Origin of the sequence: Thiocapsa sp., assembly GCF_011390875.1 — a bacterium.
Classification (GTDB): Bacteria; Pseudomonadota; Gammaproteobacteria; order Chromatiales; family Chromatiaceae; genus Thiocapsa.
Window position 1 is genome coordinate 1 of record NZ_JAABRP010000008.1, and the last position, 57,671, is coordinate 57,671.

A 57,671-nucleotide genomic window follows, 5' to 3' on the forward strand; every position below is an offset into this window, starting at 1 on the left:
ACTGTCGCGACTTCCCGTGCAGACGGCTGCGGCGTATCGGGTCGAGTGTTTTGCGATCGAGCCGCTCCCGCCGGGCGCGCTTGTCGAGAAAAAGATCGCGGATCTGGATCGCGTCGCGGCCACGATCCGTAAAGCCGTCGGCACCACCGGAACACGTGCAAAACGTGCCGCGGTTGCTGTTGCCGGCTCCGCGGTGATCACCAAGGTGATCGCCATGGCCGGAACCCTCAGCGATGCCGAGATGGAGAACCAGATCCAGCTCGAAGCGGACCAATACATCCCTTATCCGCTGGAGGAGGTCAATCTCGACTTCCAGGTCGTTGGCCCGACGAGAGGTAACCCATCAATGGTGGACGTGTTGTTGGTCGCCTCGCGTCAAGAGAACGTCGAAGACCGCGTGGGTGCGCTCGAGGCCGCGGGGCTGACCCCGGCGGTCGTCGATGTCGAGGCCTATGCGATGGAGAACGCCTGCGCGCTGATCCTCGCCGAGGAAGCGCCGGCCGAGACCGAGCTCGAGGCCGCTCGAACAGTGGCCGTGGCCGACGTCGGTGCCGCGACGACCACTTTGCATGTGATGCACGAAGGGCAGATCGTTTATACCCGCGAGCAGAATTTCGGAGGCCAACAACTGCTCGATGAGGTCCAGCGGCGCTACAGCCTGTCGCGGGAGGTGGCTCTCGGCAAGATCCTCGACGGTGATGTCGCGGAGGGATACGAGACCGACGTACTCGGACCTTTCAAGGAGGCGTTGGCACAACAGATCGGGCGGGCGCTGCAGTTCTTCTATTCGGGGACCAGCTTCAACCGCGTCGATCGGCTCCTGCTTGCCGGTCGACCGGCAAGCATCCCCGGGATCGATCTCCTGATGGCAGAGCGCCTTAAACTGCCGGCCGCTGTCGCCAACCCCTTTCGTCGCATGTCGGTCTCGCCGAGCGTCAACACCCAGGAGTTGATGCGGGAGGCACCCGGAATGATGGTCGCCGTCGGGCTGGCCTTGCGAGGGTTCGACTAGATGACACGCATCAACCTCTTGCCTTGGCGGGAAGAGGCGCGGCAACGGCGACGCAAGGAGTTCGCCACCGCTGGAGGTCTCGCACTGGTCTTCACGCTGCTTGTGGCGGTATTGGTCCACTTGCAGATCGAAGGGAGGATCGGCGATCAACAGGCCCGAAACCAGCTCCTGGAGGGCGAGATCGCGCAACTGAACCGTCAGATCAAGGAAATCGAGGATCTTGAGAAGATCAAGGCGGATCTCTTGTCGCGCATGGATATCATCCAAGAACTTCAGGAGAGCCGCCCGGAGATCGTGCGGCTGTTCGAGGAGCTGGTGGTCGCGATCCCCGAAGGGGTCTATCTCACCAAACTGGAGCAGAGCGGCCGAACCGTGACCGTCGAAGGGCGCGCACAGTCGAATGCAAGGGTCTCCGCCTTCATGCGGAGCATCGAGGCATCGGAATGGATCGGCGGTCCTCGCCTGCTCTTGATCGAGGACAAGACCGGGACCGGCCTGAGCCAGTTCCGCTTGGCGTTCGATCAAGTCAGTCCCATGGCAAACCCCGCGTCGACTCGAACCGAAGCGCCTCGGGGCTCCCGGTCGGAGATGTGGCTCATGGCAGACAGTCGCCGATGAGGAGACGCGCGGAGACCTCCGGATGGACTTGAGCGAGCTCAACCAACTCGATCTCAACAGCGTCGGCGAGTGGCCGATCGTGGTCAAGGTGATTGCGATTCTGCTCGCCTGCGTCGCTCTGGGCGGCGCCGTCTTCTATTTCGATACGCAGGAGCAGTTGAGTCGGCTCGAGCGTGCCCAGGCAACGGAGCGAGATCTGCGCGCGTCATTCGAGACCAAACAGCGCAAGGCGGCCAATCTCGAGGGGTACCGCCAGCAGATCGAGGAGATGAAGGAATCCTTCGGGGCGATGCTCCGTCAGCTGCCGAACCGAACCGAGGTCGCCTCGCTCCTGGTCGACGTCTCGCAAACCGGGCTCGCCGCCGGACTTGAGTTCGAGCTGTTTCAACCGGGAGGCGAGCAGCTGAAGGACTTCTATGCCGAGCTTCCGATCCAGATTCGAGTGACCGGAAGCTATCACGACTTTGGCCGCTTCGTCAGTGGACTGGCATCCTTGCCGCGCATCGTGACCGTCCACGACACCAGGATCAGCGATGCCGGCGGAACCACCGGCAGTGGGGCGGTGAAACTGTCGCTCCAGGCAACGGTGAAGACCTACCGCTATCTCGACGAGGACGCCGAACAGTGATCAGGCGACTGGGTTCAGCCTGCATGCGCGGGTCGATGGTGGTGGTCGCTTTGCTCGTGTGGGGGTGCGACCGCAGCGGGACCCAGGAGCTGAGGGCCTACGTCGACGAGGTCAAGGCGCGCGCGCCGAAGCCGATCGAGCCCTTGCCCGAGATCCAATCGGTCGACGCCTTCATCTTCGAGCCCGCCGGACGCCGGGATCCGTTCGTGATGGACACGCAAACCGCCGCGGCGGCCAGGACGGACGACAGTCTCGCCCCTGATCCGCTTCGACCCAAGGAGGAGCTCGAAAGCTACCCCTTGGATTCGCTGCGCATGGTGGGCACGGTCCAGCAGCAAGACACGCGCTGGGCCTTGGTTCGAACGCGCGAAGGCTTGGTCTATCGCGTGCGGGTCGGGAACTATCTGGGAATGAACAACGGACAGATCGTGGACATCACCGACGATGCCATCCGGGTGACGGAGATCGTCTCCGAGATACCCGGCGATTGGCGCGAACGCTCGGCCACGCTCGCACTCACCCCGTGACAGGCAGAGGCATGCCGCGATGAACAGCCCCTATCGACCGAGCCCGCGCGGACTAAGCGGCATCTTCCGACGGGTGCTCCTGTGCTCCGTCATGCTGGGCTTCTCCGTCGGCGCGGCAAATGTTGCCGCCGTCGATCTCACCGATGTCGAATTCGCGGCACAGCCGGGGAATCGCGTCGAGATACAGCTCCTCTTCTCCGGACCGGTCAGCGCACCGCAGACCTTCGACACCGTGTCCCCGGCACGGATCGCGCTGGACTTCGAGGGCGTCGCGAACCGACTCGAGCGCAAAGCCATCCCGATCGGCGTCGGTCCGGTCCATAGCCTGGTCGCGGTGGAGGCGAGCGATCGTGCCCGTGTCGTGATCAATCTGAACGATTCGGTCCCCTATCGGGTGACGACCGAGGGCAATCGCGTGCGCGTGGATATCGACGCCCGGAGCGAGCCGGAAGCGGCGCGACCCGCCTCACCGACACCAGCTACCACGCGGGCACAGCCCCGGGCGCCGGCTTCGGCTCCGTGGGACCGCCCTGCCTCCGACGGCGGCGCGGCCCCCGGGCCAAGTGTTCGAGACATCGATTTCCGTCGAGGTCCCGAGGGCGAGGGGCGTGTCCTGATCACGCTTCCGAGCGCAACCACGCGTGTCACCGTGCGGGAGCAGGGGAGCCGCGTTCTCGTCGACGTCATCGATGCGGCCTTGCCCCAGCGTCTGTTTCGCCGGCTCGACGTCGTGGACTTCGCAACACCTGTCGTGGCGATCGAGTCTCGGCCCAAGGGACGCAATGTCGAGGTCAACGTCCAGACCGGCAGCGACTTCGAGTACATGGCCTATCAGACCGACAACCTCTTCACCTTGGAGCTGCGGCCCCTGACCTCGGCTGAAAAGGAGCGTCTCGCGCGGGAAAAGGTCGTCTATGACGGGGAGCGGCTCTCGCTGAACTTCCAGGACATCGAGGTCCGGGCGGTCCTCCAGCTGCTCGCCGACTTCACGGATCTGAACCTGGTGGCCAGCGACTCGGTCGCCGGCAACATCACCTTGCGTCTGAAGAATGTGCCCTGGGATCAGGCGCTCGACATCATCCTCAAGACCAAGAATCTGACCAAGCGCCAGGACGGCAATGTCATCATGGTCGGTCCATTCGACGAGATCGTCGGGCACGAAGAACGCACCTTGACTGCGGATCAGCGTCTTGAGGAGCTCGCGCCGATCCGTTCGGAGTTCATCCCGGTCAAATTCGCCAAGGCGGCCGAGATCGCTGCCTTTATTCGGGGTGCTTCCAGTCTGCAGTCGAGCGTCAGCTCACAAGGGGGCAGCAGCCCGATCGGCCGCGACATGCGTCAGCTCGATCGTACCGTGAGCGAATCCACAAAAGACTCGATCCTGACACCCGGGCGCGGCAGCGTGACCTTCGACCAACGCACCAATACCCTGCTGGTCATGGACACCTCCGCCCGCTTGGATCAGATCCGCGAGGTCGTCGCGCGCTTGGACATCCCGGTTCGGCAGGTCATGATCGAGTCCCGCGTGGTCATTGCCAACAACGACTTCACCCGGGACCTTGGTGTGCGGTTCGGTCTAGCGACCTCGATGGGCGCTTTGTACAACAATGAGATGCTCATCGGCGGCGGTTTACCCGGCAATCTAGTCGGGCGCGGCAACTACAATGCCGGACCCTTCGGGCTCGACACCGCCGGCGAGCCGAACAACGCGATCATCCTCGATCCTGTCGCGACCGATACGCCTTCGCTTCTCGTCAACCTTCCGGCAACGGACCCGGCGGGTGCGGTGAACTTCCTGATCGGCAAGGTCGGCTCCTACCTGCTTCAGCTGGAGCTCTCGGCAATGCAACGCGAGGGACGCGGCGAGGTCATCTCGAGTCCGCGCGTGATCACCTCCGATCAGAAGGAGGCCAGGATCGAGGTGGGCAAGAAGATCCCCTACTCGACCGTCTCGCAGGACGGCACGAACGTCGAATTCGAGAACGCAACACTGAGCCTGACGGTCACGCCTGCGATTACCCCGGACGACAGGATCATTATGGACTTGGTGGTGACGAAGGACGAACCGGATTTCAGCCGTGTTGTCGACGGGACACCGACCATCAACACCCGCGAGATCGAAACACGGGTCCTGGTCGACAACGGAGAGACCGTCGTCTTGGGCGGTGTCTACGAGCGCACCAAAATCTTCGCAAAGGAACAGGTGCCTTGGATCGGAGACGTCCCGGTTCTAGGGCGTCTCTTCAAACGAGAGGCTCGCGAGGACAACAACTCCGAACTCCTGATCTTCGTCACGCCCAAGATCCTCAAGGGCGACCTGGTTGGAAATTAATGGTGGCTGCCCCCTCGGGCGGCAACCCAACGCTGCAGCGAATACTGAAGGGGAGTCAGGGCGTTGGGCTTGATCTCGCGTTGTCTCGATCGGGCCGTGATCGATTGCTCCGGCGCTCGCTCCCCGCTTGCGTCGTCGTTTTTACCGCGCTTGGGTCGGGCGTCTTCGCCCTTGCCCGCGCGCCGAAAATCTGGCATACCTTTCTTATGATGCGCGCACAGAACATTTTTATCGTCGGGCCGATGGGTGCCGGCAAGAGTACCGTCGGACGGCAGCTTGCCGAGACACTGTCCTACACCTTCAAAGACAGCGATCAGGAGATCCAGCGCCGCACCGGCGTGGACATCCCGACGATCTTCGAGTTCGAGGGCGAAACCGGCTTTCGTGCCCGTGAGCGCCAAGTGATCGAGGAGCTCGTAAGCGAGGAGCGGATCGTGCTCGCGACCGGCGGCGGGGTCATCTTGTCGGCGGAGAATCGCCAAGATCTCGCGGCCCGGGGCGTCGTGATCTATCTGCATTGCAGCCCGGAGCAGCAGTATGCCCGCACCGCTCGCGACCGCAATCGCCCCTTGCTGGACACGGAGGATCCACTTGCGAAGCTGCGCGAGCTGATGGAGGAGCGTGAGCCGCTCTATCGCCAAGTCGCCGATATGGTCGTTTCGACCGAAAAGCGCGGCACCAGCTCCGTGGTTAAGGAGATCTCTCGACGTCTGGAGTCAGAAGAGATCTGAACCGCGCCCCGAGACCTGGACGCAAGCATCGCTCACGTCCAGGCAGCATGATCGGAGAAACGACATGTCCTGGAGCCTCACCGTCGCCCTCGGGGCGCGTGCCTATCCCATTCACATCGGTTCCGGCCTGATCTCGGATCCGGACCTCTACCGGCCGCATCTATTCGGCTCGCAGGTCATGATCGTGACCAACGAGACGGTCGCGCCTTTGTACCTGGAAGCGGCTCGCTCGGCGCTGGAGGGTTATCATGTCGACGAGGTGGTGCTGCCCGACGGCGAGCAGCACAAGACACTGGAGGTCTGGAACCGAATCTTCGATGCCTTGCTGCAGGCGCGCTTCGGGCGCGACTGTACGCTGGTGGCGCTCGGCGGGGGCGTGGTGGGCGATATGACGGGGTTCGCGGCTGCCTGTTATCAGCGCGGTGTCGGCTTCATCCAAGTGCCCACGACCCTGCTGGCACAGGTCGATTCCTCCGTCGGGGGCAAGACCGGCATCAACCACCCGGCCGGGAAGAACATGATCGGGGCCTTCCATCAGCCCCGAGCGGTGATCGCAGACACCTCGACCTTGGCGACATTGCCGCAGCGCGAGCTCTCCGCCGGATTGGCCGAGGTTCTGAAATACGGACTCATCCGCGACGCGACCTTCCTCGCCTGGCTCGAAACGCATATGGCCGAGCTGCTTGCGCGCGACCCGGATGCCTTGGCCTATATCATCCGCCGCTCCTGCGAGATCAAGGCGGAGATCGTCGCCGAAGACGAGCTCGAAGCCGGTCAGCGTGCCCTGCTCAACCTCGGACACACCTTCGGGCATGCTATCGAGACGGCGACCGGTTACGGCACCTGGCTTCACGGCGAGGCGGTTGGGGTTGGAATCTGCATGGCAGCCGATCTATCCGCCCGCATGGGTTGGCTCACCGACGTGGACGTCGAGCGGGTTCGCCGCCTGGTGGCAAGCGCTGGCCTTCCCGTCGCCGCTCCGAACGATCTCTCCGCCGATCGCTTTCTCGAGCTCATGGCGGTCGACAAAAAGGTACAGGACGGCCAACTGCGCCTCGTGCTGCTGCAACACCCCGGAGACGCACTGGTGACGGCTGACGTCGATCCGAATCTTCTGCGAGCGACTCTCGACTCCGCGGCCTCCTAGGATCACGTTTGCTTGCACTGATTTCGGACATGCCGGGTGTTTCGCGCACGGCCATAGGGCATGTTCCGGTCGAACCGCGATTATCCACTGCGACTTGCGACGAGGCCGATGTGGGCTCGTGAACGCGCGCGGGCTTAGGCTTTCGGCGCGCGGACGCCGAGAAAGGCGAGGTCGCACGCACCCCTTTGGCGGCCGCATTGATGTCGAGAAATGTGGCACAGCATCTGCTGAAACGGTATGCTTTGGGGTTTTGCGGTGACCCGGCGATGATCGTTGTCTCGACCTGGACGATCGACGACGTCCGACTCCCCGCTTGAATGACGACACGATTGTGATGTCCGGCTGCGGTTGCGACAATCACACACAGGTTTGAAGGTGTAAGCGCGCGCGTCGCGACTGCACAATCCCCGGCAACATGTTTCCGTATCAGCGAGGTCAATGATGAGCCTTCGTGCCTATCCGCCCGCACAGGGTCTCTATGACCCGGCCAACGAACGCGATTCCTGCGGGGTCGGGTTCGTCTGCAACATCAAGAACACCAAAAGTCATGCGATCGTCAGGCAGGGCCTGGAGATCCTGAAGCGTCTTGCGCACCGAGGCGCGGTCGGCGCGGATCCAAAGGCCGGCGACGGTGCCGGCATCCTGGTCCAGATTCCGGACGCCTTTCTGCGTGCCCGGGTCACCTTTGACTTGCCGCCCATCGGCGAGTACGGGGTCGGCATGGTCTTCCTGCCGCGCGAGGCGGACGCGCGCGCGCTGATGCAGGACATCATCGATCGCCACGTCCGCGAAGGCGGACAGCGGGTGCTCGGTTGGCGAGAGGTGCCGGTCGACAACAGCGACCTGGGCAAGAGCGTGCTCCCGACCGAGCCTCTGATCCAACAGGTGTTCATCGCCCGAGGCGAGAACTGCGCCGATCAGGACGCCTTCGAGCGTAAGCTCTTCGTGATCCGAAAGCGGATGGACAACGAGATCCGCGGCGCCGGATACGATCAGACGTCCTACTACACCGCCTCGTTGTCCTCGCGCACGCTCAACTATAAGGGCATGCTGCTCGCCGACCAGGTCGGCAACTATTACTTGGACCTCTCGAACGAGCGCTTCGAGTCCGCCATCGCGCTGGTGCACCAACGCTTCTCGACCAACACCTTCCCGACCTGGGATCTGGCGCAGCCATTTCGCATGATCTGCCACAACGGCGAGATCAATACCCTGCGCGGCAACGTCAACTGGATGGCCGCACGCCGACACACCATGCGCTCGGATATCCTGGGTGACGACCTCGACACCATCTGGCCTCTGATCCCGGAGGGTCAGTCGGACTCTGCGTGCTTCGACAATGCGCTCGAGCTGCTGGTGATGGGCGGCTACTCGCTCGCGCACGCCATGATGGTGTTGATCCCGGAAGCCTGGACCGGCAACCGCCTCATGGACGAGAAACGCCGCGCATTCTACGAATATCACACGGCGTTGATGGAACCCTGGGACGGTCCCGCTGCGGTTGCCTTCACCGACGGGCGCCAGATCGGCGCAACGCTGGATCGCAACGGTCTGCGACCGGCGCGCTACCTGGTGACCAAAGACGACATGGTCGTGATGGCCTCCGAGATGGGCGTGCTCGACATCGCCGAGGAGCGCATCGTCAAGAAGTGGCGCCTGCAGCCCGGCAAGATGCTCCTGATCGATCTGGAGCAGGGCCGTATCATCGACGATGCGGAGATCAAGACCCAGCTCGCCGAGGCCAAGCCCTACGGTGAATGGCTCAAGAAGACGCAGATCCGACTCGACGAGCTGCCGACGAGTGTCGGACCCATGTCCCCGGACGATGCCACGCTGTTGGACGCCCAACAGGCCTTCGGCTACACGCAGGAAGACATCAAGTTCCTTCTGAGCCCGATGATCCTCACCGGGCAAGAGGCCGTCGGCTCGATGGGTGCGGATAATCCGCCGTCGGTGCTTTCCAGTCGGCCCAAGCACCTCTCGACCTACTTCAAGCAGAACTTCGCGCAGGTCACCAATCCGCCGATCGACCCGATCCGCGAAGAGCTGGTGATGTCGCTGGTGTGCATGATCGGGCCGCGCCCGAACCTTCTGGGGATCAACGAGGCCGGAAAGCATTGGCGCCTGGAGACCCCGCAGCCTGTTCTGACCAATCAAGACCTGGAGCGAATTCGGCACATCGAGTACAGCGCCGGGGCGGCATTCAGGACCCGCACGCTCGACATGGTCTACCCCGCGTCCGAAGGTGCCGAAGGCATGGGCGCGGCGCTCGATCTTCTCTGCGAGCAGGCCGAGCAGGCGGTTCTGGCCGGCTACAACATCCTGATCCTCTCCGATCGAAATACCAATCTGGACCACATCCCGATCCCCGCGCTGCTTGCCACCTCCTCGGTGCACCACCACCTCATTCGACGTGGTCTGCGCACCAGCTCGGGTATCGTGGTCGAGACCGGTGCGGCCCTGGAGGTCCATCACTTCGCGACGCTTGCCGGCTACGGCGCCGAGGCGATCAACCCCTATTTGGCCTTCGATACGATTCAATCGCTGCTGCCGCATCTACCCGAGCCTCTGACCTTTGAAGAGGCTCAGAAGCGCTACATCAAGGCGGTCGGCAAGGGCCTGCTCAAGGTCATGTCGAAGATGGGCATCTCGATGCTCGAATCCTATTGCGGGGCACAGATCTTCGACGCGATCGGATTGAACACGCCCTTCATCCAGCGCTACTTCACCGGCACCCAGTCGAAGGTGGAAGGGATCGGCCTAAAGGAGGTGGCGGAGGAAGCGGTGCGTTGGCACGCGCAGGCTTACGGGCGCGAGCAGATCTACCGCAAACACCTGGATGTCGGCGGGGACTACGCCTATCGGCTGCGCGGCGAGGACCATGTCTGGACCCCCGAGACCATCTCGAAGTTACAGCACGCGACCCGTTCCAAGAACTTCGAAACCTTCGGCGAATACTCCCGGCTGATCAACGACCAGTCCGAGCGACTCCTGACCCTGCGCGGCCTCATGGAGCTGAAATTCGCACCCGAGCCAATCCCCATCGAGGAGGTCGAGCCGGCAAGCGCCATCGTGAAACGTTTCGCGACCGGGGCGATGTCCTTCGGCTCCATCTCGCCCGAGGCGCACTCCACGCTCGCCAAAGCGATGAACGCCATCGGCGGCAAGTCGAACACGGGTGAGGGCGGGGAAGAACCCGAGCGCTTTCAGCCCTTGCCCGACGGCTCCGCCAACCCGGAACGCTCGGCCATCAAGCAGGTCGCTTCGGGGCGTTTCGGCGTCACCACCGAGTACTTGGTGAGCGCGGACGATATTCAGATCAAGATCGCGCAAGGTGCCAAGCCGGGCGAAGGCGGTCAGCTGCCGGGCCATAAGGTGAGCCCGCAGATCGCCAGGGTGCGTCATTCCACGCCCGGGGTGGGACTCATCTCCCCGCCGCCGCATCACGACATCTACTCGATCGAGGATCTGGCACAGCTCATTCACGACCTCAAGAATGTGAATCCGAAGGCCCGCATCTCGGTCAAGCTGGTCTCCGAGGTGGGCGTCGGGACGGTTGCTGCGGGCGTCTCCAAGGCCCATGCCGACCACGTCACCATCGCCGGCTACGACGGCGGGACGGGCGCCAGCCCGCTGACCTCGATCAAGCATGCCGGATCGCCATGGGAGATCGGTCTGGCCGAGACCCATCAGACGCTGGTGCTCAACCGGTTGCGCGGGCGCATCGCGGTCCAGGTCGACGGGGGCATGCGCACCGGGCGAGACGTGGTGATCGGTGCATTGCTCGGGGCCGACGAGTTCGGTTTCGCGACCGCTCCCTTGATCGTCGAGGGCTGCATCATGATGCGCAAGTGTCATCTCAACACCTGCCCGGTCGGTGTTGCGACCCAGGATCCGGAGCTGCGCAGGCGTTTTACCGGACAGCCCGAGCATGTGATCAACTTTTTCTTCTTCGTCGCCGAAGAGGTTCGTCAGTTGATGGCCAAGCTTGGCTTCCGCACCCTGAACGAGATGATCGGTCATTCCGAGCGGTTGGAGATGCGCCGAGCGATTTCCCATTGGAAGGCCCGAGGACTGGATTTCTCGCGGTTGCTGGCGCGCCCGGATGTCAGTGCGGACGTGGCGATCTACAACAGCGAGCGCCAGGATCACGGCATCGACAAGGCACTCGACCACAAGCTGATCCGTCAGGCCGAGCCGGCGCTCGCGCGCCGGGAACCGGTGCGCATCGAGACGGAGATCCGCAATTACAACCGTTGCTTCGGCGCTATGCTGTCGGGCCGGGTAGCCGAGCGCTTCGGGCATGCCGGGCTGCCCGAAGACACGATCCATATCAAGGCGAAAGGAACCGGTGGTCAGTCCTTCGGCGCCTGGGTGGCCGCGGGCGTCACGATCGAGCTCGAGGGCGAGGCCAACGACTATGTCGGCAAGGGGCTTTCGGGCGGGCGGCTGATCATCTATCCCCCGGCGGAATCCGCGATCGCGCGTGCCGAGGACAATATCATCGTCGGCAACACGGTCCTTTACGGTGCGATCAGCGGCGAGTGTTTCTTCCGGGGTGTGGCGGGCGAGCGCTTCTGCGTCCGCAACTCCGGTGCCATCGCCGTGGTCGAAGGCGTCGGTGATCATGGCTGCGAGTACATGACGGGGGGTATCGCCGTGGTGCTCGGTCCGACGGGGAGAAATTTCGCGGCCGGTATGTCCGGCGGGGTCGCCTACGTCCTGGACGAAGACGGCACCTTTGCAGACCGTTGCAATCTGGCGATGGTCGAGCTCGAGCCGATTACGCGTGAAGACGACATCCTCGAGGCGCTCGACCACCAGGGCGGCGATCTCGAGACCCACGGTCTCGTGGATCTCAGCCAGGACATGAGCCGGTTCGATGCCGCGCGGCTCAAGCAGCTTGTCGTGAACCATCTGCACTACACCAACTCCGATGTGGCGCGGCGGATCCTCGATGATTGGGACAGCTATCGAGATCGCTTCGTAAAGGTCATGCCGGTCGATTATCGCTTGGCCCTCGAGACGATGCAGACCCGCCAAAGCCGTCCGCCACAGACGATCAAGCAGTCGAAGGGGATTGTGGATCATGGGTAAGCCGACCGGATTCCTCGAGTTCGAGCGTCGCGACCGGCGCTATCAGCCGGCCGCTGATCGCGTCGTGCATTACAACGAGTTCGTGATCCCGTTGCCGGATCGCGAGGTCAGCGAGCAAGGTGCCCGCTGCATGGACTGCGGAATCCCCTATTGTCATCAGGGGTGCCCTGTCAACAACATCATCCCGGACTGGAACGACTTGGTCTTTCGGAATGACTGGCGGGCCGCGATCGAGGTTCTTCACTCGACCAACAACTTTCCGGAGTTCACCGGACGTATCTGTCCGGCGCCCTGCGAGGCCGCCTGTACGCTGAACCTGGACGACAACCCGGTGGCCATCAAGACCATCGAGTGCGCCATTGTGGACAAGGCCTGGAAGGAAGGCTGGATCAAGCCTCTGGTACCGGAGCGACGCACCGGAAAGCGTGTCGCCGTGGTCGGTTCCGGTCCCGCCGGGCTTGCGACCGCCCAGCAGCTTGCGCGCGCTGGTCACCAGGTTCATCTGTTTGAGAAGGCCGACCGCATCGGCGGGTTGCTGCGTTACGGCATCCCCGATTTCAAGCTGAGTAAATCGCTCATCGACCGACGGATGGCGCAGATGCGTACCGAAGGCGTCGAGTTTCACACCAACGCACACATCGGAGTGGACATTCCGGTTTCGCGGTTGCGCGAGGAATACGACGCGGTGGTGCTCGCCGGCGGGTCGGAGAAGCCCCGTGATCTGGAGGTGCCGGGTCGCGAGTTGTCCGGTATCCATTTCGCGATGGACTTCCTGACGCGCAACAGCAAGCGCGTGCAGGGCTCGTACGTCCCCGAGGACGACTTCATCAGCGCTCACGGCAAGCATGTCGTCGTGATCGGGGGTGGCGATACCGGCTCGGACTGTATCGGAACCTCCAACCGGCACGGCGCGAAATCCGTCACTCAGATCGAGATCCTGGACAAACCACCGGAGAAGGAAGACAAGGGATTGACCTGGCCGGAATGGCCAAACCGGTTGCGCACATCCAGCTCCCAGGAAGAGGGTTGTGAACGATTGTGGAACGTTGCGTCCAAGGCGTTCGTCGGCGACGAGAACGGCCGCGTGAAGGCGTTGCGTTTCGAGCTGGTACGCTGGGAGCGCGGCGACGGTGGTCGCTGGCAGATGCAGCCGGTGCCGGACAGCACCGGCGAGCTCAAGGCCGACCTAGTGCTGCTGGCCATGGGTTTCGTGCATCCCGTGCACGAAGGCATGATCGCCGAGCTTCGCGAGAGCGCGGGCCTCGAGCTCGACCCACGCGGCAATATCAGGGGCGTCACCGACGGCCCCGTCGCCTATCACACCTCGGTGGACGGCGTCTTCTGTGCAGGTGACATGCGGCGCGGTCAGTCGCTTGTGGTGTGGGCGATCCGCGAAGGCCGTCAATGCGCAAGGGCGGTGGATGAGTGGTTGATGGGCCGCTCCGATCTGGCGCGTTGAGCTGGGTTGGGCCGCGTCGGGCGCGGTCCGGGATGTCTTGGCGTGGTCTCGGGCCGCGCCGCATCCCCATGAGTGTGGCTTACAGGGTCGAGGGTTCTGACGTACGATTGAGGTCGACGCAAAGAAGCATCGCTGAGGGCTTTCGTTCGAGGCACTTTGCATCGGGTCACGAAGGTCGCATCGAGTCGAGAGGTCCGGATTAGAGATGGATCGTCAGCAAGCCGCCCATTTCATGCTCGATTGCCTGCGCAAGATGATGGCCAAGAAGGGCTCCGACCTCTTCATCTCCGCGGGTTTTCCGCCGGCCTGTAAGATCGACGGGCGCATGACGCCCATCAGCGAGCAAGCCTTGACCTCCGCCCAGACCAATGTGCTGGTGCGCTCCATCATGAACGACCGGCAGATTCGCGATTTCGACGCCTCCAAGGAGTGCAATTTCGCGATCAGTCCGCAGTCGATCGGTCGGTTTCGCGTCAACGCCTTTATTCAACAAGGTCACTGCGGCGCAGTCCTGCGCACCATCAATGCGAACATCCCGGAGCTCGACGGGCTCGCGCTTCCCCCGGTGTTGAAGGACATCGTGATGGGCGAGCGCGGCTTGGTGTTGGTCGTCGGCGGCACGGGTTCCGGGAAATCGACGTCGCTTGCGGCCATGTTGGGGCATCGCAACGAACACAGTTACGGCCATATCATCACGATCGAGGACCCGGTCGAATACGTTCATCCGCACCGCCATTGTCTGATCACCCAGCGCGAGGTCGGTGTCGATACCGAGAGTTGGGAAATCGCGCTGATGAATACGCTGCGCCAGGCACCGGACGTCATCTTGATCGGCGAGATCCGCAGTCGAGAGACCATGGAGCATGCCATCAATTTCTCCGAGACCGGCCATCTCTGCCTGTCGACGCTCCATGCCAACAACGCCAACCAGGCGCTCGACCGCATCATCAATCTGTTTCCCGAGGAGCGGCGTGCCCAGTTGCTGATGGACCTGTCTCTGAATCTCAAAGCGATCGTCTCGCAACGTCTACTGCCCTGCACAGACGGTGGGCGCATCGCCGCAGTCGAGGTCTTGATCAATTCGCCCTTGATCCAGGATCTCATCTTCAAGGGTGATGTCGGGTCCATCAAGGCGATCATGAAGCGCTCGCGCGAGCAGGGGATGCAGACCTTCGACATGTCGCTCTTCGATCTCTACGAAGCGGGTAAGATCAGCTACGAGGATGCACTGCGCAGCGCCGATTCAATGAACGAGCTGCGCTTGGCGATCAAGTTGGAGGGCCACGAAGCCCAGGGCAGGGATCCCTTTGCCGAGACCGACGGTCTGAGCATCCTCGGGGATGGCGATAGCGATTCGTTCGACTCGACGCTCTTCACCGAGACCCTGACGACCTCCACGATGGTCGACGGCTTGGCGAACCCGGACAGCGGGCGCAAATCGTAGAGGTGAATGCTGCTCGGCCTTGCGGTGCTCTCGGTCAACTCCGCGGTTCAGCCAAGATCCGGGCGGCTTGGCCCTTGACGCGAGAGACAGCGTTTGCGGGATCGGTCGAGCAACGCCGACGGACGGAAAGATAAACCGATGGACATCAATCCCTATCTCGAGATGATGATTCGACACAAGGCGTCGGATCTCTTTTTCGTGCCCGGAGCACCGGCCAAGATCAAGATCGAAGGGGTGATCCGGTCGATCGGCGAGACCCCATTAACGCCGACCTTCTGTCGGGAGGCGATTGCCTCCCTCATCGACGCGGATCAGGAGCGGGAGCTCGCCGAATCGCTTGAGCTCGACTTCGCCGTCGCCTTGGAGGATCGAGGACGCTTTCGGGTCAACGCCTACCATCAGCGCGGGCACCGCGCGATGGTCCTGCGCTACATCCGCAGCAGCATCCCGACGCTGGAGGAGTTGGATCTACCCGCCGTGCTCAGCCGCTTGGTCATGCACAAGCGAGGGATCATCCTGATGGTCGGCGCAACGGGTTCCGGGAAATCGACGACGCTCGCAGCGATGATCGGCCATCGCAATCGTACGGCGCCGGGTCACATCATCACCATCGAAGATCCGATCGAGTTCGTGCATCCTCACCAACAATGCATTGTCAGCCAACGCGAGCTCGGTCTGGATACCAAGGACTACGCCAGGGCGCTGAAAAGCGCCCTGCGCGAGGCGCCGGATGTCATCCTGATCGGCGAGATCCGGACCCGCGAAACCATGGAAGCGGCGATCGAGCTCGCCGGAACGGGTCATTTGGCCATCTCCACACTGCACGCCAACAATGCGTATCAGGCGATGGAGCGGATCGTCAACATGTTCCCGCAGGAGATGCACAAAACGCTCTTCTCCGATCTCTCCTCCTACATGCGCGCCATCGTGTCCCAACGCTTGGTCCGAACCACCACCGGTGCACGCTGTGCGGCTATCGAGATCTTGGTCAACACTCCGCACATCGCCGATCTCATTCGCGACGGGCACATCGAAGCGATCGAGGAGGCCATGCAGGGGCACGGCGAGGAAGGTACGGTCACCTTCGACGAGGCGCTGTTGAAGCTTTATCACAAGGGAGCGATCTCGCTGGAAGAGGCGCTCGCCAACGCGGACTCGGCCCCGAACCTCGAGGCCAAGATCAACTTCGGATGATGACGGTACTCCCGAACGCGAACGGATCCGATCAGAACTTCATCTGAAGACCACGGACCTTGTTGCGGAAATCGCGGGTGACCGTCTCGGCGTCTTGGTCGCTCGCGACCACCTTCGGCGTCAAGACCACGACGAGCTCAGTCCTTCGAGAGACCTTGGAGCGCTGCCCGAAGAGCGGTCCGGCGAACGGGAGGTTGTAGAGTCCCGGGACGCCTTGATTGCCGTCGCTTCGCTCGTTTTGAATCAGGCCGCCGAGAACGACGGCTTGGTTCGAGCGTACCGCCACCGAGCTGGTGATGTTGCGCGTGGAGAATGTCGGTGAGTCGAGCGCCGAGCCGCCGCTGCCGACCGCGTCGACCGTGCTCACTTCCTGCTCGATCTCCATCTGCACCAAACCGCCCGGGGTGACCCGCGGCTTGACCGACAGCATGACGCCGGTGGGACGATACTCGATGGTATTGACCACGCGATCCGTATTGGTGAGACCCTGCTGCTGGCTGGTTGCGATCGGGACCTCTTTACCGACCTGGATCTTCGCCGTCTGATTGTCCAGGACCATCACGGACGGGGACGACAGGACATTGACGAGGTTGTCCTGGGCCAAGGCGCTCAAGGTCGCGCGAATGGTGTCGGGCCGACTGATGACGGCCCAGTTGAAGCCCGGGAAGCTCAGGCCGACGCTGTTGGCGAGAGAGTCGCCGGAGCCCAAGGTGAACTGGCTGCGCTGGTCCTTGGTCGCGAGTCCGAAGAGGTTCCATTGGACCCCGTACTTCAGATTGCCCTCCAGGCTGATCTCCACGATGGTGGCCTCGACGAGGACTTGCAGCGGCAAGATATCCAACTGTTTGAGAGCGTCGAGGATCTTCTTGTAGTCTCTCGGGCTGGACCTGACCATCAGGGAGTTGTTGGTCGCGTCGGCAACGATACTCACGGGCGAGGAGAGCTCGATCTCGCGGGATGAGCTGCGACGCGGTGCCGATTGTCCACCGACGCCTCCGCCGTCCGTGCCGCCGGTACGGTCGCTGTCGCCGGTCGAGCCGATCGAGGAGCCACCCAATCCGGGCGCAACGCCGCCGACGGAGGAGGTGCGTTGCGATGCCTCCCCGCCGAAGAGCTGCGAGAGTGTGTCGGCCAAATTCTCGGCGTCGCCGTGTCGCACGCGATAGACGAAGAGTCGCTCGGCGGCATCGCCGGTCGCCTCGGCCATGTCGAGGCGTTCGATCCAATTACTTGCCTGCTGCAGATAACTGGCTTGCGGAGACACCACGAGCACCGCGTTGGCGCTCTCGACCGGGACGAACCTGAATACACCCTTAAGCGGGTTGCTGCCTTCTTCGCCCAACAGGGTCTGAAGCTGGGTCACCACCTCGTTGGCCTTGGCGTACTCAAGGGCGAAGAAACCGACCGATAGCCCCGCCATCCAATCCACGTCGAAGACGCGGATGGTATCGAGCAGATTGCCCATGTCGGGACTCGTGCCGGCAATGACCACCAGATTGCGGAGGTTGTCGACGCGAATCACGCTCCCCTCCGGCGCCAAAGGCTGGAGGATGTTGCTCATCTCCTCCGCACCGATGTATTGCAGGGGCACAACCTGGACGCTGTAGCCCTCCGGGAGGGCCCGACCCGACTCGCCGAGCTGGGGAACGACACGACCCTGAACGGCATTCGCCAGCGGGACCACCTCGTAGGTGCCGCCCGAGTAGACGATGGCGGCGTTGTTCATCCGCAGCAGTGTTTCGAGGGTCGGGATCAGATGGTCGCGACGCAGCGGGCGCCCGGTCTGCAGCGACGTGACGCCCTGCACCGCGGGATGCAGGACATAGTTCACCTGCAGAAGGTCGCCGAGGATGACCTTGACGACCTCACGGATATCCGTCCCGTCGAAGTTCAGGGTGACGTCGCCCGGGGTGGTGTCGACGCTGGGCGGCGAAATCTCGCGAACGAAGGTTCCGGTTCCGCGCTGGAGTGACTCGACGGCCGGACCGGGTTCGTCGTCTCCTGCCAGAGCGATGGAGGTTGCGTCGGATCCCGCCCCGGACGTAATACCGCGTGTTCCGCCCTGCAGCGCACGGGTTCCGTCTTCCCCCATATCGTCGACCCGCACGGTCGGATCCCAGTAGGCACGCTCACATGCCGATGACATGACGGCAAGGATCAAAAGGACCGAGAGTCGTTGCAGCTTGGCGGCCAACGGCCGGCCTCTGCGGCGATGGGGCTTTGAATCCATCGAGGCGTTGGTCGAGTCTTCTCGGCCCGGCAGGCCGATGAAATCAGATTTCCTGGAGATCATTGGTCCGGGGGATCCGCGGGTTGAAGCACCCGGGGCGGGCGCCGCGGGACCGGCATCGGGGCAGCCGGACTGGGTGTTTTTCCATAATCGCGCAATATTAGCGCATCCTGCTCGCCTTGTCGCTCCAGCAGGACGCGATCCGGAAGGATGGTCTGGACGGACCATCCCTCCAGATCATCGCCGATGCGCAGACGCCTGAGTCTCGGCTCGTTCGGATCCTGAATCCAGGCCGAGACCAGTGTCGGGGTGATGATGACTGCACTCAGATTCATGCCCTCGAGCGATGTGGCGACATCCGGCTCGGCGGTGGCTTGCGCGTCCGGATCGACATCCTCTTCGGGTCGACGCTCGGGACGAAAGAGTGGGCGGTCGGTCACGCTCGTGTAGGCATCTTTTGGATCCGGGGGCGGCAACTGCGTTGCGGCGTCCGTCTCGCTCCCGACGAGTGTATTCGGTGCCGCCGGAGAGTCCGCATCGAGGCCCGCGGGCGACGGGCCGGGCGGCCAATCCTTCCACTGAAAAAAGAGCATCGACCCCAGTGCAAGCAGCACGAATCCGGGGAGCCACTTCATTGAGTGTCACCTCCCAGGGTGAAGCCGAAGATATCGAGCCTCACCGTCAACTCACCGGCCGGATTAACAGGCGGGCGGCGAATCATGCGGCCTCTCGGGGCGGACACCGGCTGCTGAGGACGCGCGGAAGAGCGCACCGAGACCTGATCGACGAACAGAAATGGACGGGCTTGCTCGATGTCGTAGAGGACATCGAGAAGGGTCTCGGTCGAACCTTGGATTTGCGTGCGTACACGCACCCGAGGCGGACTCTCCTCGGGCGGTCCGGGCAAGATTTGGGTGCTGATCAGGCGACCGCTCGCCGCGGTGACGATGTCCTGCACTTGACGCTGAAGCTCGGCACCCGCCAAGGCCGCCGTCGGTGCATCGAAATAAAACGCCTTGAAGCTCTCGTTGGCGCGGACGCGTTCAAGCTCTGCACGCAGCTCGGGTAGGGTTTGTATGAGGCGCCGGTAACGCACGAGTTGATCTTCGCTATCGACAATCCGGGTTGAAAGCGCACCGAGCTCGCTGGTCCATGCGATCGCCAAGCCACCGATCACCAGAAGGGGAAACGACACAAGCAGGACCCAAGTCAGAACGCAGACGATAACCGGACGCGATTGGGCCTTCATTCTTCGCTCGCACGCGTGAACTGCAGTGAAACATTAAATCGCTCCTTACCGGTCTGCGGGACCTGCGTCACGGGCGAGCGAAACGACACGTCGTCGATGCCGGGTGCCTGCTCGAGCAGCGCGATCAAAGCGGTCGCTTGTCCGGATTCGCCCCGCAGCTCGACCTGCCCGTTGTTGTAGTCGAGGGTCTGAATCCAGGTGTCGTCCGGGATACGGTCGCTCAGCTCGCGCAGCAAGACAAGGATGTTGGGCTCATCGCGTTTCTGTTGAAGGACCGCGGTACTCCCGAGTCGGGCCCGCTCGAGCTCCTGGCGCAGGTCGTCGACCGCGACCGCTTCAACCCGTGCCTGGCGAACCTCGACGTCGAGGGCGTCGGCAATCCGTTTCTGCTGCCACAGCGGTCCAATCAGGACAACGGCGATCAGCACCGCTATCGCGGCCCAGAGCAGTTTGTCGACACTGAAGAGGTCGAGACGGCGCTTCGGGCGCTCCGCCGGCGGCAAAAGGTTGGCCGACGGCCAAGCCCCTTCCCAGGCAATCCGATCGATCGGTGCCCCGGCATCGCGCATGCGCTTGACCCAAGCCGCCGCAAGATCGCGGCGGCACAAGGCCAGCTCGACCCTGAGGCGCGGGGCACCTTTCGGGCCGGGTTTGGCGAGGAAATCGTAGAGGACGTCGCCTGCTTGGAACGGCGAGAGGCGATCGAGCTCGAAGCGAATCACCTGAGGAAGATTCGCCCGGACCTGGGACGGCAGCGAAACGCTGCGGGTCAGGATGTCCTCGGGCGGCATCATCAAGACGCGCGTCGGGGAGCGTTCGGGTCCGGATCGTGCGATCTCGGGGAGAGGAATCGCCGTATCGAGCCCGAGCTCACCGACCGGCTCACGCTCCTCGCCCGTCATCAGGAAAAGATGCGCGGTCGATGCCTCGGGCTCGATGATCAAACGGCGGTCGCGGCGCGCGAGAAAACGCCGAACCGGTATCGGCAGACAGACCCCGAGCGAGCGCCTGACGATGCGGTAGACATCGTCGAGACCTGCCGCGGGGCCGCTCGGGAGCTGCCCGAGGAGTTTGAGTCGATCACTGAGGGACATGAGTGCCAGCCGGAATGGGTTTGTCGATCCGTGTCGGATGCCGCACGCCTGCGCTCGCGACCAGCCGACCCCTTGAGTGTACGTCCACCCGTCGCCGAGACGCCAGTCAACCGGCGTCGGCTTCGCGGTCGATCGCCGGCGACGGCGCACCGTGCAGGCCAAAACGACGCCAGCGCACCTGATAAGGCGGCTGCTGTCCGGGGGTTGCCTCGATCAGCGCTTCCATGCGTCGCCCGCCACCGCCGGGACCGGTCTCCGCGACATCGATCCGGTAGAGGGGGCCTGCTCGATCGACGACCCGGGGCCCGCTGCTGTCCTCGAACAGAGGCGAATCGCGCTGCACTACGCGAAGCTGTGCGTCTTCAAACGGAATACCCTGGGTCGCGGCGATGGCCGCCGCGGAGGCGAAACGTTCGTCGAATCCGGCGCCATCGACATCGACACTGACCTCGGCGGCCAAGCGCGAGTAGATTTCGGGGGTCATCCCGAGAACCTGCATCAACTCCTCGACGGCCACGAAGGGCGCGTCCTTTGCCCCGAGGGTGAGGCCGACATCTTGGTAGTCGCGATCCTCCGCACCGTTCAGGAGCGACAGATCGTCCTCGTCGCGCCAATCGACGATCGCTGCAGCGAGCGACGTCGCCGGATCCTCCTCCATGCCGAGCGTCACGAGGAGTGCCGAGAGCAGCTCCGGCGGCGCCTGGTTCAGATCGATTCGCGACCCCTCGTTGAAGACCCGGATCGCCAGATCGACCCCGCCGAACCGCCAAGGCACGGCCACCCCGTTGGGCAACCACACGGACACGTCCGGATCGGTCGCATCGGGTGGAGGCATCGCAAAGACCAGGACCGTAAAGGCGATGGCGGCATCGGCGGCGGCCCGAAAGCGTGCGCCCGAGACGTGATTGTCGCTCAGCGCCGTCTCGGTGCGCTGCGCCGCAGTCAGGCCGACGGCCATGACGGTGAGCAGGGTCAGCACCCAGAGCACCAGGACCAAGGCGATGCCCCGCTGATGCCGGGCGATCGGGCGCAACCCGCTCAAAAGAGGCGCACCGGTAGGCTGACCAGCAGGTCCGGCCAGGATTGCACGGGCGTGGCCATTCGGATCTGCAATAGAGTCGGCATCGTCGATTGTCCGATCCACTCCTCATGCCAATCGGGTTCGATCTCCCCATCGGCGGTTCCGAAATACGCGATCTGAAACTCGGCGACACGGTCCAGGAGCAGGGTGCGGCCGAAAGCCCCGGCCGCGGCGTCCATGTCGAGCGGGGTCGAGTCCAGCGCGAAGCCCGAGTCGGCATCCAACGGCTCCCAGGTCGGGATCTCGTCGGTTCCCTCAAGCACCTCCGGATGAACCAGCCAGCGCGTCAGGACCAGACTCACGTCCTGACCGATCGGGACAAGCCCGAGACGCAGGATGTAGAGCCCGGGCACGCCGACCTGCGCGGAGAGCGGTGCGACGAACTCCAAACGCTCGCTGTCGCCACCGAAGACGCTGATCATCTCGGCGTCGAGCGTCAAGGTCGTCGCCCGCGCCTGACTCAGGGTCGACATCAAGAAATCGCGCGCAACCCGGACCTCGGAGACCCGCTCGGAGGTCGCATCCACCCCCTCCCAAGCTCGCGAGCCTAGGCTCAAGCCCGAGAAGAGCATGAGCGTGATAAGACTCACGATCGCCAGAGCGATGAGCAGCTCGATCAGGGTAAAGCCCCTGGCGTTGCACAACCGACGCCGGACTCTCGTTGCAGGGGTGCTCGACCAAGCCGCGGCGAAGACAGCGATCCGACAGGGGCTCGTCTTTTCCGGGACACCGGTGCGACCGGTGCCGACACGTCCAAAATCACTCGGACGCATACTCCTGAACCGCGTCTGCTGCGACGATCGTTGACTCATACCAGGCCGATCACGATTGAAAACGCTCCATGGCATGGCGGGCGCGGTTCAGAACCGCTCCCCGAGGCGCAAGGTCGAAAGCGTTAGGCTGCGGACCTGGCTCCCGTCCTGCCACAGTGCGGTGGCGTTGACACGGTAGGGCGTGGCCGGTGGCTCTGCGCCGAACTCCTCGCCGAGTGTGACCGGGAGGATCGTCATCTCCCACGCAATGCCGCCCTCGGGATCGCCCGAAATGGCGCCTTCCTCCAAGGGGATCGCGGTGCCCACTGCATTGAGCTTGGACTCGGCCAGTGACGCGGCACGGCTGTATTGGGACGACACCAGGGTGGCCCGCGAGGCTTGCGAAAAGATCTGCATCAGCACCCCGAGCGACACGGAGAGGATGGCGAAGGCGACCAAGACTTCGAGAAGCGAAAAGCCGGACTGAGGCCTTCTTCTTTGATGTCGCAGGATCTTCAACGTGCACTCCAAGGCGCCATGCGGATGCGCCCCGTCAACCAGACGACTCCGATCTGGTAGCCGGATTCGTCGCTCGCCAGGATGATGCGGCCCCCGGTGGAGCTCCCGTCGGGAAAGAACCGGATCGCCCCGCGCTGTTCGTCGAGCATCTCGCGATCGGCGGCCTCGAGCGTGACATCCAGACGTTTCGGAAGCGTCAAGCTGCGGTGTCCCTGAAGCTCGAGACGGTGTTGCTCCACGTCCACCACCAAGGCGACCTCGGTCCCCTGACGAATGGCAAGCTCGCGCGCAAGGCGAAGGCTGCTGACCGTTCTGCGCGCGGCGGCCTTCATCTCCACGCCCGGCATCGCCGCCGAGAACAGCGGCGGCACGGCCGACATGGCCAGAGCGGCGATCGCCAGGACCACGAGCAGCTCCACGAGGGTAAAGCCGCCGCGGCGCCAGCGCCGGGCCGAAGGGCTCTTCACCGCGTCTTCGCCGAGCGCCGATGTGGTGCCGAGATCAATCCCAACTGCGGAGGTCCGCGTTCTCGCCTTCGCCGCCCTCGCGGTTGTCCGCGCCGAGCGTCCAGATGTCGAAGGCTCCGTTCTCCCCCGGGAAACGGTACTGATAGTCGAAGCCCCAAGGGTCTTTCGGAACGTCGCCCTTTCTCAGATACGGACCGTTCCAGCTCTGGATGTTGGCGGGGCGCTCCACGAGGGCCTGCAGACCCTCGGACTGGGTCGGATAGCGCCCGACCTCCAAGCGGTACATATCCAGAGTCGCGGCAAGGTTTTCGATCTGGAGCTTGGCCGTCTTGCTCTTGGATGAGCCGAGGAAGCTCATGACCTGGGGACCGACGAGCCCCGCCAACAGACCGAGGATCGCGAGGACCACGAGCAGCTCGACGAGCGTGAAACCGCGAAGACGCCTTGATGAATTCAGGGGTTGATTCAGGGATTGATTCAGGTGCATAGGTAGGCTCGGATGACTTTGAATGTTTGTGGTCATTGTAGGGGGCGGATCGTGCAGGGCCAAGGCGATCGGCACGCGCGCAGGGCCGATGGCCGAGCGGGTCAGAACACCAGCTCGTTGGCACCGAGAATGGCCATCAGGATCGAGATGATGATGCCCGCGACGACGACGCCGAGCCCGATGATGAGAATCGGCTCAAGCAACGTCAACATACTCTGGACACTGTTGCGAGTCTCCCGATCGTAGATGCTCGCCACCTTCGCGAGCATCGCGTCCAGGCTACCGGACTCCTCCCCGACACGGATCATCTGCAGCGCCAGATCGGGCAAGACCTCGAGACGCGCCAAGGGTCCGGCAAGACCTCGGCCGTGCTTGAGGTCGTCGCCGGCCTCGTTGAGCAGACCCGAGAGCTTGCGGTTGGAGACGACCTCCTTGGCAAGCGTCAGCGCACTGAGCAGGGGTAGGCCGTTCTTCAGAAGGGTGGCCAAGGTATGGCAGAGTCGGGCCGTCTCCATCTTCCAGATGAGATCCCCGAACAGCGGCACGCCCAGCACCTTGTGGTCGAACCGATCACGGACGACCGGGTCCTGAAACCAACGCTCCAACACCACCGCGATCACGGCGATGCCGACCAGCATGGCCCACCAATAGTTGCGGAAGAGATCGCCGGTCGCGACCACGATCCGGGTCGGCAGCGGCAGGGCCTCGCCCATGTCGTCGAAGAGCACCGTGAACTGGGGTACGACGAAGACCAGCAGCATGATGACCGACAAGGCGGCGACCACCAAGAGGATAGAGGGGTAGACCAGCGCGGAGGTGATCGTCTGGCGCAACTCGGCCAGTCGTTCGAGATAATCGGCGAGCCGATTGAGCACCTGGTCCAATGCGCCGCTGGCCTCGCCCGCACGCACCATATTGACGTAGAGCCGGGGGAACTGGCCGTCCTGCAGGTCGAGCGCGCTGGAGAAGGTCGCACCGCCGCGCACCCGCTCCTGCAGATCCGACAGCACCTGGATCAGGTGATCCTCTTCGGTGAGCTCCACCAGGATCTGGAGCGATCGGTCCAGGGTCATCCCGGCCTCGAGGAGGGTCGCCAGCTCGCGTGTCAGAATACCGATTTCCTTTTGGGTGATGCGCCGACGTCGCGTTCGCACGAAGCGGGCGCGCAGGCCCGCCGAGGAACGGGTCTCGATCGGGATCAGCCCTTCGGACTGGAGCTGGCGCACCAGCGCGGCCTCGTCGACCGCCTCCTGCTCACCCTCGACAGCCTCTCCGTCGAGCTTGACCGCTTTGTAGAAATATTTCGGCACTTCAGTCCTCGGTTGAACCGCGTCGCGGGCGATATGCACCGGATTCGCTTTGGATCGGCGTCGAGCAACTCAATCGACGTCGCAGGAGACGCGGTTCAAAAAATGAAAAGCGGTTCTAGTTACCCGAAGCCGCTTCCAGCTCGGAGCAATTGGGTTCGACCTCACGCTGCTTCGGGAAACAGCCTGATTGGTCGCTCGGGACGCGACTCAGTCGACGCTGGGCTCTTCGCCTGCCTCGGCGACACGCAGCACCTCCTCGATCGTCGTGCGACCGTCGAGCGCCTTGCGCAGGCCGTCGAGGTACATGGTCTCCATCCCCTCGGCTACCGCAATCCGGCGAATCTCGGTCGCGGTCGCATGATTCAGAACGGCCTTGCGGATCTGGTCCGTCATCAGCAGAACCTCGGTGATGACCAAACGGCCGCGATAACCGGTCCCGTTGCAGGCGTCGCAACCGATCGCGCGGTGCAGCTCGACATCCTCGGGTGCCGCGCCGATGGCGGCGAAACGCACCGCCAGCTCCGGGATCGCCGGATAGGACTCCCGACAGTGCGGGCAGAGCTTGCGTACCAGGCGCTGGGCGAGGATGCCGTTGATCGTGGAGGTGAGCAGATAGTCCTCGACACCCATTTCAAGCAGTCGGGTGACGCCGCTGGCCGCGTCGTTGGTGTGCAGGGTCGAGAGCACGACATGCCCGGTGAGGGCCGACTGGACGGCGATCCGGGCGGTCTCGAGGTCGCGCATCTCGCCGACCATGATGACGTCTGGATCCTGGCGCACGATGGCCCGCAAGGCGCTGGCGAAGGTCATGCCGATCGCGCTTTTCACTTGGATCTGGTTGATGCCGGCCAATTGGTACTCCACCGGATCCTCGACCGTGATGATCTTGCGCTCCTCGGTGTTCATCCGGCTGAGCGCCGTGTAGAGGGTCGTACTCTTGCCCGAGCCTGTCGGCCCCGTCACGAGCAGGATACCGTAGGGTTTTTCGAGGATGAGCCTGAGGCGCTCGCGCGGCGAGCCGTCGAAACCGAGGGCGTCCAGATCAAAGCGCACGCTCTCTTTGTCGAGCAAACGCATGACCACGCTCTCGCCGAACATGGTCGGGACGGTTGAGACACGCAGGTCCAGCTCCCGGCCCTGGATTCGGATGGGGATGCGACCGTCTTGGGGTAAACGCCGCTCGGCGATATTGAGCTTGGCCATGATCTTCACGCGCGAGATGACCGCAGCCGTCGAGCGCACGGGCGGTGCGTCGACCTCCTTGAGGATGCCGTCGACCCGGTAACGCACCTTCAGCTGGTCGGCGAAGGGTTCGATGTGGATATCCGATGCGCGTGATTCGAGTGCTTTTTGAATCAGCTGGTTGACCATCCGGATGACCGGGGCCTCGCTGGCGAGGTCCTTGAGGTGCTCGATATCCTCTTCGTCGAAATCGCCGAGCGCCCCCTCGGCACTTTCCGGCGCCTCTTCGACCTTCTCGTAAAGGCGCTCGAGGGCCAGCTCGATCTCGCTCGGCAACCCCACGAGTGCCTTCACGGGTTTGCCCGCCGCCATCTGCATGGCCTCGACGGCGAACCGATCGATCGGATGGGCGAAAGCGACTCGGATGCTGTCTTGATCCTCGGACAAGGGGAGAACCTTGGCGTCCTTCAGAAACCGCAGACTGAAGAGATCCTCGCGCAACGGCTCGGACGGGAAGGTGCTCGCGTCGGTCAGGGGAAGCTCGAGCACGTCGGACATGGCCTGCGCCATGTCGCGCTCGGAGATGAGTCCCAAGCGAACAAGCATCGGCAAGAGGGGGTCGCCCGCCTCGTCGGCGAGACGCCTCGCCCGCGCGAGATCTCCGGGCGAGAGCTTCCCGGACGCGTGCAGGTGTGCGACGACCCGCCCTTCCGGCGGTGGCTCCGGATGCGGGGTGTGCCGGGCTACCGAAGCGCCGGCCGCGTCGGGATCCACCGCATCGGGCGCAACCGAGGAATCGGGGAGGGCGGCGAGCGTTTGCGACCCGGAAGACATCTCGTCGAAGTCATCGCGCGTCGCGCTGATGCTCGGTGCCTCTTCGAGGACGGCGTCGTCATGCATCGGCATTCCTCCGGTCTTGGACGGCCTCGGTCGATACGGTCTCGGTCGACACGGTCTGGCCGTGCGGTTCAGGGTGCCATTCCGGCAGCATCGCCCGCAAGATGTTCGCCATTGCGGCGCGATCGTCGACGGCTGCGGCCTGCTCCAGTGCTGCAACGTTCTCGCCGGGCGCGGCCGTGATCAGTCCGCCGCTTCCCCGGGCCACGCGAATCTTCGGATGACGCGTCGCGACAAGATCCTCGGAGTCGTAGAAAAGCTCCTCGTAGAGCTTCTCCCCGGGGCGCAATCCGATGTAGTGGATGGAAATATCCTCGCCGGGCTCGCGTCCGGAGAGTCGGATCATCTGCTCGGCAAGATACCGGATCTTGACCGGCTCGCCCATGTCCAGCACGAAGATCTCGCCGCCGTCGCCGATCACGGCGGCCTGCATGATCAGCTGGCACGCCTCGGGGATGGTCATGAAGAACCGCTCGATATCCGGATGGGTCACCGTGACCGGTCCGCCGTGCTCGATTTGCCGGCTGAACAGCGGCACCACGCTGCCCGCGGATCCGAGAACATTGCCGAATCGCACGGTGATGTAGCGACACACGGATTCCTGATCCAAGGTCTGACAGATCGCCTCGGCGACGCGTTTGGTGGCGCCCATGACGTTGGCGGGGTGCACGGCCTTGTCGGTCGAGATCAAGACGAAGCGCTCGCATCCCCAGCGCGCCGCGGCCTCCGAAACAAGACGTGTCCCGGTCACGTTGTTGCGAACCGCTGCACGGAGCTGATCCTCGAGCATCGGGACGTGTTTGTAGGCCGCGGCATGGAAGATGATCTGCGGGCGCTCCGCGGCAAAGACCGCATCCAGACCCGCAGCGTCCGCGACGTCCACCAGGTGACGCGTGAAGCACAGGTTCGGATAGCGTTCGAGAAGCTCCATCTCGATGCGGTAGAGGTTGTACTCGCCGTTGTCGATCAGGATCAATCGAGACGGAACGGCAGCCGCGATCTGGCGCACGAGCTCGGAGCCGATGGAGCCGCCGGCGCCCGTTACCAGAACCGCGCGTGCGGAGAGTCCTGCGCGGATCCCCTCCCAGTCCAGACTGACGGGATCGCGACCGAGCAAATCCTCGATCGAGACAGGCCGCAACTGACTGATGCTGACCTGTCCGGTCATGAGATTACGCAGCTCCGGCACCGTCCGAAACGGCCGCCCGGTGCCTTCGCACAACTCCACCAAGCGGCGCATCTCCTTGGCGGTCGCGCTGGGAACGGCCAACATCAGCAGATCGATATCCTCGCGCACGACGATCTCGGGGAGCGCCTCGGTCCGCCCGAGCACCGGGACACCGTGGACCTCGCTGCCCTGTCGACGCGGCTTGTCGTCGACGAAGCCCGCCGGGAAATAGGCGCGGCTCGCATCGCGGAGCATGTCGCGCACCAGCATCTCGCCGGCGCGCCCGGCGCCTACGATCAGGACGCGCTGACCCGAGCTCAGATTGAGCCGGTGGTCCTTCATCCAGCGATAGAGAAGGCGCGGACCGGCCAACAGGAGCACCTGTAGCCCCAGGAAGAGCACGGGTACGGACCGGGGGATCAGCTCGGTGCGGTTCAGAATGAAGAGTGCGACCACCACCAGAACCGTTCCCGCGACTGCGGCCTTCACGATGCGCACCAGATCGGGGAGCGACGCGAAACGCCACACCCCGCGATAGAGCCCGAACAGCCAGAAGACGGTGCCTTGAATGACGAGGACCCAGGGCAACGAGTTGAGCGCGCTGTCGACGAATTCCGGCGGGATCCGGCCGAGATTGAACCGCAGCCAATAGGCGGCGATCCACGCCACCGGGATCATGATGAGATCGTGCGAGAAGGCGGCGGTTCGCGAGCGTAGACGGTCGAGCAGGGGATTCATGACGGCTCCGCCGAGGCGATGCGCTCGACCAGTCGTACCTTCAAATGGATCAAGGCATAGATCATCGCCCAAGCCCCGATCAAGAGCCACTGCTCATGCGGCGGGAGACGTGGAGAGGCCACCGCGCAAGCGGCCGCGGCGGCCATGATCGGATAGGCGTGCAGCAGGGTTCGACGATGACTCCATCCGGCCAGAACCAATCGCTGGTAGTGATGTTGGCGATGCGGCTCCCAGATGCGCTCGCGCCGCGCCAGACGGGCCAGTAGGGTCCAGGTCGCATCCAGGATGAATGGCGAGAAGGCGAGCCAGGCGCTCCAAAGCGGAAAGAGTCCGAGATGGGCGCCCCACAGGGAGAAGGCGGCCACGAACAACCCGAGACTCGACGAACCCGCGTCGCCGAGAAAGATGCGTGCGGGTGGAAAATTACCCGTCAAGAACCCGGCGCTCGCGGCGGCAACGCAGGCCGACGCCAGCGCGAAGAGCGTTGCCCCGCCGGACCAGCCCAGGACCGCCAACGCGGAGAATCCGAACAGCGCCATCCCTGCGGCAAAGCCGTCCATCCCGTCCATGAAGTTGTAGAGATTGATGAGCCAGACGACATAGACGAGGGTCAGCACGAGGGCAACCCACCCCGGAAAGACCAGGACCCATCCCGGTAAATCCAGCAGGGCCCAGCGCAGCCCGCCGCCGATCAACAGGAAGGCCGCACCGATCTGGGCGAGAAGCCTCAGACGCCGCGAGACCTCGCCTAGGTCGTCGAGGAAGGCGATCCCTGCGACCGGGAGCACGGCCGCAGCGATCCAGCCCAACTCAGGGGCGAAGATCCCCAATGCGACCAAGACCACGAGCGGCGCGCCCACGCCGAGCAGGACGGCCAGACCGCCGCTGCGCGGCACCGGCGTGCTGTGCAGCGAGCGCGCGTTGGGATAATCCAGCGGTCCGCGCCCGGCCGCGCCGTGCGAGACCAACCACCGGGTTGCCGACACGCTCAACAAGAACGAGGCGAGGGCTGCAGCAGCCGAAAGCGGCATGTCGAGGGGCATGATCCTTGTGTCCTGGGCTCACCGTGATCCGGGCCGGCGGCTTCGGTCTCCCGTCAGAGTGTTCGAGCCAATCCGCGCTCGACCTGGTCGCGCGATTCGCGCCCGAGCAGAAGCTCGATCAATTGCAGAGCGAAGTCCATTGCCGTGCCGGGGCCGCGCGAGGTCACGATGGTCGAGTCGACAACGATCGCCGCGTCGGTAAAGTCAACCCTCGGAAAGGCCGCGGGATCGACCGAGCCCGGGTAGGCGGTCGCCGATCGCCCGTCGAGCAACCCCGCACCGGCAAGGACCTTCGGGGCGGCGCAAATCGCTGCGATGTAGCGCCCCGCTGCATGCTGACTGCGCAGCAATGCGATGATGCGCGGATCGGCCGCAAGATGGTCGGCTCCGGGGAGTCCGCCCGGCAGGACGATCATATCGAAGGTTCGCCCGATTACGTCGTCGAGCCTGGTGTCCGCAATCAACAGGGTGCCGCGGCTCGCGGTCACCGGCCGATTGTCGAGCCCGGCCGTCACGACATCGATTGCGGCACGGCGCAGCAGGTCGATGATCGTGACGGCCTCGAGCTCTTCGCATCCCTGAGCGAGGGGGACGAGTACGCTTGGCATGATCGACTCCGATGTTGACAGAGAACGCCTCGGCGGACGTCACTCGAACTCACGCACTAGGGAGTGCCTAGTCGTCCAAAAATATTCAACGCTCTCAGCACATTGAGAGCTTCCGCCAGTTGGAAGTCCTCGGCGACAAGTGACCCCTTCTCGGCCTCGCCCTCGGATGCGGATTTCGGGGCCTCGTCCTCGAGATGACGCACCAGATCGGACTCCTTCAGATCGTCCACGCCGTCAGCTGCCAAGGGTTTGAACTCGCCGCGCTCGAGCTCGATGTCCGGGGTGATGCCTTGGGCCTGGATCGAACGCCCGGAGGGTGTGAAGTAGCGCGCGGTCGTGAGCTTGAGCGCAGTGGTGTCGTCGATCGGCACGATGGTCTGCACGGAGCCTTTGCCGAAGGTCTGATTGCCCATGACGATGGCACGTTTATGGTCCTGCAGGGCACCGGCGACGATCTCGGAAGCCGAGGCGCTGCCGCCGTTGACCAGAACGACGATCGGAGCACCGGACAGGATATCGTCGGGTCCGGCCTGGAACTGGAGCTTGCTGTCCTCCTGCCGACCCTCGGTGTAGACAATCAGGCCACCGGTCAGGAAGGCGTCGCTCACCCCGACCGCGCTGTTGAGCACACCACCCGGGTTGTTGCGCAGATCGAGCACGAGTCCCTTCAGAGTGCCGTTGTTGGCCGTCTTGAGCGTGTCTACCGCGGCAAGGACGTCCTCGGTCGTGCGCGATTGAAAGTGCGAGACGCGGATGTAACCGAAGCCGGGCTCCAAGGTACGGCTGCGCACGCTGGCAACCTGAATGACGGCACGCTCGAGCGTGACGTCGAACGGAGGCTCGTCGCCGGTACGCATGATGGTGAGCTCGATGCTCGTGCCGGGCTCGCCCCGCATCAAGGTCACCGCATCGTTCAGACTCATCCCCTTTACCGGCTTCTGGTCGATGCGCACGATCGTATCGCCGGTCTGAAGGCCCGCGCGCTGTGCCGGCGTGTCGTCGATCGGCGCGATCACCTTCACGAAGCCGTCTTCCATTCCGACCTCGATCCCGAGACCGCCGAACTCTCCGCGGGTACCGACCTGCAGCTCTTGGAACTCTTCGTTGTCGAGATAAGCCGAGTGCGGGTCGAGCCCCGCGAGCATGCCGCGGATCGCGCCTTCCAGCAGGGACTTGTCCGGCACGCCCTCGACGTACTCCTCCTTGATGCGTCCGAAGACCTCTGCAAACGTTCGAAGGTCGCGAAGCGGAAGTGCGTTTTCGTTTTCGGTCTCGGCCGGCGTCGGCGTGGTTACGGGAATATCCGGGTTCTCGACCGACTCGGCAAAGGCGCGATCGCCACGCGCGCCCGGCCAGACGAGACAAATTCCGAGGATCAAGGTCGAGGCGAATGATAGGCGTCGGGTCATGGCATGCATCATGGGATCACGTCGGTTGGGATCGGCACGCTGTTCGGCGGGCCGTGCGGAGCGAGGCCGTGCATATCCGACCCGCGAGTGCGGGACGATGAGCTAGCATCGCATGTTTTCGCTGCTTTCGTCAGGCGGATCCCAGGTCGATCCGGACCCCGGATAGCAGGAGAGCGCGCCGAAAAGCGGTCGTCGTTGCGGTTTGATCGGTCCGGCGCCGACGCGTTCCCGCAGCCCGTAAAGATCGCCTCGGCCCTCGCCGGAGCCGGCATCCGAGAGGGATTCCCGCCGCTGCGCGGCACCGCACCAGTCGGACGGGTCCTGCGGCTTGCCGTTGTGACGGATGGCGAAGTAGAGCACGGGCTCCGCGCGACCTCCGCTGTCGCCGCTCAATGCAATGACCTCGCCTGTCGCCACCCACTCGCCGGTCTCCTTCAGAAGCGCCTCGTTGTGTCCGTAGATCGACATGTAGCCCTCGCCGTGGTCGATCACCATGAGCAATCCGAATCCGCGCATCCAGTCGGCGTGAATCACCCGCCCGTCATGCACGGCGCGCACCTCCTCGCCGTGTCGGGCAGCCAGGAGCACGCCGTCCCAGCGCAGCTCGGAGTCCGGTTTGAGTGCGCCAAACTCGGCAAGGACTTCCCCGTGCAGCAGCGGCCATGTCAAGCGCCCTCGACGCTCGGGGAAAGGATCGCGCCGAATGTCGAGCTCGGCGCGGATCTGCGCACGCTGACGCAGGTGCTCCACCAGGAGACGCAACGCCTCGGCATCCCGCTCGAGGACCTCGAGATTCTCGGTTTGGCCGGCGATGCTCGCTTCCAATCGGCTCAGGACCGCGGCCCGTTCCTCACGCGCGGCCTCCAAGCGCAACCGCGCCGCTTCCTGGCGTCGCGACAGCTCGATCAGGCGTTCCGCCTCGCGCTCGGCATCATGGGCTAAGCGGACGAGTCGCTCCACGCGCGTTTGGATGGCCGTGATTCGACGGAGCTGTTCTCGGTTCAAATACGCGAAATAGGAAAGAATGCGACTCGCCTGCGCAGTATCTTCCTGATTCAAAAGAAGACGCAAGCGGTCGGCCCGACCCATGACGTAAGCGGTGCGAACCAGGTCTGCCCAGAGCGCAAGCTCCTGCTCGAGCGCGGCGTGCTCTTCGAGATGACGCACCCGCAACGCCTCCGCGACGCGGGTTTGCTCGGCAACGGCGCGCGCTAACTCTCTGCCGCCGACAGCCGCCTCGGCCACTTCGCGCTCCCGCACCTCGAGCTCCGCGATCAAGGCTCGGCGGTCCGCGTGCTGCTCGATGAGCTCCCGACCGACCGACTCGACCTGCCGCTGAATCTCCTGAAGGTCCTTCGCGCGCGTCCCCAAGGTCTCGTCGGACGCAGACGCCGTCTCCACCGCAGCCGTCGGTGTCGTGATCAGCCCGCATGCCAGGGTCAGGCACGCCAGGCGACGTCCGATGCGATCGAGCACTCGGTGATGACCGTCATCCTTCAGCTGGCGGGGAAGCCGCTCGGGATGTCCTGTTGCGACGGTCATGGGCACGGCAGTGAGGGAATCTGGTACGAATGGGTCACTTGATTATGTCCGAGGCCGGATCGGAAGGCGAGGAGGCAACCGGCGAGCAACGCCTGCAGATGCGCGGCTTTCGAGACCGTGACCGGCGCCTTCAGGCGGACGCGGACGGCAGCGGCCTACATCCGCTTCGCACTCCGCCGGAAAGAGTTTATTATATTGTTAATAATTGATGAGACAGGATCCGATGGTGAGCAATCTGAGCCAGCCTTCCCGCCCGGTCCTGAACGACCCGGTCGGCGACCGCGACGAGATCAACCTGTTTGCGGACGATGCCGATATCGAGCGCGCATCCCGGTCTCTGAAAGCCATGTCGCACCCCCTGCGCCTGAAGATCCTTTGCACCCTGGGCGACCGGGAGGTCAGTGTCCAGGAGATCGTGGACCATGTGGGGACTTCCCAGAGCAACATCTCTCAGCACTTGGCGATCCTGCGCGACAAGGGCATTCTCGCTTCGCGCAAGGATGCAAACCGTGTGTATTACCGGGTCAGCGACGGACGAACCCTCCAGCTGATCGGGATGATGCGCGAGGTCTTCTGCCAACACGCGCATTGAACCGACGCACTGCGGGATGACGCCCGCGTCCCTCCTCCTTATACTTCGCCACCTTAATCATCAAGGGGCAATCGCGAGCAGCTGCTCTCACGATGCGCTCGGCTCATGGTCGAGGCATCCGTCGCGGCGTTCGTGAAATCTCGCCCAATCAACGAGATCGCAGAGCGATGCTGTTAGACCAAATCATGGAATTCGTGGGAAACCACTGGTACCTCTTCGTGGCGTTGATCGTCATCTCGGGGTTGCTCATCTACAACATCATCGTGGGCGGGAAAGGGAGCGTCGAGCCCTTGGCCGCGACCGAGATGATCAACCATCAAGATGCGGTGGTGATCGATGTTCGCCCTGCGGCCGATTTTGCAAAGGGCCACATCATCAATGCGATCAACGTCCCGATGAACGGATTCAAGAACCAGATCGCCACGCTCAAGAAGCACAAGGCCAAGCCCATCATCGTCAGCTGCCGATCCGGCGCTCAGTCGTCGATGGCCTGCAGCCAGCTGCGAAAGGAAGGGTTCGAGCAAGTCTTCAACTTGCACGGCGGTATCATGGCTTGGGAAGCCGCAAGCCTCCCGCTCACTCGCAAGAAACGCTGAGTCGCAGGTCGATCCCGGTGCCGGGTTCGACCGCACTCCACCCATCCTCTTCCCCGATCCTCGATCCAGTCTTCGATAAGGAACCGCAACATGGCCGAGAACCCGCAAAGCAACGACCCCCTTACCCAACCGGAGCGACAGTTCTCGGTCCAGCGGGTGTATGTCAAAGACGCCTCGTTTGAATCCCCCAACGCACCGGACATCTTCCGCGGCGAATGGAAGCCCAAACATGAGCTCAACGTCAGCACCAAGGTCAATCGCATCCAGGAGGACCTTTACGAGGTCGTGCTCTCGGTTACCGTGTCGGCACAGCTCGGCGACAAAACGGCCTTTATCGTCGAGGTGCAGCAAGCGGGGATCTTCGGCATCAGCGGCTTCGCCGAGCAGGAAATGGGCGCGATGGTCGGCGCCTACTGCCCCAACCTGCTCTTTCCCTATGCCCGCGAGGTCGTCTCCGATCTAGTCTCCAAGGGGAGCTATCCGCAGCTCGTACTGCAACATGTCAATTTCGATGCCCTGTTTGCACAGCATCAACAAGAGGCGATGCAGCGCGTCAAGGGCGACGCGGCAGAGCCGCCGAGCCAGCATTGAGCGGAACCATGCCCGGCGCTTCCGTGCGGACCGAGTCCGTCCAGACCGATTCCGCAGCCATCGCGGTCCTGGGTGCCGGGTCCTGGGGGACGGCACTCGCCATCCTGCTGTGCCGCAATGGGCACCGCGTTCGGCTGTGGGGTCATGAGATCGAGCAGATCGAGGCCTTGCGTCGCGACGGCGAGAATCGCCTCTTCTTGCCGGGAGTCCCCGTTCCTGCGGACTTGTCTGCGACGGCCTCCCTGGACGAGGCACTCGCCGGGGCGAGCGACTGCCTGATCGTGGTCCCGAGCCACGCGTTCCGGCGGGTGGTGGAGCAAGCCGCACGGCGACTGCCCGAGACCATGGGCGTCGCTTGGGCGACCAAGGGTCTGGATCCGGCAAGCGGGGAGTTGCTGCACGCCGTTGCGCAGGAGAGCCTCGGCGCCCGCGCACTCGCGGTCGTATCCGGCCCCAGCTTTGCCCAGGAGGTCGCGCACGGTCTGCCGACCGCCGTTACGGTCGCCTCGGCCGATGTGGCGTTCGCCGAGCGGGTTGCGCTGCGACTGCACGGGGATCGGTTTCGCGCCTATACCAGCTCGGACATGGTCGGTGTCGAGGTGTGTGGAGCGGCGAAGAACGTACTCGCGATCGCAACGGGCATCGCCGACGGTCTTGGATTCGGCGCGAATACCCGCGCTGCGCTCATTACGCGAGGTCTCGCCGAATTGATTCGCATCGGGACCGCTTTGGGCGGACGCAAGGAGACCTTTATGGGTCTCGCCGGCATCGGCGATTTGGTCCTGACGTGCACGGACAACCAGTCGCGCAACCGACGGATGGGTCTTGCGCTGGCGGCCGGGGCGAGCTTGACCGACGCGCAGGCAAAGATCGGTCAAGAGGTCGAAGGTGTCGTGACCGCGCTTGCCATGCATCGGCTCGCATCGCGCTTGGGCATCGAGATGCCGATCAGCGAGCAGGTCTACCGGGTGCTCTACGAAGGGGCGTCCCCCGAGAGTGCAACCCGAGCCCTGCTCGAGCGCGAGCCGAAGGCCGAGTTCGGCTAGACCGCATCCGGCGTGACCCAGGTCGTTGCGATCCGTTGCGGTCGTCGTGGCTCGGCATGGCGCGTTCGCATCGGAAGTCCGATCCCTTGATCGTCCAGGTTGACTGCGCCTGCCCTGGCGCCGGGTCACGCCTCTCGCTGAAAGGCTCCCTCGAATCCCGTCTGACGCCATGCCTCGAACGCGACGACGGCAACGGCGTTCGAGAGGTTGAGGCTTCGATTGCCGGGTCGCATCGGGATGTAGATGCGTCGCTCGGGCGGGAGCGTATCGAGCACGGCTTGAGGCAGGCCTCGCGTTTCCGGACCGAATAGAAATGCGTCGCCGGCTTCGTAGTGCGGAGCCGTGTAGAGGGTCGAGCCTCGGGTCGTGAACGCGAAGAGCCGCGGCGGACAAAGCTCCCCCAGACAGACCTCCAAGGTCGGATAGACGTCGACCTCGGCCCATTCGCGATAATCGAGCCCGGCGCGCCTAAGCAGACGATCCTCGAGTGCGAACCCCAACGGCTCGATGAGGTTGAGTCGCAGACCGCTGTTGGCACAGAGGCGCATGGCATTACCGGTATTGGGCGGGATCTCGGGCTCGTAGAGGATGACATCAAACATTGCGGATCCAGGTCAGTCGGGCGTAGGCGAGCACGTCGATCACGGTCGGAAACCATCGACCGAAGAGCAGGTTCGGCGGTTGACCGAGACAGTTCGCTGCATGCTATATTAAGGTTTGGGAAAGTTCTAACATCGCCGCTCCAAGGCGGCCAAAAACCCTATGGGGACACCGACATGAGCGATATCGCCACGCTGAAGAAGGAAAAGCAGGAGTTGATCGAGAAGATGCTCGGGATGCAAAAGCAATTCATCGACTACGAGCATGAGCACGGGGTGTCGGGCAAGGACTATTGGGCGGCGACCGACGGCTTGCTCGTCAACTATCGGCAGGAATATCAAGATATGGCCAACCGAGTCGTGGACATCGCTCACGAGATCGTCGGTTCGGCGCGCAACTGAGCAGATACAACACTCGGGATCGAGCCCGCGTCCGCAATCCAGGACGCGGCTCATCATGATGAGGGTTCTGCGCAAAAGGTCGGTCAGCGTAGGTGCTCGATATATTTTGGTGTGTCGTGCATCTCCAGTCTGATTGCCGTTCCTTGGGCGACGAACGGATTGGCAACTCCCTCGAACATCAGTGCACAGCGCACATGTCCTCGACTCTCGAGCGGAACCGGGACCATATCCCGATACGTGAAGATGTTTTCTTCGATGTCTCCCCCCCGACAGACGAGCGGGCCGCTCGGAATCGTCGAAGCTTCCTCGACCCCGTCGATCACTAAATCCCCTGCCTGGTGCCAACGTGTGCGCTCGCTTGAGCCCGTCATCGTCTTGACGAGGTAGGCCCGCGAGAAATGCAGAGTCAGGCGTCCGTCCTCGCGATGGATCGACGAGATCTCCGATCCGTTCAGGTCAATACTCATACTGTCCAAGTCATTCTCCGGATCTGTCATTCGGTACCGATGGTGAATTCAGCGGAGCGATGACCGCCGGGCGTGTCCTCGATCCGCCTATCCGATTTGGGGGCTCCTTACCGAATCCTCATCCGACGAAGGTTCCTCAGGGTCGATCTCGATATCGAGTCGGAGCTCCTTGATCTTTCGAGTCAAGGTGTTGCGCCCCCATCCCAGGAGTCGAGCAGCCTCCTGCCGACGTCCGCCGGTATGCTCCAACGCGGTCTGGATGAGGATCTGCTCGAATATCGGCATGGCCGTATCGAGCAGGGCACCCTGCCCCTGTTTGAGGCTTTGACGGACCCAGCGGCGAAACACCGTTTCCCACGGCTCGTCGCGAACCGGTTCGGAAAACGAGGCGTTGAGCTCGGGCGGCAGATCCTCGGCGTGAATCTCCTTGCCGGAGGCCATGACCGTCACCCAGCGGGCGGTGTTCTCCAGCTGGCGAACATTGCCGGGCCAGTCGAGCCGTTTCAGGTGTTCGATTGCGCTCGCCGCGAGCACCTTCGGCTCGCACGTCAGTTCCAAGGCCGCTTGGGCGAGAAAGTGCCGCATCAATACCGGAACGTCTTCGCGCCGATCACGCAGCGCCGGCAGATGAATCCGGATGACGTTGAGGCGATGGAACAGGTCCTCTCGAAAACGGCCTTGTCGGACCAGGTCTTCGAGATTCTGGTGGGTTGCTGCGATGATCCGCACGTCTACCCGCGTCGGTGCGACGCCGCCGACACGGTAGAACTCTCCATCGGCGAGTACCCGCAGAAGTCGAGTTTGAAGCTCGGCGGGCATATCGCCGATCTCGTCGAGAAACAAGGTCCCGCCGTCGGCTTGCTCGAATCGCCCTTCGCGGCGGCTCTGAGCCCCCGTGAAGGAGCCGCGTTCATGACCGAACAACTCCGATTCCAGGAGATCCCGAGGAATTGCGGCCATGTTCAGGGCGATGAAGGGTCGATCGCTGCGTGGGCTGTGCCGGTGCAATGCGCGCGCCACCAGCTCTTTCCCGGTTCCGGATTCCCCGTTGATCAGAACCGTAATGTTGGAGCGTGCGAGTCGACCGATCGCCCGAAAGACCTCCTGCATGGCGGGCGCCTCGCCGATGATGTCCGGCGCTTTGCTCATCACGATCTCTTCGGGGCGCTCCTCGCGACCACGTCGACACGCCCGATTGACCTGCCCTACCGCCTCGTCGAGATCGAATGGCTTGGGGAGATACTCGAAGGCACCGCCGTGAAAGGCGGACACCGCGCTGTCGAGGTCCGAGTGCGCGGTCATGATGATCACGGGCAGTCCGGGGTAGCGGGCCGAGACCTGTCGCAAGAGGTCCAGTCCATCGATTCCGGGCATGCGGATGTCGGTGAGGATAACGTCGGGCTGCTCGCGCTGGAGCGCTTCCATGACACCGACCCCGTTGGAGAAACAGGTCACGTGCATTTCCGCCTTGCGCAGCGCACGCTCGAGCACCCACCGGATGGACCTGTCGTCATCGATGACCCACACCTTGGGTTCGCGATTATTCATGGTCCGTCTCCAACGGCAGGTAGACGTGAAACGTAGTCTCGCCGGGCCGACTCTCGCACTCGATGAGGCCTCCATGTTGGTTGATAAGCTCTTGGGCGATCGGTAAGCCCAACCCGGTACCGCCTTGGTGACCGGAGACCATCGGAAAAAAGATGCGATCCTCGATCTCCTGCGGGATTCCGGGTCCGTTGTCACGGAGCTGTGCCTGCAGGACAAGGCGATGACGACGGTTTCCGATCGTGAATTGCCGCAGCACTCGCGTGCGCAGCTCGATGCGTCCCGCCACTCCGGCCGCCGCAGCGGCGTTGCGCGCGAGGTTCAGAAAGGCTTGAATCAAGCGGTCCTGATCCGCCATGAAATCCGGAATGCTCGGGTCATAGTCACGTTGCACGCGCGGACCGGTCGGCGACTCCGCGAGGATGAGTCCACGAACGTGCTCGAGGACATTGTGGATATTGACCAAGGCTCGACGGGGCAAGCGACTGGGGCCGACCATCCGGTTGACCAGGTCCTGAAGGCGGTCGGCCTCGTCGATAATGATGCGCGTGTACTCACGTAAGCCCGGATCGGGAAGCTCCTGCTCAAGCAACTGCGCCGCGCCGCGCAGACCGCCGAGCGGATTCTTGATTTCGTGCGCCAAACCACGGATCAGGGCCTGGGTTGCCTGGTGCTGAGAAAGCAGATGTTCCTCTCGGGTGATCCGCAGCTGACGGTCGACCTGCGCGAGTTCGACGAGGACTTGGTCGTGCGCATCGAAATGGTGCAGCGGTAGGACAGTACAGTTCACCGTCTTGGTGCGCCCGTCGCCCGCAACAACGTTGATCTCTCGCTCGGTAAAGGGGTGACGCGACTCCAACGCGGCTTTCAGACGCTCTTCAACTTGGTGGTCGGGGCAGGGAAGCAGGTTTAGGGCATGGTGTCCGATCATGTGTCGAGCGCTGATCTCGAAGAGCATCTCGGCGGCGGGATTGAGATACAGGAGACGTAAGTCCTTGTCGAATAGTAGGACAGCCGTGTTCAGGTGATCGAGAATCGTCCGCTCTAGGGCCGGCTTCGGGGCTGGCTGAATACTCATGATCTCTCATCCGAACGGCTGACAAGATCGCGCGTGCCCGAGGACGCACGCGAAGACGGAAGGTTTGACGTCGACGATCGGGCTGCGGGAGGCTCTACGCAGGCGAACGGCGCGACACGCAGACTCGGGCCTGCATATCGACACCGAGAACATGCGAAACTCGTACCATCGTCACTCAGATTAAGTCGATCGGAAAAGCCCGTTCAACAACAGAGGCTTAGGGTAAAACTCCGGGGGGAGTGGATTGGCGCAGCTCAAGCTCGAGCGACGGGGTCGCCGCGACGACCGTGCCGAGCGCATCCTGAACGCGCGCTTGAATGCGGTGTGCCTCGAAGCCGATACCCTGGATTTGAAACTGGGTCGGTCCCGCCTCGACGGTGACCGCACGATCGTCGAGCATGAGCTCGAGACGATGCCCTTCGAGCAACGGCGGCTCCAGCTGCAGCTGGATCTCGAGGGTGTCGGTCGGCTGAACGAGGACATCTCCGGCCGTCGGCGCGAGGATCTCGAAGACCGCGTAGGGTCCGAGCAATGGTGTCTTGCCGGTCGACTCGGGATCCGGGGCGGCGGGGTCGGGTTGGTCTATATCGGGTACAACGCGTTGCACCGCCGCATCCGGCGGTCGTCGATCCGAGAAGTGAGTTCGTCCGTCCGCGTCGACCCAGCGAAAGATTTCGGCGCTCGACGCTTGGGGCGCCAATAGAACGACGGCGGCGAATAGGTATTTGATCATAGTCGAAGAATAGTCGACCGGGATTTCGGGCTCAACCGGAAATGAAAAAGGCCCCTTGCGGGGCCTCGTCGACACGCTTGAGCGCGGCCGGAGTCTAGAGACTGTAGTACATGTCGAACTCGACCGGGTGCGTGGTCATGCGGATGCGCGTGACCTCTCCCATCTTCAGAGCGATATAGGCATCGATCAGGTCGTCGGTGAAGACACCGCCGGCGGTGAGGTATTCCCTGTCGTTGTCGAGATACTCCAATGCCATATCCAGCGAGTGACAAACGGTCGGAATGGCCTTGGCCTCTTCACGCGGCAGATCATAGAGATCCTTGTCCATGGCATCGCCCGGGTGGATCTTGTTCTGGATGCCGTCCAGACCGGCCATCATCATCGCGGCGAAAGCCAGGTAAGGGTTACAGGTCGAATCCGGGAAGCGAACCTCGATCCGACGGCCCTTAGGGCTCGCAACATAGGGGATGCGGACGGACGCGGAGCGGTTGCGCGCCGAGTAGGCGAGCATCACAGGGGCCTCGAAGCCCGGCACCAAACGTTTGTAGGAGTTGGTGGAGGGGTTGGTCAAGGCGTTCAGAGAGCGGGCGTGCTTGATGATGCCGCCGATATAATAGAGTGCCGTGTCTGACAAGCCTGCGTATTTGTCGCCGGCGAAGATATTCTGGCCGTCCTTGCTCAGCGACTGGTGCACATGCATGCCGCTGCCGTTGTCGCCGACCAACGGCTTGGGCATGAATGTCGCCGTCTTGCCGTAGGCGTGGGCGACGTTCTGAATGACGTACTTGGTGATTTGGTTCTTGTCGGCGCGTGATACGAGGGTATCGAACTGGGTGCCGATCTCGCATTGGCCCGCGGTTGCGACTTCATGGTGATGCACCTCGACCGGCACACCCATTTCTTCGAGCGCAAGACACATGGCTGCGCGAATATCATTCAGTGAATCGACCGGCGGGACCGGGAAGTAGCCGCCTTTCGTGCTCGGACGATGCCCCATGTTGCCGTCGGCGAAGACACGCTCGGAGTTCCAGCCGGCTTCCTCGGAATCGATCTTGTAGAAGGCGCCGCTCATGTCCGCACCCCAGCGAACATCGTCCAGGATAAAGAACTCGGGCTCCGGACCGAAGTACGCCGTGTCGGCGACGCCCGTCGACTTCAGATAGGCTTCAGCACGCTTGGCCAGGGAGCGCGGGTCGCGCTCGTACCCGGTCATGGTGTCGGGCTCCAGGATATCGCAGCGGATGATCAGGGTGTTCTCGTCCGTGAAGGGATCCATCACGGCGGTGGAGGGCTCCGGCATCAGGACCATATCCGATGCTTCGATGCCCTTCCAGCCCGCGATCGACGATCCGTCGAACATCTTGCCGTCCTTGAACAAATCCTCGTCGATCACCCGGGAGGGCATGGAGACGTGCTGCTCCTTGCCTCGCGTGTCGGTGAAGCGAAGGTCGACGAACTTCACGTCGTTGTCCTTGATCATTTTGATCACGTCTGTCATTTGGGATTTCTCCGCTGCTGTAGGTTCGGGGGAAAGTTCGCCGGGCGGCGCCATCGTAGGCCATTTACCCTCGTGTGCGGCGAGGCGGCTTGGAGCCTAGCAGGTCACCACTCCGGCTGCACGACTCGCGGTGCGTCGGCGGGTCGCGGTGAATCGGTCTGAATGGAGTCCTCGGCGTTGCATGCGACGGAGGACGGCCGGTGCTGTCGATCACCTTCCGGGCGTAAAGCATCTACCGAGCCAAGACCGCAATCGACGGAACCTCCGAACGTGATCGGTCCGCGGAAACTTGACCAAGGAAGGCTCAATACGCTGTTTAAAAGCGGTTATTTCTCGAAATGTCGCTTCAACCGACCAGTCGAGACAATGCGATACCGATTGCGCAAACGCTTGCTGCGAGGGCAACGACCCCCAGCCTTTCCATCAGCGCACCATAACGGAGCTATTCCTCAAAAAACAGCACCACTATAGTGCGATTGCTACCCGAAAAAGATTCGTACATCTCGAAACGCCGGCTCGTCCTTGATCGCTTCCGCGAGGCGGGCCTGTAAGTCGGTAGCGTCCGCGCCTTTTCGGCGGCATGCGGCTAACGGGAAATGCACCTCGATGTCGATCCCGCCCCGCAGATAGTGAAAGACCATCCGTTGACGCTCGTTGGCCTCCGGAATCGCCGACCAGAGCGAGGCGAGGCGGGCCATCGCCTCGGCCCGCAGCGGGAGCCCGACGGGGGGAGGAAAACGATCGTCGTCCTCCGGATCGATATGGACGGTGACGTCGGTGATTTCGTCGATCTCGCGCTTGAGGCGATGCTCCACCAAGAGGCTGATCATGTGGCCTTCGGATACGCTGACGAAGGGATCGACCAAGACGTGGACGTCGGCGGAAACCTGTCCGGCATAGCGGCGCGTGCGCAGCATGTGGATGTCGCGCACGCCGCCAACCGAGCGAATGGTCTCCTTGACCGCGCTCAGCCGCTCGGATTCCAGCCCGGTATCGACCAACTCGTTGATCGCCTCCCAGCCCAGCTCCCAGCCTATCTTAGCGATCATCATCGCGACCACGACTGCTGCGATCGCATCCAGATAGGCTAGGCCGGCCATGGTTCCGGCGATTCCCACAAGGACGACCACTGAAGAAACCGCGTCGGTACGGTGATGCCAGGCGTTGGCGCGGATCAGATCCGACTTGACGCGCTTGGCATAGCCGAGCGTCCACCAGTAAAGCCATTCCTTGGCGAGGATCGACCCCAGAGCCGCAAGCAGGGTCAGAGGCCCCGGCTCGAGCAAGGCCGCCGGCTGAAACAGGCGCTCGATGGAATCCCAGGCAATGCCGATGGCCACGGCGATGAGCAGCAACCCCAGAACGAGCGTTGCAACCGTTTCGTATCGAGCATGCCCGTAGGGATGATCGTGATCGGGACCTTGGCTGCCCCGGCGACCGGCCAACAGGACCAACAGATCGGATAAGAGGTCGGAAAGTGAATGAATCCCGTCGGCCACGAGCGCTTGAGAGTGACCGAAAACGCCTGCGATGATCTTCACCACCGAGAGTACAAGATTGATCGCTGCGCCGACGATTGCCGTGTGGGTAACGGCATGGCGACGTTCGGCTGACGAGTCGTTGAAGGTGCGCATGGCGGTAGGCATCGAGGTTGCGTTTGAAGTCCGGTTCCGCGCCCCGGGGGTGCAATCGGACGAACTCGGTAGCGTAACAGGCGAGACCCGGTTTGGCGCGCACGGATGGTCGTAGCGATAGAATCCCAACAGCTGCGCGATGTCCTGCGGGGATCGTTCTAAGCCCGGCGCTCGTGGACTTTTTCGGAATGTGACGGGTACATCGAGGCAAAAAATTCTGGTGCGCGGGGTATCGCTTTGGCGTGACCTCGCCGATCAGCGCTATACTGCTCGATTTTCATCAACACTGGGCCGAAGGAGTACGATCTTGAATCTCGATCGAGAGGATGTCTCGACCTTTCAGGGCCTCGTTTTCGCCCTCGAGCGTTACTGGGCCGAGCAGGGATGCGTCATCCTTCAGCCACTCGACATGGAGGTCGGCGCAGGAACCTTCCACCCGGCGACCTTCCTACGCTCGATCGGCCCCGAACCTTGGCGCAGTGCCTATGTTCAGCCCTCGCGCCGACCGACCGACGGGCGTTACGGGGAGAATCCGAACCGCCTCCAACACTACTACCAATATCAGGTTGTGCTGAAGCCCTCGCCGCTCGAGATCCAGGATCTCTACCTCGACTCGCTGCGCCGTCTCGGTATCGATCCTCTCGTGCACGATATCCGGTTCGTCGAGGACAACTGGGAGTCACCGACCTTGGGCGCTTGGGGGCTCGGCTGGGAGGTTTGGCTCAATGGGATGGAGGTGACGCAGTTCACCTACTTCCAACAGGTCGGAGGACTCGATTGTCGGCCGGTGACCGGTGAGATCACCTATGGCCTCGAACGCATCGCCATGTACCTGCAGGGCGTCGAGAGTGTCTACGATTTGGTTTGGAGCCGAACCCCGGCAGGCGTCGTCACCTACGGCGATGTTTACCATCAGAACGAGGTCGAGCAGTCCGCCTATAACTTCGAGCATGCCGACGTCGACGCCCTGTTCAGGCAATTCGATACCTGCGAGGCAGCAAGCGCCGCCATGGTCGAGAAAGGCCTCCCGTTGCCGGCCTACGAGCAGGTCTTGAAGGCATCTCATACCTTCAACCTTCTCGATGCGCGCGGCGCGATCTCGGTTACGGAGCGACAGCGGTTCATCCTGCGCGTACGCACCCTTTCGCGTGCCGTGGCCCAGGCTTATTTCGACCGCCGGGAGGCCCTCGGCTTCCCGATGCTGACCCGCTAAGGGGAAACGACAGTGGACGCAACCAGTAACCTTTTGGTCGAGATCGGAACCGAAGAGCTCCCTCCGACCGCTTTGCTCGCTCTCTCGAACGCCTTCCTCGCGGGTTTTCGCGATCAACTCGAGGGTGCCGGTATCGGCTTCGAGACGATCGAGCCTTTCGCCTCGCCACGGCGACTCGCCATCCTGGTGCGCGGCATCGTGACCCGTCAGCCCGATCGGGAAATTCTGCGGCGCGGACCTGCGCTACAGGCGGCGTTTGCTGCGGATGGCCAGCCGACGAAGGCCGCTTTGGGTTTCGCCGGGTCCTGCGGGGTGCCGGTCGATACGCTCGCTCGCGAGGTCACGGACAAGGGTGAATGGCTGGCATTCCGAAGCAGCGTCGCCGGCGAGCTCACGGCCTCTTTGGTGCCGGGTTTGACCGACGCCGCGCTTACCAAGCTTCCTATCCCCAAGCGGATGCGCTGGGGTGATGGTTCGGAAGAGTTCGTCCGTCCGGTCCACTGGGTGTGTCTGCTGTTGGGTACGGAGGCGATATCGGGCAGCGTCCTGGGCATCGAGGCCGGTCGGCACACTCGTGGACATCGCTTCCATCACCCCGGGCCGATCAACATACCCGAAGCGATGGAATACTCCGAGCTGCTGCGCTCGCGCGGATCGGTCGAGGCGGATTTCAATCGCCGTCGCGACCTAGTTCGCAGCCAGGTCGAAGAACTGGCTTCGGCGAATGGTCTGCGCGCCCGGGTCGATGACGCCCTGCTTGACGAGGTCACGGCCTTGGTCGAATGGCCAAGGGCGATCCTTGGCCACTTCGACGAGGCGTATCTCGCGATTCCGCCCGAGGTTCTGATCGAGACGATGCGCTCGAATCAGAAATATTTCCCGGTGGAGGACGCCTCCGGTGCCTTGCAGGCATCCTTCATCACGGTGGCCAACATCGAGAGCCGAGATCCGGATCAGGTCCGTGCCGGCAACGAGCGCGTGATCCGGCCTCGTTTCGCGGATGCGGCCTTTTTTTGGACCCAAGACCTCAAGCAGCCGTTGGAAGGTTACGCCCAACGGCTCAAGACCGTCGTCTTCCAGGATCGGCTCGGCACCCTCGCGGAGAAGAGCGCTCGAGTGGCAAGCCTGGCTCGGGATCTCGCGTCCTCGATCGGTGTCGATCCGGATCTCGCTGCCCGCGCAGCGCGGCTCTCCCGGTGCGATCTGGTGACCTCGATGGTCTACGAGTTTCCCGGCCTTCAGGGGACCATGGGGCGCTATTACGCGCTGCACGCGAACGAGGACCCCTGTGTTTGTGCTGCGATGGAGGAGCAGTATCTGCCGAGGTTCGCAGGCGATGTTCTTCCGGCGAGCCCATGCGGAAGGGTCCTGGCGATCGCCGACCGGATCGATACGCTGGTCGGGATCTTCGGTATCGGGTTGCGTCCGACCGGGGCAAAGGATCCTTACGGTCTGAGGCGTGCATCGATCGGCGTGCTGCGTATCCTGATCGAGACTCCCTTGGAACTGGACCTGCGCGAGTTGATCGCCTCGGCGGCATCCGGCTATCCGGCCGGGCTTCTGAGCGAGGATGTGGAGGCTGCCGCCCTTGGGTACGTGATCGATCGACTGCGGGGTTACTACCACGAGCGAGGCGTCGCCGGGGACACCATCGAGGCGGTACTCCAGACAGGCGTTACCGTACCGGCCGATCTCGACGCCCGTTTGGATGCCGTGACAGCCTTCAGAGCGCTGAGCGGTTCTGCGTCCCTGGCAGCAGCAAACAAGCGAATCCGCAATATCTTGAATAAGGCGGGAATCGACGTTGGGGTCGGTTCGGCGTGTACCGAAGCAAACCGCCAACTGCTCGATGATCCTGCCGAAATCCGTCTCGCGGCTCGGGTCGAGGAGCTGTCCTCACTGGTCGTACCCCTCGCGCAAGCCCGTGACTACATGGGAGTGTTGCGTCTCTTGTCCGAGCTTGAAAGCGATCTCGAAGCCTTTTTCGATCAAGTGATGGTGATGGTGGATGATCCCGAGATCCGCGAGAACCGCATCCGACTGCTCCACTCCCTGGCCGGACTGTTCCTGCTTGTCGCAGACATCTCCCGTCTCCAAGAATGATCGACGGAACGGCTGGACGGGCGGGCGAATGCTTTCTCGTGTTCGAGGGCAACAGTGATGAGTGAGCGGGTCGTGATTCTGGATCGAGACGGCGTGATCAACGCGGATTCGGAGAATTTCGTCAAATCGATAGACGAATGGATCCCGTTGCCGGGGAGCATCGATGCCATTGCGCGACTCTCCCACGCGGGTTACCGCATCGCAGTGGCGACCAACCAATCGGGGTTGGCGCGTGGCCTTTTGACCCCGACTGACCTCGACACCATGCACCGCAAGCTTCGGGATCTCTTAGCCGAACAGGGAGGACGAATCGAGATGATCGTCTATTGCCCCCACGGGCCCGATGACGGCTGCGGTTGCCGCAAGCCCAGACCCGGCATGCTCGAGGAGATCGGGAGGCGACTCTCGATGAATCTCGCAGGCATACCCTTTGTCGGCGATTCGCTCGGCGATGTACTGGCGGCGCGCGCTGCCGGGGCCGAGCCCTGGTTAGTTCGTACGGGAAAAGGGGAGGACACGCTGGTTGGCGGATCCCCTCATCTTGCGGGAGTTCCGGTGCATGCCGATCTTGCATCCGTAGTGGATACCCTGCTCCATGGATAGTCGCAGACTCAGAGATGGACTGACATCCAGGCTGCTCTCGGGGCTGATCCTGATCCGTTCCCTCCTCTACGAGGTCTTTTTGGTCAGCTCAGTCGTTGTCTACTCCAGCCTTTTGCTTTTTATCGGTTCGATCGCATCGGAGCAGAGTCTCGATCGGCTCGCGCAACATTGGGCGACGCTCAATCTAGGGGCCTTGAGATGGATCTGCGGACTGCGCTACCGGGTCAGCGGACTGGATAAATTGCCGGTCGAGAACGCGATTGTTTTGAGCAAGCATCAGTCGTCATGGGACGTCATCGCCTTGAGGGCTTTGCTGCCGATTCGCCAGAGCTGGGTTTTGAAGCAGGAGTTGATGCGCATCCCGTTCTTCGGGGCCGGTTTGAAGCGTCTTCGCTGTATTCCAATTGATCGCGCCGCGGGACGTCGCGCGATCGTCGAGTTGGTCCGTGAAGGTCTGCAGCTGTTGCAGAGCGGGCGGTGGGTCATCGTCTTCCCGGAAGGGACGCGTGTAGCGCCGGGTTGCCGCCACCCGTACGCGATCGGCGGGGCCGTGCTGGCCGAGCGTAGCGGACGACCGGTCGTCCCGATCGCGCACAACGCGGGTTATTTCTGGGGACGGCGCAGCATACGCAAGAAACCGGGAACGATCGAGGTGGTCATCGGGCCACCAATACCGACTGCCGGGCGGACCGCAGTCGAGATCAATGCCGCTGTGGAAGAGTGGATCGAAACCACGGTTGCAGCATTGCCCGGATCCAATAGGCCCTAAACGTCGAGGTTCTCGACGTTGAGCGCGTTGCGCTCGATGAATTCCCGCCTCGGCTCGACATGATCCCCCATAAGGGTGGTGAAGATTTGGTCGGCCCCTACCGCATCCTCGATGGTGACCCGCAACAGGCGCCGAGTCTCCGGATTCATGGTGGTATCCCAAAGTTGGTCGGGGTTCATCTCGCCAAGCCCTTTGTAGCGCTGGATGCTATGCCCGCGTTGCGCCTCGGCGAGAAGCCAGCGAATCCCTTCGCCCAACTCGGTAATCTCCTTGCGGCGATCCCCGCGTGCAACATAGGCACCCGTCTCGAGCAATCCAGCGACCTTCCGACCGTAATCCAGGATCCTTGCATAATCGGCAGTGTGGAAGAAATCCAACGGGATGATGCGACTCTCCGGAATCCCATGGATCAAGCGAACCAGCTCCAGAGCTTCAGGGCGAAGCGATGTCGAATCGGTGAGACGCAGTTGGTAGTGCAAAGAGATGGAGTCGAGTTGATTCAGGCGTCGCTCCATGTCGCTAAGCCAATCGGCAAAGGCTTGGGTATCGGCCAGGAGTGCATCGTCAAGCGGCGGCGCCTTGGCCAACTCATCGAGGAATACCGCATCGTAGCGCGTCGATAGACGTTTGATGATCCCGACGAACACCTGATAGTCGCGCGCGAGTGTTTCGAGCGCAGTACGCGCTAAAGGTACGGTATCTGCGTTGACATGAAGGTCAGCCCCGTCGAGTGCGGCCTGGAGCATTGCCCGATTCAGTGCGGCGTCGTCGAGCAGGTACTCCTCCTGCTTTCCCTTTTTGATCTTGTAGAGCGGCGGCTGAGCGATGAAGATGTGGCCGCGTTCCACCAATTCTGGCATCTGACGATAAAAGAAGGTCAGCAGAAGCGTTCGGATATGGGCGCCGTCGACGTCGGCGTCCGTCATGATGATGATGCGGTGATAGCGGAGGTTGTCCGGGTTGTACTCTTCGCGGCCGATTCCGCATCCCAACGCGGTGATCAGCGTCCCAACCTCGGCGGAGGACAACATCTTGTCGAAACGGGCCTTCTCGACATTCAGGATCTTTCCCTTAAGCGGAAGAATGGCCTGAAAGGCGCGGTCACGCCCCTGTTTTGCCGAGCCGCCAGCGGAGTCACCCTCGACCAGATACAACTCTGAATTGGCCGGATCCTTTTCTTGGCAGTCTGCAAGCTTGCCCGGCAGCCCGGCGACATCGAGCACGCCTTTACGGCGTGTCATCTCGCGCGCTTTGCGGGCTGCCTCGCGGGCGCGCGCGGCCTCGAGCATCTTGTTGGCGATGGATTTCGCCTCTGCCGGCTGTTCCTCGAGAAAGATATTCAGCTGCTCGACCACGAGGGATTCGACGATCGCCTTGACCTCGGAAGAGACCAGCTTATCTTTCGTCTGCGACGAAAATTTCGGATCCGGGACCTTCACGGACAGGACAGCGGTCAAGCCCTCGCGCGCGTCGTCGCCGACCGGGCGAATCTTTTGATTGCGGTCAAGTCCTTCGCGCTCGATATAGCCGTTCAAGGTGCGGGTTAGTCCGGCTCGCAGTCCCGCCAAGTGGGTACCACCGTCCTTCTGCGGGATCGTGTTGGTGTAACAGAAGATCGTTTCCTGGTAGCCGTTGTTCCACTGGATCGCGAGCTCGACCGTCACCGTTTGGCGTTCCGCAGTGAAATGGATCACGCTTGGGTGAATCGGCTCCTTGTTCTGATTCAGGTGCTCGACGAAGGCGCGGATGCCTCCTTGATACTCGAAGACGTCCTCTCGACCAGTTGCCTCCTCGAACAACTCGATACGTACGCCGGAGTTGAGGAACGAAAGCTCGCGAAGTCGCTTTGCGAGGATATCGTAGTGAAAGGCGATGTGCGTAAAGGTCTGCTCGGACGGATAGAACCGAATTTCCGTTCCTGTTGCGTCGGTGTCGCCAACATGCTTGAGCGGATACTGGGGCTCCCCGAGGTGGTACTCCTGCTGATACAGGCGTCCTCCTCTGGATATCTTCAAAAAGAGGCGATCGGAGAGTGCGTTGACGACCGAGACGCCGACGCCGTGGAGTCCGCCCGACACCTTATAGGAGTTGTCGTCGAATTTCCCCCCGGCATGGAGAACGGTGAGGATCACCTCGGCCGCGGACCTTTGTTCCTCGGAGTGGATGTCGACCGGAATACCGCGTCCGTTGTCGCTCACGGACACCGAGCCGTCCCCATGCAGGATGACACGAATGTTGTCGCAATGGCCGGCAAGCGCTTCGTCGATGGAGTTGTCCACGACTTCGAAGACCATGTGGTGGAGGCCGGTACCGTCGTCCGTATCGCCGATGTACATGCCTGGCCGTTTACGGACCGCGTCGAGTCCGCGAAGGACTTTGATGCTTGTTGAGTCGTAGGTCATGTGGCCTGATCGAGATGATGGATCGGTGGGAGGGCGCGCAAGCGCTGGCGGCGGGACTTTCGGCGAATGCCTGCTTCACGGCTTCGTGGAAGCATGGTGCGCATCGCAGCCGGATAGGTCGACGCCGGGGCAAGGCTGCCCCCTAAGCGTGGCCTATTATACGGGAACCGGGACCGGAGCGCCTTAGGGGCGGCGGGTGGGGTAGATGCCGGACGCCGATGATCGGCACCGTTAAGCCAAGGAGGCCGGTGGCAGAGGACGATCGATAGGCGCGGCGGGTGTGAGAGTGCCGTGTTCCACGTGGAACATACAGTCGGCGGCGGCGGATTCAACACAGATCCCACCAGACTCGCAGCTCAAACGGGCGACGAGTTGCTGCGTGTCCGGATTTCCAAACAACCGCCAGAGACGATCGGCTGTGCCAGGGTCGAGTTCTGCGTCGATATCGTCGAGGAGCCAAAGCGACGGTAACAAACCGTTCGCGCGGTGGACGCGTTCCGCCGCGAGTTGCAGAAGGCATACGGCGACCTTTGCTTGGCCGCGGGAGAGCCTGGACGAACCACCGGAACGGCTGATCGTGACGTCCGCACGATGTGCACCCGCGAGGGTTTGCCCGCGCTGAACTTCGGCACTGCGTCCCCGCTCAAGGATATCCGTCAAATCGCTGTCGTGCGGCCAGCCGCGCTCGAAGAGTAGATCGCAGCCGTCGAGGAACGAGAAGTCGTTCGCGAAGGATCTGAACTCGGCCCGCCATAGGTCCACAAAGGCCGCGCGCTTAACCGTAATTTGGTCGGAAAGGTCGACGAAGGCTGGGTCCCAAAGCGACGCGCTGGGCCCGGATTGTCGAAGTGCCGCATTTCGCTGAGCGAGTACACGTCTGAATTCGCCCCGCAACTGTCCAAGCCGATGTTCCACGTGGAACAAGTTCCAGTCCAGAAGCCCGCGTCTGAGCACCGGCTCCCCTTCCAAAAGGGCCTGAGGATTTTCCCCGACTAGCTTGACTCTCAGCGGACTTTCGCTCGGCGGGAGCGATCCCATCGCAACACTGTTGTACCGCCTCAGGCTACCGCGGCTGCTCCGCTCGAAGACCAACATCGACTCGCTCGATGAATCCGCCTCCCGAAACAATCCCTCGATCAAGGTCCGACGCTCACCGTCAGTCGTTAAGGATCCTGCCTTGCGACCCCGAAAGCTCCGGCCCCGCGCCAAAAGATAGACGGCTTCGAGGAGCGTCGTCTTCCCTGCCCCATTGCTGCCGGTCAACAGGATCCGATGGGATGTGTCGCACAGGTCCAAATCCACATTGCGGAGGTTTCTTAGATTCCTAACCCGTAGCCTCAGCAACCGCGGTCCGATCAAGTCGTCCATGGACCCCGAAAATCACAGGCGCATGGGCATGACGACATAGGTTTCATCCTCGGCTCCGACCCCTCGCCAAACGGAGCTGCTTCCGGCATCGCTGAATCGAACTTCGATCTCGCTACCCTCTACTGCCCCCAAAACATCCGACAGGTAAGCCACGTTGAAACCGATGGCGACGGATTCCCCGTTGTAGTCGAGCTCGATCTCCTCCTCCGCCTCTTCCTGCTCTGGATTGTGCGCCTGCAGCCTCAGGACACCCTCCTCGAACGCCAATCGAACACCTCGATACTTCTCGTTCGACAGAATCGACGTCCGTGCCAACGCTCGTTTGAGCGCGTCGTTACTGACCCGAGCAACCTTGCCGAGTTCGCGAGGGATGACTCGCTCGTATTCCGGGTAACGACCATCCACCAACTTCGAGGTCATCACCATTCCGCCGACCGCTAGACGAATGCTCCTAGAGCCGACAGACACAGAAACCTCTTCGTCAGTGGACGAGAGTTGACGGCGGAGCTCCAGAATCGTCTTGCTCGGAACGATGACCTGCACGCGCTCCGGAATATCCAAATCAAGGCTTCGATGAAACTTGGCCAGCCGATGTCCGTCCGTCCCGACGGCCGTAATCCCGGAACGCTCCCACTCGAGCAGCAGGCCATTCAGGTAGTACCGCACATCCTGTTGCGCCATCGCAAAGGATGTCTTGTCAAGAATCTGCCGCAGGACGCCCTCGGGAGCCTTGACCTCCAGCCCATCGATGTCGGCATCCATCAGCGGGAAATCCGCCGCCGGCAACACCCCGAGCGTGAACCGACCACGTCCGGCAGTGACGACGCAACGCTCGTTGTTCAGTCGAAACCGGATCTCCGTGCCTTCCGTCAGATTTCGGCAAATGTCCATTAGCTTTCTGGCCGGCAGCGTGGTCTCTCCCTCGCGAGGAACCGACGCACTACAACTCGTCCTGACCTCCACCTCCAGATCCGTTCCGCAAATGTCGACCCGGTCATCACGCGCCGACAACAACAAGTTTCCGAGGATCGGAAGTGTTTGTCGTCGCTCTACGACGCCGACAACTTTACTGAGCACAGGCAACAAATTTTCACGGTTGACGACGAGCTCCATCGCGATCTCCTAATACTGAAGTAATTTAAAAAACCTGTAGTAATAAGGGCTGTGCATGAGTGTGCGACTAACCACAATCCGTTATGGAACAGCCACGTCCCCCTGGTTTGCGACCGGCATAACCTCTGGGCAATCTGTGTATAAATCTGGGATTCAACTGCCGCCGATTTCCGTCAACACGCTATCCACAGCTAAGAGGTCAGAGTTCTCAACAGGTTTTTGTAGTCCTCTTCGATCGATGCGTCGCTGTCGCGAAGATTCTTGATGGTCCGAGTGGCATGCAGGACGGTCGTGTGATCGCGACCCCCGAACGCCCGTCCGATTTCCGGGAGACTATGCTTCGTCAGTTCCTTTGCGAGCGCCATCGCAATCTGTCGCGGGCGTGCGATCGAGCGACTTCGTTTCGCCGAAATCATGTCGGAGGTCCTGAGCTTGAAGTACTCGGCCACCGTCTTCTGAATGTTCTCGATACTGACCTGTTTGTCCTGTGCGGCCAACATGTCCCGAAGTGCGTGTTTCGCCAGTTCCATGCTGATGGGCTTGCCGGTGAACTGAGCATTTGCGACGAGTCGGCGCAGCGCCCCTTCAAGCTCTCGGATGTTCGAGCGAATCCGCCGCCCGACGAAAAAGGCGACATCCTCCGGGAGCTCCACACCCCAAAGGCTGGCCTTGCTGTGCAGGATCGCGACACTTGTTTCGAGGTCGGGCGGCTCGATGGAGACCGTCAGTCCCCAACCGAACCGCGACTTCAGGCGCTCTTCGAGCCCAACGACTTCCTTCGGAAAACGGTCGCTGGAGAGGACGATCTGCTGGCGCGACTCGAACAGTGCGTTGAAGGTGTGAAAGAACTCCTCCTGAGAGCGCTCTTTCCCGGCAAAGAACTGAACATCGTCGATCAGCAGGGCATTCACCGAGCGATACGTCTTCTTGAACTCGTCGATCCGGTTGTGCTGAAGCGCCTTGATCATCTCGGCTACGAAGCGTTCCGAGTGCAGATAGACGACTCGAGCGTTCGGGTTGGTCGCGAGGACAATGTTTCCGACGGCATGCATCAGATGTGTTTTGCCGAGGCCCACGCCGCCGTAGATGAAGAGCGGGTTATAAGCGGTACCCGGGTTCTGTCCGATCTGGATCGATGCCGCCCGCGCGAGCTGGTTCGATTTGCCCTCGACGAAGCTGTCGAACGTGAAATCGGCGTTCAGATTAGCACTCGCCCGTCGGGCGGCAAGCTCGCCATCTGCATCGACCGGAACGGCGCTGGTGATCTGCGCTGCCGTGCCGCTCGCATTGGAGTCTAACCCCCCGACCTCGAAGCTCAGCCTCCCGATGGCGCCGTCGCTGTAGGCCCGGCACAGGTCGAGCAGCCGTCCCTCGTAATGCTGGCGTGTCCAGTCCAGGACGAACCGGTTCGGTGCGAACAACCGCAACCGGCCCTCGTCCACCCGCGCCTGCAATGGCAGGATCCAAGTGTTGAACTCAGCCGAGGTCAACTCTCCTTTTAGTTGTCTGACACACTGTTCCCATACTCCCACGCTGGACTCCCCGAAAACTGCTTGTTGTGGTCGAGCAAGACCGCCGATCGCTCCGGCGGCCGTCCCGATGGCTGCGGCGATCGGTCGGAAGATTCCCTCGCGGGGCTCTCGCCGGTCCGATGTGGCAGCAGTCTAGCCTCCCGGACGGGACTTATCCACAACCGGCGGCTCCGAGCCCCGAACCCTACCGGCATTGACTTTCAGGCGGAAATTGCTTATGTTTCCGCGCCTTTTAAGGCGGGGCTCAGTCGAGTCCCGGACGACGAGACTTCCGGAGCACCGAGCATGAAACGCACCTTCCAACCCAGCCGCCTCAAGCGCGCGCGGACCCATGGTTTCCGCGCACGCAGCGCGACCAAGAACGGCCGAAAGGTCCTCAATGCACGCCGCGCCAAGGGTCGCGTGCGCCTGGCGACCTGAACCTCGCAGAGGATCGCACCGAGACGCCCGCGGAGTCCGAGCAGACCTTTCCGCGGACCTGTCGACTTACCCTTTCCCGACAGTTTCGTGACGTCTTTGCCGAACCACGGCGCTGCAGAGGCGCCGGCTTTCTCGTGTTGTACCGCGAGAACCGCTTGCGGTATCCGCGACTCGGACTCGCGATCGCGAAGAAGTGTGCGCGTCGCGCGGTCGACCGAGCCCGTTTGAAACGGATCGTCCGCGAAAGCTTCAGGCTCAATCGCTCGCGTCTCCAAGGCTGGGATATCGTTGTGCTGTGCGCGTCCGGCGCGCCGACCATGCCCAATCCGCGCTTGTTCGCTACCCTCGCCCGCGCCTGGGATACCATCGAGAAACAACCATGCGTCGAATCTTGATCGCCCTGATCCGCGCTTATCAGTACGGCATCAGTCCGCTCCTCGGGCCGCATTGCCGGTTCCATCCCTCCTGCTCGCATTACGCCGTCGAGGCAATCGAGCGCCATGGACTCCTTCGCGGCGGATACCTGGCGATACGCCGGGTATCGCGCTGTCACCCATGGCACGAAGGCGGCTTCGATCCAGTCCCAACCGAAAGGCAGACCTGCTCTCATGGATAACCAGCGTTTAATCCTGTTTTTCGCCCTGGCCGCCGTGGTATTCCTCATCTACTCGGCCTGGATGGAAGACTACGGGCGCCCGGTTCAGCCGCAGGTTGCGCAGGAGCGCGGTCTGACGGTCGATGCACCCCCCTCCACCTCGGCGGCGCAGGACGTCCCGCAGGTTGCGACGACCCTTGATGCCATCACCCCGGCCATGTCCGCGGCCGACACGCAGGCGGTCCCCGCCGAGGCCCCGATCCGAATCGAAACGGACGTTTTTCACATCGAGATCTCTCCGCGCGGCGGGACTATTTCCGCTGCCTGGCTGTTGGATTATGCGACTGTGGCCGAGCGTCCGGACGACCCCTTCCAGCTGCTCAAGCCGGTTCCGCCCAACATGTTCATCGCCCAGTCCGGTCTGTTGGGTGAGGATCCGGCCCTCCTACCGACGCATGAGGCGATCTTCCAAAGCTCCCAGCCCCTTTACCGGCTCGGCGAGAACGAGACCACCCTCGATGTCGACCTCGTCTGGGTGAACGACGCCGGCATCGAGGTTCGCAAGCGCTACAGCTTCGAGCGCGGCAGTTATGTGATCCGGGCCAGTCAGTCGGTCACCAACGCGACGGATGCCCCCCTCGTTGCCCGTCAGTACAACCAGCTTCAGCGCACCGATCTGATCGATCCGAACGAATCCCGCTTCGTTCACACCTATACAGGTGCCGTGTATTACAGCCCGGAGGACAAGTACAAGAAGGTGTCGTTCGACGACATGCGCAAAGGCAAGCTCGACCGCAGCGTTGCCGA

General features: G+C 62.7%; 51 protein-coding genes (1 of these 51 running past the window's edge). 24 read left to right on the top strand and 27 right to left on the bottom strand.

Annotated features, from left to right (window positions below):
* The 11 genes from pilM to GPT33_RS01035 form a co-directional block, all read left to right on the top strand.
* Nucleotides 1–1,012: type IV pilus assembly protein PilM (pilM, locus tag GPT33_RS00985; RefSeq protein ID WP_296805006.1), on the top strand; the 1,012-nt coding region annotated here is incomplete at its 5' end.
* Nucleotides 1,013–1,630: a PilN domain-containing protein gene (locus GPT33_RS00990; RefSeq protein WP_296805008.1), complete on the top strand. Its 618-nt coding sequence runs from the start codon at nt 1,013–1,015 to the stop codon at nt 1,628–1,630. It begins immediately after the preceding gene.
* A 22-nt stretch (nt 1,631–1,652) separates the two neighbouring features.
* Nucleotides 1,653–2,258, top strand: a complete 606-nt coding sequence (locus GPT33_RS00995; RefSeq protein ID WP_296805009.1) for a type 4a pilus biogenesis protein PilO — start codon at nt 1,653–1,655, stop codon at nt 2,256–2,258.
* Nucleotides 2,259–2,281: 23 nt separating this feature from the next.
* Entirely contained in the window at nt 2,282–2,785 is a 504-nt protein-coding gene (locus GPT33_RS01000) for a pilus assembly protein PilP (protein ID WP_296805011.1), read from the top strand.
* 19 nt (nt 2,786–2,804) lie between these two features.
* Nucleotides 2,805–5,117: a type IV pilus secretin PilQ gene (gene pilQ, locus GPT33_RS01005; RefSeq protein ID WP_296805013.1), complete on the top strand. Its 2,313-nt coding sequence runs from the start codon at nt 2,805–2,807 to the stop codon at nt 5,115–5,117.
* 206 nt (nt 5,118–5,323) lie between these two features.
* Entirely contained in the window at nt 5,324–5,848 is a 525-nt protein-coding gene (gene aroK / locus GPT33_RS01010; protein WP_093034165.1) for a shikimate kinase AroK, read from the top strand.
* Nucleotides 5,849–5,912: 64 nt separating this feature from the next.
* Nucleotides 5,913–6,995, top strand: a complete 1,083-nt coding sequence (aroB, locus tag GPT33_RS01015) for a 3-dehydroquinate synthase (RefSeq protein ID WP_296805016.1) — start codon at nt 5,913–5,915, stop codon at nt 6,993–6,995.
* Nucleotides 6,996–7,436: 441 nt separating this feature from the next.
* Nucleotides 7,437–12,092 (top strand): glutamate synthase large subunit, encoded by a 4,656-nt coding sequence (gltB, locus tag GPT33_RS01020; RefSeq protein WP_296805018.1) that lies wholly within the window; start codon nt 7,437–7,439, stop codon nt 12,090–12,092.
* Entirely contained in the window at nt 12,085–13,551 is a 1,467-nt protein-coding gene (locus GPT33_RS01025) for a glutamate synthase subunit beta (protein WP_296805020.1), read from the top strand. The genes gltB and GPT33_RS01025 overlap by 8 nt, the downstream gene beginning before the upstream one ends.
* Before the next feature lie 205 nt (nt 13,552–13,756).
* Nucleotides 13,757–14,995: a PilT/PilU family type 4a pilus ATPase gene (locus GPT33_RS01030; RefSeq protein ID WP_296805022.1), complete on the top strand. Its 1,239-nt coding sequence runs from the start codon at nt 13,757–13,759 to the stop codon at nt 14,993–14,995.
* 138 nt (nt 14,996–15,133) lie between these two features.
* On the top strand, nt 15,134–16,189 hold the full coding sequence (locus GPT33_RS01035) for a PilT/PilU family type 4a pilus ATPase (protein WP_296805024.1): 1,056 nt from the start codon (nt 15,134–15,136) through the stop codon (nt 16,187–16,189).
* A gap of 31 nt (nt 16,190–16,220) precedes the next feature.
* Here the strand turns inward: GPT33_RS01035 and gspD are convergent, their stop codons facing one another.
* The 16 genes from gspD to GPT33_RS01115 all read right to left on the bottom strand — a co-directional run bounded on the left by gspD (nt 16,221) and on the right by GPT33_RS01115 (nt 33,965).
* A complete protein-coding gene (gene gspD / locus GPT33_RS01040; protein WP_296805026.1) occupies nt 16,221–18,482 on the bottom strand; it encodes a type II secretion system secretin GspD in 2,262 nt (753 codons plus the stop codon).
* Nucleotides 18,479–19,054, bottom strand: coding sequence for a hypothetical protein (locus GPT33_RS01045; protein WP_296805028.1), 576 nt, complete (start codon nt 19,052–19,054; stop codon nt 18,479–18,481). Before GPT33_RS01045 ends, gspD begins: the two co-directional genes overlap by 4 nt.
* Nucleotides 19,051–19,668, bottom strand: a complete 618-nt coding sequence (gspM, locus tag GPT33_RS01050) for a type II secretion system protein GspM (protein WP_296805030.1) — start codon at nt 19,666–19,668, stop codon at nt 19,051–19,053. Before gspM ends, GPT33_RS01045 begins: the two co-directional genes overlap by 4 nt.
* Nucleotides 19,665–20,762 (bottom strand): PilN domain-containing protein, encoded by a 1,098-nt coding sequence (locus GPT33_RS01055; protein WP_296805032.1) that lies wholly within the window; start codon nt 20,760–20,762, stop codon nt 19,665–19,667. Before GPT33_RS01055 ends, gspM begins: the two co-directional genes overlap by 4 nt.
* 106 nt (nt 20,763–20,868) lie before the next feature.
* On the bottom strand, nt 20,869–21,804 hold the full coding sequence (locus GPT33_RS01060; protein WP_296805034.1) for a type II secretion system protein GspK: 936 nt from the start codon (nt 21,802–21,804) through the stop codon (nt 20,869–20,871).
* The gene (locus tag GPT33_RS01065; protein WP_296805036.1) at nt 21,801–22,487 is read right to left on the bottom strand and encodes a prepilin-type N-terminal cleavage/methylation domain-containing protein; all 687 of its coding nucleotides are present in this window, start codon (nt 22,485–22,487) and stop codon (nt 21,801–21,803) included. The genes GPT33_RS01060 and GPT33_RS01065 overlap by 4 nt, the downstream gene beginning before the upstream one ends.
* 216 nt (nt 22,488–22,703) lie before the next feature.
* Nucleotides 22,704–23,114 (bottom strand): prepilin-type N-terminal cleavage/methylation domain-containing protein, encoded by a 411-nt coding sequence (locus GPT33_RS01070; RefSeq protein ID WP_296805038.1) that lies wholly within the window; start codon nt 23,112–23,114, stop codon nt 22,704–22,706.
* The gene (locus GPT33_RS01075; protein ID WP_296805040.1) at nt 23,111–23,581 is read right to left on the bottom strand and encodes a GspH/FimT family pseudopilin; all 471 of its coding nucleotides are present in this window, start codon (nt 23,579–23,581) and stop codon (nt 23,111–23,113) included. Before GPT33_RS01075 ends, GPT33_RS01070 begins: the two co-directional genes overlap by 4 nt.
* A 34-nt stretch (nt 23,582–23,615) precedes the next feature.
* Nucleotides 23,616–24,068, bottom strand: coding sequence for a type II secretion system major pseudopilin GspG (gene gspG / locus GPT33_RS01080; protein WP_296805042.1), 453 nt, complete (start codon nt 24,066–24,068; stop codon nt 23,616–23,618).
* A gap of 101 nt (nt 24,069–24,169) precedes the next feature.
* Nucleotides 24,170–25,378 (bottom strand): type II secretion system F family protein, encoded by a 1,209-nt coding sequence (locus GPT33_RS01085; RefSeq protein WP_296805044.1) that lies wholly within the window; start codon nt 25,376–25,378, stop codon nt 24,170–24,172.
* Between the two features lie 207 nt (nt 25,379–25,585).
* Nucleotides 25,586–27,460, bottom strand: a complete 1,875-nt coding sequence (gspE, locus tag GPT33_RS01090) for a type II secretion system ATPase GspE (protein ID WP_296805046.1) — start codon at nt 27,458–27,460, stop codon at nt 25,586–25,588.
* On the bottom strand, nt 27,453–29,363 hold the full coding sequence (locus tag GPT33_RS01095; RefSeq protein ID WP_296805048.1) for a nucleoside-diphosphate sugar epimerase/dehydratase: 1,911 nt from the start codon (nt 29,361–29,363) through the stop codon (nt 27,453–27,455). Before GPT33_RS01095 ends, gspE begins: the two co-directional genes overlap by 8 nt.
* Nucleotides 29,360–30,406, bottom strand: a complete 1,047-nt coding sequence (locus GPT33_RS01100; RefSeq protein WP_296805050.1) for a glycosyltransferase family 4 protein — start codon at nt 30,404–30,406, stop codon at nt 29,360–29,362. The genes GPT33_RS01095 and GPT33_RS01100 overlap by 4 nt, the downstream gene beginning before the upstream one ends.
* Nucleotides 30,407–30,459: 53 nt before the next feature.
* Nucleotides 30,460–31,014: a DJ-1 family glyoxalase III gene (locus tag GPT33_RS01105; protein WP_296805053.1), complete on the bottom strand. Its 555-nt coding sequence runs from the start codon at nt 31,012–31,014 to the stop codon at nt 30,460–30,462.
* A 56-nt stretch (nt 31,015–31,070) separates the two neighbouring features.
* Nucleotides 31,071–32,423, bottom strand: coding sequence for a S41 family peptidase (locus GPT33_RS01110; RefSeq protein ID WP_296805054.1), 1,353 nt, complete (start codon nt 32,421–32,423; stop codon nt 31,071–31,073).
* A gap of 102 nt (nt 32,424–32,525) precedes the next feature.
* Nucleotides 32,526–33,965 (bottom strand): peptidoglycan DD-metalloendopeptidase family protein, encoded by a 1,440-nt coding sequence (locus tag GPT33_RS01115; protein WP_296805056.1) that lies wholly within the window; start codon nt 33,963–33,965, stop codon nt 32,526–32,528.
* A 223-nt stretch (nt 33,966–34,188) separates the two neighbouring features.
* Between GPT33_RS01115 and GPT33_RS01120 the strand changes: the two genes are divergently transcribed.
* From GPT33_RS01120 to GPT33_RS01135, 4 genes are all read left to right on the top strand, one after another.
* The gene (locus GPT33_RS01120) at nt 34,189–34,557 is read left to right on the top strand and encodes a metalloregulator ArsR/SmtB family transcription factor (RefSeq protein ID WP_296805058.1); all 369 of its coding nucleotides are present in this window, start codon (nt 34,189–34,191) and stop codon (nt 34,555–34,557) included.
* Nucleotides 34,558–34,724: 167 nt separating this feature from the next.
* A complete protein-coding gene (locus GPT33_RS01125; protein ID WP_296805060.1) occupies nt 34,725–35,153 on the top strand; it encodes a rhodanese-like domain-containing protein in 429 nt (142 codons plus the stop codon).
* A gap of 90 nt (nt 35,154–35,243) precedes the next feature.
* Nucleotides 35,244–35,744: a protein-export chaperone SecB gene (gene secB, locus GPT33_RS01130; RefSeq protein ID WP_296805062.1), complete on the top strand. Its 501-nt coding sequence runs from the start codon at nt 35,244–35,246 to the stop codon at nt 35,742–35,744.
* Nucleotides 35,745–35,752: 8 nt separating this feature from the next.
* Nucleotides 35,753–36,790 carry an NAD(P)H-dependent glycerol-3-phosphate dehydrogenase gene (locus tag GPT33_RS01135; protein WP_296805064.1) on the top strand — a complete coding sequence of 346 codons (1,038 nt, stop codon included), beginning with the start codon at nt 35,753–35,755 and terminating at the stop codon, nt 36,788–36,790.
* Between the two features lie 125 nt (nt 36,791–36,915).
* Here GPT33_RS01135 and GPT33_RS01140 read toward each other — a convergent pair whose 3' ends face one another.
* Nucleotides 36,916–37,392: a tRNA (cytidine(34)-2'-O)-methyltransferase gene (locus tag GPT33_RS01140; protein WP_296805066.1), complete on the bottom strand. Its 477-nt coding sequence runs from the start codon at nt 37,390–37,392 to the stop codon at nt 36,916–36,918.
* A gap of 174 nt (nt 37,393–37,566) precedes the next feature.
* On the opposite strand from GPT33_RS01140, the gene GPT33_RS01145 reads away from it, so the two are divergent.
* A complete protein-coding gene (locus tag GPT33_RS01145; protein WP_232405968.1) occupies nt 37,567–37,791 on the top strand; it encodes a hypothetical protein in 225 nt (74 codons plus the stop codon).
* Between the two features lie 83 nt (nt 37,792–37,874).
* Here GPT33_RS01145 and GPT33_RS01150 read toward each other — a convergent pair whose 3' ends face one another.
* The 6 genes from GPT33_RS01150 to GPT33_RS01175 all read right to left on the bottom strand — a co-directional run bounded on the left by GPT33_RS01150 (nt 37,875) and on the right by GPT33_RS01175 (nt 44,746).
* Nucleotides 37,875–38,258 (bottom strand): hypothetical protein, encoded by a 384-nt coding sequence (locus GPT33_RS01150; RefSeq protein WP_363928907.1) that lies wholly within the window; start codon nt 38,256–38,258, stop codon nt 37,875–37,877.
* Between the two features lie 87 nt (nt 38,259–38,345).
* Complete coding sequence (ntrC, locus tag GPT33_RS01155) at nt 38,346–39,806, bottom strand: nitrogen regulation protein NR(I) (RefSeq protein ID WP_296805071.1); 1,461 nt, start codon at nt 39,804–39,806, stop codon at nt 38,346–38,348.
* Nucleotides 39,799–40,881, bottom strand: coding sequence for a nitrogen regulation protein NR(II) (gene glnL / locus GPT33_RS01160; protein WP_296805074.1), 1,083 nt, complete (start codon nt 40,879–40,881; stop codon nt 39,799–39,801). The genes ntrC and glnL overlap by 8 nt, the downstream gene beginning before the upstream one ends.
* Nucleotides 40,882–41,098: 217 nt before the next feature.
* Nucleotides 41,099–41,614, bottom strand: coding sequence for a DUF4124 domain-containing protein (locus GPT33_RS01165; protein ID WP_296805076.1), 516 nt, complete (start codon nt 41,612–41,614; stop codon nt 41,099–41,101).
* A gap of 94 nt (nt 41,615–41,708) precedes the next feature.
* Entirely contained in the window at nt 41,709–43,112 is a 1,404-nt protein-coding gene (glnA, locus tag GPT33_RS01170; RefSeq protein ID WP_296805079.1) for a glutamate--ammonia ligase, read from the bottom strand.
* A gap of 479 nt (nt 43,113–43,591) precedes the next feature.
* Nucleotides 43,592–44,746 (bottom strand): cation diffusion facilitator family transporter, encoded by a 1,155-nt coding sequence (locus GPT33_RS01175; RefSeq protein WP_296805081.1) that lies wholly within the window; start codon nt 44,744–44,746, stop codon nt 43,592–43,594.
* Between the two features lie 307 nt (nt 44,747–45,053).
* Between GPT33_RS01175 and glyQ the strand changes: the two genes are divergently transcribed.
* The 4 genes from glyQ to GPT33_RS01195 are packed head-to-tail and all read left to right on the top strand — an operon-like array spanning nt 45,054 to nt 49,434.
* The gene (glyQ, locus tag GPT33_RS01180) at nt 45,054–45,959 is read left to right on the top strand and encodes a glycine--tRNA ligase subunit alpha (protein WP_296805083.1); all 906 of its coding nucleotides are present in this window, start codon (nt 45,054–45,056) and stop codon (nt 45,957–45,959) included.
* A 12-nt stretch (nt 45,960–45,971) separates the two neighbouring features.
* The gene (gene glyS, locus GPT33_RS01185; protein WP_296805085.1) at nt 45,972–48,062 is read left to right on the top strand and encodes a glycine--tRNA ligase subunit beta; all 2,091 of its coding nucleotides are present in this window, start codon (nt 45,972–45,974) and stop codon (nt 48,060–48,062) included.
* Nucleotides 48,063–48,119: 57 nt separating this feature from the next.
* The gene (gene gmhB / locus GPT33_RS01190) at nt 48,120–48,665 is read left to right on the top strand and encodes a D-glycero-beta-D-manno-heptose 1,7-bisphosphate 7-phosphatase (protein WP_296805087.1); all 546 of its coding nucleotides are present in this window, start codon (nt 48,120–48,122) and stop codon (nt 48,663–48,665) included.
* The gene (locus GPT33_RS01195) at nt 48,658–49,434 is read left to right on the top strand and encodes a lysophospholipid acyltransferase family protein (protein WP_296805088.1); all 777 of its coding nucleotides are present in this window, start codon (nt 48,658–48,660) and stop codon (nt 49,432–49,434) included. The genes gmhB and GPT33_RS01195 overlap by 8 nt, the downstream gene beginning before the upstream one ends.
* Here GPT33_RS01195 and gyrB read toward each other — a convergent pair.
* From gyrB to dnaA, 4 genes are all read right to left on the bottom strand, one after another.
* Nucleotides 49,431–51,836, bottom strand: a complete 2,406-nt coding sequence (gene gyrB / locus GPT33_RS01200; RefSeq protein WP_296805090.1) for a DNA topoisomerase (ATP-hydrolyzing) subunit B — start codon at nt 51,834–51,836, stop codon at nt 49,431–49,433. The two genes, GPT33_RS01195 and gyrB, sit on opposite strands and share 4 nt — an antisense overlap.
* A 231-nt stretch (nt 51,837–52,067) precedes the next feature.
* Nucleotides 52,068–53,204 carry a DNA replication and repair protein RecF gene (gene recF, locus GPT33_RS01205; protein ID WP_296805092.1) on the bottom strand — a complete coding sequence of 379 codons (1,137 nt, stop codon included), beginning with the start codon at nt 53,202–53,204 and terminating at the stop codon, nt 52,068–52,070.
* A gap of 12 nt (nt 53,205–53,216) precedes the next feature.
* Nucleotides 53,217–54,317, bottom strand: a complete 1,101-nt coding sequence (gene dnaN / locus GPT33_RS01210) for a DNA polymerase III subunit beta (RefSeq protein ID WP_296805095.1) — start codon at nt 54,315–54,317, stop codon at nt 53,217–53,219.
* Nucleotides 54,318–54,508: 191 nt separating this feature from the next.
* Nucleotides 54,509–55,849 carry a chromosomal replication initiator protein DnaA gene (dnaA, locus tag GPT33_RS01215; RefSeq protein ID WP_296805097.1) on the bottom strand — a complete coding sequence of 447 codons (1,341 nt, stop codon included), beginning with the start codon at nt 55,847–55,849 and terminating at the stop codon, nt 54,509–54,511.
* 285 nt (nt 55,850–56,134) lie between these two features.
* Between dnaA and rpmH the strand changes: the two genes are divergently transcribed.
* The 4 genes in view from rpmH to yidC are tightly spaced (each overlapping or abutting the next) and all read left to right on the top strand, a layout consistent with a single transcriptional unit that may run on beyond the window.
* Nucleotides 56,135–56,269: a 50S ribosomal protein L34 gene (gene rpmH / locus GPT33_RS01220; RefSeq protein ID WP_007193460.1), complete on the top strand. Its 135-nt coding sequence runs from the start codon at nt 56,135–56,137 to the stop codon at nt 56,267–56,269.
* A complete protein-coding gene (rnpA, locus tag GPT33_RS01225) occupies nt 56,266–56,664 on the top strand; it encodes a ribonuclease P protein component (protein ID WP_296805114.1) in 399 nt (132 codons plus the stop codon). The genes rpmH and rnpA overlap by 4 nt, the downstream gene beginning before the upstream one ends.
* Nucleotides 56,649–56,885: a membrane protein insertion efficiency factor YidD gene (yidD, locus tag GPT33_RS01230; RefSeq protein ID WP_296805100.1), complete on the top strand. Its 237-nt coding sequence runs from the start codon at nt 56,649–56,651 to the stop codon at nt 56,883–56,885. Before rnpA ends, yidD begins: the two co-directional genes overlap by 16 nt.
* A protein-coding gene (gene yidC, locus GPT33_RS01235; protein ID WP_296805102.1) for a membrane protein insertase YidC crosses the window boundary here: on the top strand, nt 56,878–57,671 show its start. 889 nt of this gene lie beyond the right edge of the window; the window shows 794 of its 1,683 coding nt (coding positions 1–794); it begins with the start codon at nt 56,878–56,880; the stop codon falls past the right edge of the window. The genes yidD and yidC overlap by 8 nt, the downstream gene beginning before the upstream one ends.

What these genes read in the sequence shown, in the direction of transcription:
- GPT33_RS00990 (WP_296805008.1), top strand. Translation starts at nt 1,013, where the DNA reads ATGACACGCATCAACCTCTTGCCTTGGCGGGAAGAGGCGCGGCAACGG.
- GPT33_RS00995 (WP_296805009.1), top strand. Translation starts at nt 1,653, where the DNA reads ATGGACTTGAGCGAGCTCAACCAACTCGATCTCAACAGCGTCGGCGAG.
- GPT33_RS01000 (WP_296805011.1), top strand. Translation starts at nt 2,282, where the DNA reads ATGCGCGGGTCGATGGTGGTGGTCGCTTTGCTCGTGTGGGGGTGCGAC.
- pilQ (WP_296805013.1), top strand. Translation starts at nt 2,805, where the DNA reads ATGAACAGCCCCTATCGACCGAGCCCGCGCGGACTAAGCGGCATCTTC.
- aroK (WP_093034165.1), top strand. Translation starts at nt 5,324, where the DNA reads ATGATGCGCGCACAGAACATTTTTATCGTCGGGCCGATGGGTGCCGGC.
- aroB (WP_296805016.1), top strand. Translation starts at nt 5,913, where the DNA reads ATGTCCTGGAGCCTCACCGTCGCCCTCGGGGCGCGTGCCTATCCCATT.
- gltB (WP_296805018.1), top strand. Translation starts at nt 7,437, where the DNA reads ATGAGCCTTCGTGCCTATCCGCCCGCACAGGGTCTCTATGACCCGGCC.
- GPT33_RS01025 (WP_296805020.1), top strand. Translation starts at nt 12,085, where the DNA reads ATGGGTAAGCCGACCGGATTCCTCGAGTTCGAGCGTCGCGACCGGCGC.
- GPT33_RS01030 (WP_296805022.1), top strand. Translation starts at nt 13,757, where the DNA reads ATGGATCGTCAGCAAGCCGCCCATTTCATGCTCGATTGCCTGCGCAAG.
- GPT33_RS01035 (WP_296805024.1), top strand. Translation starts at nt 15,134, where the DNA reads ATGGACATCAATCCCTATCTCGAGATGATGATTCGACACAAGGCGTCG.
- gspD (WP_296805026.1), bottom strand. Translation starts at nt 18,482, where the DNA reads ATGATCTCCAGGAAATCTGATTTCATCGGCCTGCCGGGCCGAGAAGAC.
- GPT33_RS01045 (WP_296805028.1), bottom strand. Translation starts at nt 19,054, where the DNA reads ATGAAGTGGCTCCCCGGATTCGTGCTGCTTGCACTGGGGTCGATGCTC.
- gspM (WP_296805030.1), bottom strand. Translation starts at nt 19,668, where the DNA reads ATGAAGGCCCAATCGCGTCCGGTTATCGTCTGCGTTCTGACTTGGGTC.
- GPT33_RS01055 (WP_296805032.1), bottom strand. Translation starts at nt 20,762, where the DNA reads ATGTCCCTCAGTGATCGACTCAAACTCCTCGGGCAGCTCCCGAGCGGC.
- gspG (WP_296805042.1), bottom strand. Translation starts at nt 24,068, where the DNA reads ATGCACCTGAATCAATCCCTGAATCAACCCCTGAATTCATCAAGGCGT.
- gspE (WP_296805046.1), bottom strand. Translation starts at nt 27,460, where the DNA reads ATGCATGACGACGCCGTCCTCGAAGAGGCACCGAGCATCAGCGCGACG.
- GPT33_RS01095 (WP_296805048.1), bottom strand. Translation starts at nt 29,363, where the DNA reads ATGAATCCCCTGCTCGACCGTCTACGCTCGCGAACCGCCGCCTTCTCG.
- GPT33_RS01100 (WP_296805050.1), bottom strand. Translation starts at nt 30,406, where the DNA reads ATGCCCCTCGACATGCCGCTTTCGGCTGCTGCAGCCCTCGCCTCGTTC.
- GPT33_RS01105 (WP_296805053.1), bottom strand. Translation starts at nt 31,014, where the DNA reads ATGCCAAGCGTACTCGTCCCCCTCGCTCAGGGATGCGAAGAGCTCGAG.
- GPT33_RS01110 (WP_296805054.1), bottom strand. Translation starts at nt 32,423, where the DNA reads ATGACCCGACGCCTATCATTCGCCTCGACCTTGATCCTCGGAATTTGT.
- GPT33_RS01115 (WP_296805056.1), bottom strand. Translation starts at nt 33,965, where the DNA reads ATGACCGTCGCAACAGGACATCCCGAGCGGCTTCCCCGCCAGCTGAAG.
- GPT33_RS01120 (WP_296805058.1), top strand. Translation starts at nt 34,189, where the DNA reads ATGGTGAGCAATCTGAGCCAGCCTTCCCGCCCGGTCCTGAACGACCCG.
- GPT33_RS01125 (WP_296805060.1), top strand. Translation starts at nt 34,725, where the DNA reads ATGCTGTTAGACCAAATCATGGAATTCGTGGGAAACCACTGGTACCTC.
- secB (WP_296805062.1), top strand. Translation starts at nt 35,244, where the DNA reads ATGGCCGAGAACCCGCAAAGCAACGACCCCCTTACCCAACCGGAGCGA.
- GPT33_RS01135 (WP_296805064.1), top strand. Translation starts at nt 35,753, where the DNA reads ATGCCCGGCGCTTCCGTGCGGACCGAGTCCGTCCAGACCGATTCCGCA.
- GPT33_RS01140 (WP_296805066.1), bottom strand. Translation starts at nt 37,392, where the DNA reads ATGTTTGATGTCATCCTCTACGAGCCCGAGATCCCGCCCAATACCGGT.
- GPT33_RS01145 (WP_232405968.1), top strand. Translation starts at nt 37,567, where the DNA reads ATGAGCGATATCGCCACGCTGAAGAAGGAAAAGCAGGAGTTGATCGAG.
- GPT33_RS01150 (WP_363928907.1), bottom strand. Translation starts at nt 38,258, where the DNA reads ATGAGTATTGACCTGAACGGATCGGAGATCTCGTCGATCCATCGCGAG.
- ntrC (WP_296805071.1), bottom strand. Translation starts at nt 39,806, where the DNA reads ATGAATAATCGCGAACCCAAGGTGTGGGTCATCGATGACGACAGGTCC.
- glnL (WP_296805074.1), bottom strand. Translation starts at nt 40,881, where the DNA reads ATGAGTATTCAGCCAGCCCCGAAGCCGGCCCTAGAGCGGACGATTCTC.
- GPT33_RS01165 (WP_296805076.1), bottom strand. Translation starts at nt 41,614, where the DNA reads ATGATCAAATACCTATTCGCCGCCGTCGTTCTATTGGCGCCCCAAGCG.
- glnA (WP_296805079.1), bottom strand. Translation starts at nt 43,112, where the DNA reads ATGACAGACGTGATCAAAATGATCAAGGACAACGACGTGAAGTTCGTC.
- GPT33_RS01175 (WP_296805081.1), bottom strand. Translation starts at nt 44,746, where the DNA reads ATGCGCACCTTCAACGACTCGTCAGCCGAACGTCGCCATGCCGTTACC.
- gmhB (WP_296805087.1), top strand. Translation starts at nt 48,120, where the DNA reads ATGAGTGAGCGGGTCGTGATTCTGGATCGAGACGGCGTGATCAACGCG.
- GPT33_RS01195 (WP_296805088.1), top strand. Translation starts at nt 48,658, where the DNA reads ATGGATAGTCGCAGACTCAGAGATGGACTGACATCCAGGCTGCTCTCG.
- gyrB (WP_296805090.1), bottom strand. Translation starts at nt 51,836, where the DNA reads ATGACCTACGACTCAACAAGCATCAAAGTCCTTCGCGGACTCGACGCG.
- recF (WP_296805092.1), bottom strand. Translation starts at nt 53,204, where the DNA reads ATGGACGACTTGATCGGACCGCGGTTGCTGAGGCTACGGGTTAGGAAT.
- dnaN (WP_296805095.1), bottom strand. Translation starts at nt 54,317, where the DNA reads ATGGAGCTCGTCGTCAACCGTGAAAATTTGTTGCCTGTGCTCAGTAAA.
- rpmH (WP_007193460.1), top strand. Translation starts at nt 56,135, where the DNA reads ATGAAACGCACCTTCCAACCCAGCCGCCTCAAGCGCGCGCGGACCCAT.
- yidD (WP_296805100.1), top strand. Translation starts at nt 56,649, where the DNA reads ATGCGTCGAATCTTGATCGCCCTGATCCGCGCTTATCAGTACGGCATC.